This window comes from Alcanivorax sp. P2S70, from assembly GCF_000475295.1.
In the GTDB taxonomy this organism is placed as follows: domain Bacteria; phylum Pseudomonadota; class Gammaproteobacteria; order Pseudomonadales; family Alcanivoracaceae; genus Alcanivorax; species Alcanivorax profundi.
On the sequence record NZ_AXBZ01000012.1, the window covers coordinates 56,950 to 113,633 of the forward strand.

Annotated in this window: 55 protein-coding genes and 1 pseudogene (2 of these 56 only partly in view); 31 read left to right on the plus strand and 25 right to left on the minus strand. The window is 58.9% G+C overall.

Annotation, left to right across the window (positions count from 1 at the left end; genetic code table 11):
* The 3 genes in view from Q672_RS22545 to Q672_RS22555 are tightly spaced (each overlapping or abutting the next) and all read left to right on the plus strand, a layout consistent with a single transcriptional unit that may run on beyond the window.
* Positions 1-377 carry the 3' portion of a PaaI family thioesterase gene (locus tag Q672_RS22545; RefSeq protein ID WP_022984703.1) on the plus strand. It extends 46 nt beyond the left edge of the window, so 377 of the gene's 423 nt are visible here — the last part of the coding sequence; its start codon lies off the left edge, out of view; its stop codon occupies positions 375-377.
* On the plus strand, positions 377-982 hold the full coding sequence (locus tag Q672_RS22550; RefSeq protein ID WP_022984704.1) for a DUF6436 domain-containing protein: 606 nt from the start codon (positions 377-379) through the stop codon (positions 980-982). The genes Q672_RS22545 and Q672_RS22550 overlap by 1 nt, the downstream gene beginning before the upstream one ends.
* Positions 975-1,412: a hypothetical protein gene (locus tag Q672_RS22555; RefSeq protein ID WP_022984705.1), complete on the plus strand. Its 438-nt coding sequence runs from the start codon at positions 975-977 to the stop codon at positions 1,410-1,412. Before Q672_RS22550 ends, Q672_RS22555 begins: the two co-directional genes overlap by 8 nt.
* Here Q672_RS22555 and Q672_RS22560 read toward each other — a convergent pair.
* Complete coding sequence (locus tag Q672_RS22560; RefSeq protein WP_022984706.1) at positions 1,402-2,157, minus strand: NRDE family protein; 756 nt, start codon at positions 2,155-2,157, stop codon at positions 1,402-1,404. The two genes, Q672_RS22555 and Q672_RS22560, sit on opposite strands and share 11 nt — an antisense overlap.
* A gap of 72 nt (positions 2,158-2,229) precedes the next feature.
* Here Q672_RS22560 and Q672_RS22565 point away from each other — a divergent pair, with 72 nt between their 5' ends.
* From Q672_RS22565 to Q672_RS22580, 4 genes are all read left to right on the plus strand, one after another.
* Positions 2,230-3,033, plus strand: coding sequence for a sulfite exporter TauE/SafE family protein (locus Q672_RS22565; protein ID WP_022984707.1), 804 nt, complete (start codon positions 2,230-2,232; stop codon positions 3,031-3,033).
* A gap of 6 nt (positions 3,034-3,039) precedes the next feature.
* The gene (gene lgt / locus Q672_RS22570) at positions 3,040-3,843 is read left to right on the plus strand and encodes a prolipoprotein diacylglyceryl transferase (protein ID WP_022984708.1); all 804 of its coding nucleotides are present in this window, start codon (positions 3,040-3,042) and stop codon (positions 3,841-3,843) included.
* 4 nt (positions 3,844-3,847) lie between these two features.
* On the plus strand, positions 3,848-4,681 hold the full coding sequence (locus Q672_RS22575; protein WP_022984709.1) for a thymidylate synthase: 834 nt from the start codon (positions 3,848-3,850) through the stop codon (positions 4,679-4,681).
* A gap of 76 nt (positions 4,682-4,757) precedes the next feature.
* Positions 4,758-5,267 (plus strand): dihydrofolate reductase, encoded by a 510-nt coding sequence (locus tag Q672_RS22580; RefSeq protein WP_022984710.1) that lies wholly within the window; start codon positions 4,758-4,760, stop codon positions 5,265-5,267.
* 266 nt (positions 5,268-5,533) lie between these two features.
* Here the strand turns inward: Q672_RS22580 and Q672_RS22585 are convergent, their stop codons facing one another.
* The 3 genes from Q672_RS22585 to Q672_RS22595 form a co-directional block, all read right to left on the minus strand.
* A complete protein-coding gene (locus Q672_RS22585) occupies positions 5,534-5,956 on the minus strand; it encodes an OsmC family protein (protein ID WP_022984711.1) in 423 nt (140 codons plus the stop codon).
* A gap of 99 nt (positions 5,957-6,055) precedes the next feature.
* Positions 6,056-6,736 (minus strand): hypothetical protein, encoded by a 681-nt coding sequence (locus Q672_RS22590; protein WP_022984712.1) that lies wholly within the window; start codon positions 6,734-6,736, stop codon positions 6,056-6,058.
* A gap of 95 nt (positions 6,737-6,831) precedes the next feature.
* A complete protein-coding gene (locus Q672_RS22595) occupies positions 6,832-7,350 on the minus strand; it encodes a DUF6231 family protein (protein WP_031226165.1) in 519 nt (172 codons plus the stop codon).
* A 202-nt stretch (positions 7,351-7,552) separates the two neighbouring features.
* Between Q672_RS22595 and hemP the strand changes: the two genes are divergently transcribed.
* Entirely contained in the window at positions 7,553-7,729 is a 177-nt protein-coding gene (hemP, locus tag Q672_RS22600; protein ID WP_022984714.1) for a hemin uptake protein HemP, read from the plus strand.
* Positions 7,730-7,892: 163 nt separating this feature from the next.
* A complete protein-coding gene (locus Q672_RS22605) occupies positions 7,893-8,855 on the plus strand; it encodes a hypothetical protein (RefSeq protein WP_022984715.1) in 963 nt (320 codons plus the stop codon).
* 73 nt (positions 8,856-8,928) lie between these two features.
* Here Q672_RS22605 and Q672_RS22610 read toward each other — a convergent pair whose 3' ends face one another.
* From Q672_RS22610 to dapF, 5 genes are read right to left on the minus strand one after another with little or no spacing between them, the layout of a single operon-like run.
* The gene (locus Q672_RS22610; protein WP_022984716.1) at positions 8,929-9,258 is read right to left on the minus strand and encodes a YqcC family protein; all 330 of its coding nucleotides are present in this window, start codon (positions 9,256-9,258) and stop codon (positions 8,929-8,931) included.
* Entirely contained in the window at positions 9,251-9,958 is a 708-nt protein-coding gene (locus Q672_RS22615) for an HAD family hydrolase (protein WP_031226167.1), read from the minus strand. Before Q672_RS22615 ends, Q672_RS22610 begins: the two co-directional genes overlap by 8 nt.
* Before the next feature lie 34 nt (positions 9,959-9,992).
* Positions 9,993-10,898, minus strand: coding sequence for a tyrosine recombinase XerC (gene xerC / locus Q672_RS22620; protein ID WP_031226169.1), 906 nt, complete (start codon positions 10,896-10,898; stop codon positions 9,993-9,995).
* 55 nt (positions 10,899-10,953) lie between these two features.
* On the minus strand, positions 10,954-11,676 hold the full coding sequence (locus Q672_RS22625; protein WP_022984719.1) for a DUF484 family protein: 723 nt from the start codon (positions 11,674-11,676) through the stop codon (positions 10,954-10,956).
* Between the two features lie 18 nt (positions 11,677-11,694).
* Positions 11,695-12,543, minus strand: a complete 849-nt coding sequence (dapF, locus tag Q672_RS22630) for a diaminopimelate epimerase (RefSeq protein ID WP_022984720.1) — start codon at positions 12,541-12,543, stop codon at positions 11,695-11,697.
* Between the two features lie 274 nt (positions 12,544-12,817).
* Here dapF and Q672_RS22635 point away from each other — a divergent pair, with 274 nt between their 5' ends.
* Positions 12,818-13,696 (plus strand): 23S rRNA (adenine(2030)-N(6))-methyltransferase RlmJ, encoded by an 879-nt coding sequence (locus tag Q672_RS22635; RefSeq protein WP_235047188.1) that lies wholly within the window; start codon positions 12,818-12,820, stop codon positions 13,694-13,696.
* Between the two features lie 215 nt (positions 13,697-13,911).
* On the opposite strand, the gene Q672_RS22640 is transcribed toward Q672_RS22635, so the two are convergent.
* From Q672_RS22640 to argH, 4 genes and pseudogenes are all read right to left on the minus strand, one after another.
* Positions 13,912-14,895 carry a Solitary outer membrane autotransporter beta-barrel domain gene (locus tag Q672_RS22640; RefSeq protein ID WP_022984722.1) on the minus strand — a complete coding sequence of 328 codons (984 nt, stop codon included), beginning with the start codon at positions 14,893-14,895 and terminating at the stop codon, positions 13,912-13,914.
* 115 nt (positions 14,896-15,010) lie between these two features.
* Positions 15,011-16,252, minus strand: coding sequence for a diaminopimelate decarboxylase (gene lysA, locus Q672_RS22645; protein ID WP_022984723.1), 1,242 nt, complete (start codon positions 16,250-16,252; stop codon positions 15,011-15,013).
* A 56-nt stretch (positions 16,253-16,308) separates the two neighbouring features.
* A pseudogene (gene lptM, locus Q672_RS33940) lies at positions 16,309-16,413 on the minus strand (LPS translocon maturation chaperone LptM); the annotation flags it as partial.
* 86 nt (positions 16,414-16,499) lie between these two features.
* Positions 16,500-17,903: an argininosuccinate lyase gene (gene argH / locus Q672_RS22650; RefSeq protein ID WP_022984725.1), complete on the minus strand. Its 1,404-nt coding sequence runs from the start codon at positions 17,901-17,903 to the stop codon at positions 16,500-16,502.
* A 141-nt stretch (positions 17,904-18,044) separates the two neighbouring features.
* Between argH and Q672_RS22655 the strand changes: the two genes are divergently transcribed.
* The 7 genes from Q672_RS22655 to Q672_RS22685 all read left to right on the plus strand — a co-directional run bounded on the left by Q672_RS22655 (position 18,045) and on the right by Q672_RS22685 (position 24,373).
* Positions 18,045-19,085: a sensor histidine kinase gene (locus tag Q672_RS22655; protein WP_022984726.1), complete on the plus strand. Its 1,041-nt coding sequence runs from the start codon at positions 18,045-18,047 to the stop codon at positions 19,083-19,085.
* A gap of 12 nt (positions 19,086-19,097) precedes the next feature.
* The gene (locus tag Q672_RS22660; RefSeq protein WP_022984727.1) at positions 19,098-19,838 is read left to right on the plus strand and encodes a LytR/AlgR family response regulator transcription factor; all 741 of its coding nucleotides are present in this window, start codon (positions 19,098-19,100) and stop codon (positions 19,836-19,838) included.
* Between the two features lie 98 nt (positions 19,839-19,936).
* Positions 19,937-20,248: a TRL-like family protein gene (locus tag Q672_RS22665; protein ID WP_022984728.1), complete on the plus strand. Its 312-nt coding sequence runs from the start codon at positions 19,937-19,939 to the stop codon at positions 20,246-20,248.
* Positions 20,249-20,448: 200 nt separating this feature from the next.
* Positions 20,449-21,378: a hydroxymethylbilane synthase gene (gene hemC, locus Q672_RS22670; RefSeq protein ID WP_022984729.1), complete on the plus strand. Its 930-nt coding sequence runs from the start codon at positions 20,449-20,451 to the stop codon at positions 21,376-21,378.
* Positions 21,379-21,383: 5 nt separating this feature from the next.
* Positions 21,384-22,085, plus strand: coding sequence for a uroporphyrinogen-III synthase (locus Q672_RS22675; RefSeq protein WP_022984730.1), 702 nt, complete (start codon positions 21,384-21,386; stop codon positions 22,083-22,085).
* 99 nt (positions 22,086-22,184) lie between these two features.
* A complete protein-coding gene (locus Q672_RS22680) occupies positions 22,185-23,150 on the plus strand; it encodes a uroporphyrinogen-III C-methyltransferase (protein WP_022984731.1) in 966 nt (321 codons plus the stop codon).
* Positions 23,147-24,373, plus strand: coding sequence for a heme biosynthesis HemY N-terminal domain-containing protein (locus Q672_RS22685; protein WP_022984732.1), 1,227 nt, complete (start codon positions 23,147-23,149; stop codon positions 24,371-24,373). Before Q672_RS22680 ends, Q672_RS22685 begins: the two co-directional genes overlap by 4 nt.
* An 88-nt stretch (positions 24,374-24,461) precedes the next feature.
* On the opposite strand, the gene Q672_RS22690 is transcribed toward Q672_RS22685, so the two are convergent.
* The 7 genes from Q672_RS22690 to ilvD form a co-directional block, all read right to left on the minus strand.
* The gene (locus tag Q672_RS22690; RefSeq protein WP_022984733.1) at positions 24,462-24,992 is read right to left on the minus strand and encodes a PqiC family protein; all 531 of its coding nucleotides are present in this window, start codon (positions 24,990-24,992) and stop codon (positions 24,462-24,464) included.
* Positions 24,989-26,599: an intermembrane transport protein PqiB gene (gene pqiB, locus Q672_RS22695; RefSeq protein WP_233552493.1), complete on the minus strand. Its 1,611-nt coding sequence runs from the start codon at positions 26,597-26,599 to the stop codon at positions 24,989-24,991. The genes Q672_RS22690 and pqiB overlap by 4 nt, the downstream gene beginning before the upstream one ends.
* The gene (locus Q672_RS22700; RefSeq protein ID WP_031226172.1) at positions 26,592-27,866 is read right to left on the minus strand and encodes a paraquat-inducible protein A; all 1,275 of its coding nucleotides are present in this window, start codon (positions 27,864-27,866) and stop codon (positions 26,592-26,594) included. Before Q672_RS22700 ends, pqiB begins: the two co-directional genes overlap by 8 nt.
* A 221-nt stretch (positions 27,867-28,087) precedes the next feature.
* Positions 28,088-29,083 (minus strand): 2Fe-2S iron-sulfur cluster-binding protein, encoded by a 996-nt coding sequence (locus Q672_RS0117095; RefSeq protein WP_031226173.1) that lies wholly within the window; start codon positions 29,081-29,083, stop codon positions 28,088-28,090.
* 127 nt (positions 29,084-29,210) lie between these two features.
* The gene (locus Q672_RS22705; RefSeq protein ID WP_031226174.1) at positions 29,211-29,597 is read right to left on the minus strand and encodes an MAPEG family protein; all 387 of its coding nucleotides are present in this window, start codon (positions 29,595-29,597) and stop codon (positions 29,211-29,213) included.
* 108 nt (positions 29,598-29,705) lie between these two features.
* On the minus strand, positions 29,706-31,028 hold the full coding sequence (locus Q672_RS22710) for a 2-hydroxychromene-2-carboxylate isomerase (RefSeq protein WP_022984740.1): 1,323 nt from the start codon (positions 31,026-31,028) through the stop codon (positions 29,706-29,708).
* A 297-nt stretch (positions 31,029-31,325) separates the two neighbouring features.
* Positions 31,326-33,173 (minus strand): dihydroxy-acid dehydratase, encoded by a 1,848-nt coding sequence (ilvD, locus tag Q672_RS22715; protein WP_022984741.1) that lies wholly within the window; start codon positions 33,171-33,173, stop codon positions 31,326-31,328.
* A gap of 900 nt (positions 33,174-34,073) precedes the next feature.
* On the opposite strand from ilvD, the gene Q672_RS22720 reads away from it, so the two are divergent.
* Positions 34,074-34,439, plus strand: coding sequence for a hypothetical protein (locus Q672_RS22720; protein ID WP_022984742.1), 366 nt, complete (start codon positions 34,074-34,076; stop codon positions 34,437-34,439).
* Between the two features lie 616 nt (positions 34,440-35,055).
* The gene (locus Q672_RS22725) at positions 35,056-35,532 is read left to right on the plus strand and encodes a hypothetical protein (RefSeq protein ID WP_022984743.1); all 477 of its coding nucleotides are present in this window, start codon (positions 35,056-35,058) and stop codon (positions 35,530-35,532) included.
* Positions 35,533-35,819: 287 nt separating this feature from the next.
* Here the strand turns inward: Q672_RS22725 and argA are convergent, their stop codons facing one another.
* From argA to Q672_RS22740, 3 genes are all read right to left on the minus strand, one after another.
* Positions 35,820-37,139, minus strand: a complete 1,320-nt coding sequence (gene argA, locus Q672_RS22730; RefSeq protein ID WP_022984744.1) for an amino-acid N-acetyltransferase — start codon at positions 37,137-37,139, stop codon at positions 35,820-35,822.
* Between the two features lie 343 nt (positions 37,140-37,482).
* The gene (locus tag Q672_RS22735) at positions 37,483-38,751 is read right to left on the minus strand and encodes an inorganic phosphate transporter (protein ID WP_022984745.1); all 1,269 of its coding nucleotides are present in this window, start codon (positions 38,749-38,751) and stop codon (positions 37,483-37,485) included.
* Positions 38,752-38,761: 10 nt separating this feature from the next.
* Positions 38,762-39,442 carry a TIGR00153 family protein gene (locus Q672_RS22740; protein WP_022984746.1) on the minus strand — a complete coding sequence of 227 codons (681 nt, stop codon included), beginning with the start codon at positions 39,440-39,442 and terminating at the stop codon, positions 38,762-38,764.
* A gap of 298 nt (positions 39,443-39,740) precedes the next feature.
* Between Q672_RS22740 and Q672_RS22745 the strand changes: the two genes are divergently transcribed.
* The 11 genes from Q672_RS22745 (at position 39,741) to Q672_RS22795 (ending at position 53,964) form a co-directional block, all read left to right on the plus strand.
* Positions 39,741-41,477, plus strand: a complete 1,737-nt coding sequence (locus Q672_RS22745) for a GspE/PulE family protein (RefSeq protein WP_081703616.1) — start codon at positions 39,741-39,743, stop codon at positions 41,475-41,477.
* Between the two features lie 236 nt (positions 41,478-41,713).
* The gene (gene glnE, locus Q672_RS22750) at positions 41,714-44,584 is read left to right on the plus strand and encodes a bifunctional [glutamate--ammonia ligase]-adenylyl-L-tyrosine phosphorylase/[glutamate--ammonia-ligase] adenylyltransferase (RefSeq protein WP_022984749.1); all 2,871 of its coding nucleotides are present in this window, start codon (positions 41,714-41,716) and stop codon (positions 44,582-44,584) included.
* A 34-nt stretch (positions 44,585-44,618) separates the two neighbouring features.
* Positions 44,619-45,545 carry a branched-chain amino acid transaminase gene (locus Q672_RS22755; RefSeq protein WP_022984750.1) on the plus strand — a complete coding sequence of 309 codons (927 nt, stop codon included), beginning with the start codon at positions 44,619-44,621 and terminating at the stop codon, positions 45,543-45,545.
* A gap of 8 nt (positions 45,546-45,553) precedes the next feature.
* Positions 45,554-46,597, plus strand: coding sequence for a lipopolysaccharide heptosyltransferase II (gene waaF, locus Q672_RS22760; RefSeq protein WP_022984751.1), 1,044 nt, complete (start codon positions 45,554-45,556; stop codon positions 46,595-46,597).
* Between the two features lie 4 nt (positions 46,598-46,601).
* Positions 46,602-47,372, plus strand: a complete 771-nt coding sequence (locus Q672_RS22765) for a lipopolysaccharide kinase InaA family protein (protein WP_022984752.1) — start codon at positions 46,602-46,604, stop codon at positions 47,370-47,372.
* Positions 47,373-47,375: 3 nt separating this feature from the next.
* On the plus strand, positions 47,376-48,401 hold the full coding sequence (gene waaC / locus Q672_RS22770; protein ID WP_022984753.1) for a lipopolysaccharide heptosyltransferase I: 1,026 nt from the start codon (positions 47,376-47,378) through the stop codon (positions 48,399-48,401).
* Positions 48,398-49,489 (plus strand): glycosyltransferase family 4 protein, encoded by a 1,092-nt coding sequence (locus Q672_RS22775; protein ID WP_031226177.1) that lies wholly within the window; start codon positions 48,398-48,400, stop codon positions 49,487-49,489. The genes waaC and Q672_RS22775 overlap by 4 nt, the downstream gene beginning before the upstream one ends.
* Positions 49,486-50,331 (plus strand): lipopolysaccharide core heptose(I) kinase RfaP, encoded by an 846-nt coding sequence (gene rfaP, locus Q672_RS22780; protein ID WP_022984755.1) that lies wholly within the window; start codon positions 49,486-49,488, stop codon positions 50,329-50,331. The genes Q672_RS22775 and rfaP overlap by 4 nt, the downstream gene beginning before the upstream one ends.
* Positions 50,331-51,692 carry a lipopolysaccharide kinase InaA family protein gene (locus Q672_RS22785; protein WP_022984756.1) on the plus strand — a complete coding sequence of 454 codons (1,362 nt, stop codon included), beginning with the start codon at positions 50,331-50,333 and terminating at the stop codon, positions 51,690-51,692. Before rfaP ends, Q672_RS22785 begins: the two co-directional genes overlap by 1 nt.
* Before the next feature lie 3 nt (positions 51,693-51,695).
* Entirely contained in the window at positions 51,696-52,463 is a 768-nt protein-coding gene (locus Q672_RS22790; RefSeq protein ID WP_022984757.1) for a polysaccharide pyruvyl transferase family protein, read from the plus strand.
* 52 nt (positions 52,464-52,515) lie between these two features.
* A complete protein-coding gene (locus Q672_RS22795; protein ID WP_152521817.1) occupies positions 52,516-53,964 on the plus strand; it encodes a hypothetical protein in 1,449 nt (482 codons plus the stop codon).
* Here Q672_RS22795 and lpxL read toward each other — a convergent pair.
* Positions 53,958-54,872 carry an LpxL/LpxP family Kdo(2)-lipid IV(A) lauroyl/palmitoleoyl acyltransferase gene (gene lpxL / locus Q672_RS22800; protein ID WP_022984759.1) on the minus strand — a complete coding sequence of 305 codons (915 nt, stop codon included), beginning with the start codon at positions 54,870-54,872 and terminating at the stop codon, positions 53,958-53,960. The two genes, Q672_RS22795 and lpxL, sit on opposite strands and share 7 nt — an antisense overlap.
* Positions 54,873-54,887: 15 nt before the next feature.
* Positions 54,888-56,054 (minus strand): hypothetical protein, encoded by a 1,167-nt coding sequence (locus tag Q672_RS22805; RefSeq protein WP_022984760.1) that lies wholly within the window; start codon positions 56,052-56,054, stop codon positions 54,888-54,890.
* Positions 56,055-56,244: 190 nt separating this feature from the next.
* Between Q672_RS22805 and hldE the strand changes: the two genes are divergently transcribed.
* Positions 56,245-56,684 carry the 5' end (the start) of a bifunctional D-glycero-beta-D-manno-heptose-7-phosphate kinase/D-glycero-beta-D-manno-heptose 1-phosphate adenylyltransferase HldE gene (hldE, locus tag Q672_RS22810; RefSeq protein WP_022984761.1) on the plus strand. Its footprint extends 994 nt past the window's final position, so 440 of the gene's 1,434 nt are visible here — the first part of the coding sequence; it begins with the start codon at positions 56,245-56,247; the stop codon falls past the right edge of the window.

Here is a 56,684-nt window from a genome sequence, read left to right on the forward strand (position 1 = left end):
AGAGCGGCTTGCCGGGGCTGGTGGGAATGACGGTTCACGCCATTGGCGAGAGCGGTGTGGATGCGGTAATGCCTGTGACTCCGGCGTTGATGGCGCCCAATGGTTTTCTGCATGCCGCCTCGGTGATTGCCCTGGCGGACTCGTGCTGCGGTTATGGCACGATGGCAAGTTTGCCGGAAGGCGCGACCGGCTTTACAACCCTCGAATTGAAATCCAATTTTCTGGGTACCGCCCGGGAGGGTGAGGTGGAGTGCAGAGCGACGCCGGTACACCGCGGGCGTACTACCCAGATTTGGGATGCGCAAGTGCGTCATCGTGAGAGCGGCAAGACCATTGCCCTGTTTCGGTGTACGCAGATGATTCTGTATCCGCGCTGATGCCCTGGTTCTCCCGCCATTACGATCGACTGTTGTTGATCAGCATTGTGGTGGTGCCTCTGGTGCCGATGCTGCTCTACAAGTGGTACTACTCTCTGGATACCTGGTATGTGCCATGGGGGGAGACCCGCAGTGATTATTTTGATGAGGCTTTCGAGCATGCCGCGAAACGCTGGCTGGTGACGGTGCAGGCGCAGGGCGATGCAGTGTATGTGATGACGGATAGCCAGTGCCCTTGCGCCAAGCCAGTGTTGGCGAAACTGCATCAGGCGCTGGCGGAGACGGTGCCTGTCAGAGTTTTTGACGCTTACGGTCCTGTGATGGCGGAGCAGGAAACATATCAACTTTCCTCTCTGATCCGGTTTATGCCGGCGCTGCCGACCGCCTTGGTAGTAAGGGCGGGAGAGTTGATCTATGTGGGGCCGTTGGTCACAGGAAATTTGTGTTCACAGGAAGCGGACTTTTCACCGCCGCTCGCGGCCTATCAGGGGCAGGCCTCGGGCAGAGTGTATAACTGGTTGTCAGAAGGCTGCTACTGCCGGCTGGCCCCGGAGCGGCTCCCGTCCGGTTCTGTTCCTTCAGGAGAGAAAAGAAACCATGAATAGCGCAATCGTTCTCAAGCTGCATCTGTTCGGGGTGGCATTCTGGCTGGGAGTCGTCGGCGTGGAGTTTTTGCTGGAGCGACGCCGGGCGCTAAGCCGTGAGCATGGCTATCTGGTCGCGCGATTGCATGAGCGCATCGACCTGTGCCTGGAGATGCCGGCCTTCCTGTTGGTGCTGGTAACCGGGTTGCTGCTGCTGGAGGTGGAACAGCTGTCCGGTGTGTATCTGCTCAAGGTGTTGGCAGGCTTGGTCGCGGTGAGTGGCAATCTGTTGTGCCTGTGGCCGGTTATGTGCCGCAAGCTGGCAGCTGATCGTGGTGACCTGCCGCGCGTGATCCATTATTCGAATGTGATCGACCGGATTTCGGTGGTGGCGATTCCCGCAGGCCTGTTCGCCTTTGCCTGCGGGGTATGGCTGGTGATCAGTCGCTAGCGGAGGAGGTGTTCACCGCTGTGGCCGGTTGACCGTCTGGCTGCCAGACCTGCTCCAGCATGGCCGGTTCGCCCTGACGGCTGAGCTCCACGGCGCTGCTGGCGCGGGTGCCGTAGGCGGGAGACTGGATAAAGACCGGGGCGACCAGGCGCTCCAGTTCCCTGCCCACGCCGGTGTCCGGTAGCACCGTATCGTCCGGTTGATATCGATCGTTAACCACCCCCAGCAGTTGCTCCAGCGTGCCGCCAGAGGCAATGGCGTCTGCTAGCCGTTGTTTGCCTCGTAGCACCTTGGGCCAGGGGTCGTCCATCAGGCCGTTGCTGAGGCCATGCAGGCCGGGTGCCACAGGTTGGGGGGGCGCGCCGCGGTTACCCAGATACCAAAGGCTGTCCGGTGTACCCACTAACAGATTGAAGGCGCCGTAATGGGCCTGTTCTGACGCCAGCGCGTGGGCAAAATTCTCTGGTGTTTGCCGGGATTCCAGAAAGGCGGTGGGCAGCAGACCCCGTGAGCGTTCGCCGGGTTGCCGGTCGGTGATGGGCTCGCGATAGTTGGTGACTACGGCAAAACGACCGTTGCGATGGATGCCCAGCCAGGTCCCCCCGGCAGTCAGGTCCAGCCCGCAAAAAATATCCCCTCGCCAGCGTGCCGCCTGCGCAGGGCGGGCATGGAATTCATCGCGGTTGGCGGCCACCCTGAGCGGGGTCGGGCTGTCGGGCTGCCAGTCAAATAGCACGATACACATAGTCGGGCCTTCCGGTTTCGGGCCTGCTAGCATACCTGTCTCGAAAATCATTGGCAGTGAATGGGAGAGCGGGTGCTGGAATTGTTTCTGATCTGTCTGGGAGTCGGGGTGGGGGCTGGCTTGCTGGCCGGAGCCCTGGGGCTGGGCGGTGGGGTGGTGATCGTGCCGGCGCTGATTTTCCTGTTCCACGGATTGGGCTTTGCAGATGATCTGGTCGCCAAGATGGCCGTGGCGACCTCACTCAGCACCATCATCATTACCTCCATCAGCGCGGTGCGTACTCATCACAAGGCGGGCTTTGTCCGCTGGCCGCTGGCGTTCCGGCTGGGGGTGGGGATTGTGCTGGGGGCGTTTGCCGGTGCGTTCATTGCTGATGCCATGAAAGGGGAACTGCTGACCCGCTTGTTTGGTCTGTTTGCCATGCTGATCGCCTTGCAGATGTTGCTGGTCGGGCAGAAGGCGGTCGATGCGTCCTTGCCGGAGCGAGTCCCCGGGGCGGTGGGGCTCGGGATCGCCGGGGTGCTGATCGGCACGGGCTCTGCGATTTTCGGTATTGGTGGTGGCTCCCTGACGGTGCCTTTTCTCAGCTGGTGTCGCCTGAAAATGCAGCAGGCGGTGGCTATCTCATCGGCCTGCGGGTTGCCTATTGCGGTGGCGGGGACGGTGGGCTTTGCCGTGGCCGGCTGGGATGAGCGTCATCTGCCTGAGGGGGCGCTCGGTTATGTGTTTTTACCCGCCACAGCCGGTATAGTGCTCACCAGTTTTCCGTTTGCCCGGCTGGCTGCCCGACTCAGTCACCGTTTGCCGTCCGCGACCCTGAAGCGGGTATTTGCGGTGGTGCTGTTTGTGTTGGGTGTGAATCTGGCCTTTGGATAGGACGCTATGGAATTTCCTGTGATTGATCCGGTGGCCATCGCCATCGGCCCGTTGAAGGTCCACTGGTATGGGCTGATGTACATGATCGGCTTCGCGGCGGCCTGGTGGCTGGGCACCGTGCGTGCCAAGGCGCCGAACTCGGGCTGGACCCGGGATCAGGTGAGCGACCTGGTGTTCTATGGCGCCATGGGGGTCATTCTGGGTGGTCGTCTGGGCTACGTATTCTTCTATAATTTCAGCAAGTTTCTGGCTGACCCGGTGTGGTTGTTCAAGGTCTGGGATGGCGGCATGAGCTTCCACGGTGGCGCCATCGGGGTGTTGGTAGCGTTTGCCCTGTTTGCCCGCAAGACCGACAAGCGTTTCTTTACCGTGGCCGATTTCATGGTGCCCATGGTGCCGATCGGGCTGGCTACCGGCCGCTTTGGCAACTTTATCAATGCCGAGCTGTGGGGGCGGACCAGTGATGTGCCCTGGGCCATGGTGTTTCCGACTGACCCGGATCGCCTTCCCCGGCACCCCTCACAGCTTTATGAGTGCCTGCTGGAAGGAGTGGTGCTGTTTATCGTGCTGTGGGTCTACTCGGCAAAACCGCGCCCGGCCGGGGCGGTGACGGGCCTGTTTGGGGTCGGCTACGGGGCGGCACGGACCTTTGTGGAATTCTTCCGCGAGCCGGATGCCCATATCGGCTATTTGGCCGGCGGGTGGCTGACCATGGGGATGCTGTTGAGCATTCCGATGATTATTCTCGGTATCGCCATGATGGTATGGGCGTATCGAACCGACGATCGCCAGGCGATGGTGAAAGGGTGACGGCATGAAGCAATATCTTGATCTACTGCGCCATGTGCGTGATCACGGCACGTTCAAGGAAGACCGCACCGGCACCGGCACCTATGCGGTGTTCGGCTACCAGATGCGCTATGACCTGAGCGAGGGTTTCCCCATGCTCACCACCAAGAAACTGCATCTGCGTTCGATTATTCACGAGCTGCTGTGGTTTCTGTCCGGTGACACCAATATCCGTTACCTGAAAGAAAATGGCGTCTCTATCTGGGATGAGTGGGCGACCCCCGACGGCGAGCTGGGGCCAGTGTACGGCGAGCAATGGCGTAGCTGGAAAACCCCGGATGGACAGGTTATCGACCAGATCACCCAGGTGCTGGACGAGATCAAGCGCAACCCGGATTCCCGTCGTCTGGTGGTCAGCGCCTGGAACCCGGCGGTGCTGCCAGATCCGGCCATTTCCCCGGATGCCAATGCCGCGGCGGGCAAGCAGGCGCTGCCGCCCTGTCACTGCCTGTTCCAGTTCTATGTGGCGGACGGCAAGTTGAGCTGCCAGCTATACCAGCGCAGCGGAGACATCTTTCTGGGCGTGCCTTTCAATATTGCCTCTTACGCGCTGCTGACCTTGATGATGGCGCAGGTCTGCGGCCTCGAGCCCGGTGACTTTGTGCACACCCTGGGGGATGCGCACCTGTACTCCAACCATCTGGAGCAGGCCGATACCCAGCTGGCCCGTGCGCCCCGTGCGCTACCGACCATGACTCTTAATCCCGGGGTGAAAGACCTGTTTGCCTTCACCTTCGAGGATTTCACCCTGAGTGATTACGACCCCCACGCCCATATCAAGGCGCCTGTGGCGATCTAATAACGCCTGCCCGCTTCACGCATACACGCCAACACGCGTGATGCGTGAAAGCGTGGTGCGAGTAAGTGAGGTTTGAATGTCCATTCGACTTTCCATGATGGTGGCCAAGGCCAGTAACAACGTGATTGGCCGGGATAACAAGCTGCCTTGGTATCTGCCCAACGATCTCAAGTATTTCAAGCAGGTCACCTTTGGCAAGCCGGTAATCATGGGGCGCAAGACCTGGGAATCCCTCAAGGGGCCCTTGCCCGGCCGGACCAACATCGTCATTACCCGCCAGCCGGATTATCTGGCCGACGGCGCCAAGGTGGTCGCGAGCCTGGATGACGCAGTGGCCATGGCGGAAAACGTGGCCTTCATCGAGGGCCAGGAAGAGGCGGTGATCATGGGGGGGGCGGAGATCTACTCACTGGCCTTGCCGCAGGCAGACCGTCTGTATCTCACCGAGGTACATGCCAATGTAGAGGGCGACACATTCTTCCCGGAATACGATGCGTCCGAGTGGCAGCAAATCGCCCGCGAAGACTTTGTCGCTGAAGGCCCCAACCCCTACGACTATTCGTTTGTTGTCTACGAAAGACAATAGCAACACGTTCGTGATTGGAATGGTTAGGGCCTAAAGGTTTGCCGGTTTCCCCAAAGACCGGAAGGCGCCTTCATTCCGAAGAACCGAAAAGACTGCCAGAGCGTTGAGTGCGGCGCCGATAAATAACCGGTCACCTGGTAGGGGTCTGGCGAAGCGGAGTCATGCACAGAGGGATGCCCGAAGGGAGAGCGAAGCGAATAACCCTGCTTGCATGGTGTACCGAGCTGGACCTCGAGCCCTATTTCAAACCCCTCGTCGCTCCTGCCTCACGCCCGAGGTTCAATCACAACCTCACTCTTGATCGACTGCGCGATAAAGCATTTCTCATGGGCTTTTTGATGTAGCGCCTGAATGGCGGCACTGTCGGGTTGGGCGTTTTTGAATGTGACCAGCGGTTGAAGTGTGACCTGCTTTACGTAGATTTTTGCCTGATCATTCTGGCCAAGGATGGCTTGTGGATCGTCATCGTAACTGGCTACGGCCAGCCCTTCACGGGCAGCTTCGGTCAGGAATGACAACAGATGGCAGCTCGCCAGTGCGGCAATGAAGGCTTCTTCCGGTTCCATGAATTCCTGCTGGCCATGATGGCCGTCCACCACCCGTACCTCATTGCCGTCGGCCAAGTGCCACAGATAGTGATCCTGGTCGCCGTGATCGGTCCAGCTCAGGTGCATGGTATGTTGCGGCACGAAATCTTCCCCGGTGAATGCATTTCCTGAAAGTATGCCACTAATCCGGAGGAATGCCATGGCCGCAATTGTGCGCAATGGTAACGGTTTGGTGTGCCCTTATGCCTCGGGCGCGCCGGACAGTTCCCAGTAGCGAAAAACAGCCACATTCATGCCGGTGGCAAGCAGACTGACGGGCAGGGCAATCAGCAAATTGGCCGCGGCAGTGTGGCTGACCAGAGTGCTGATCAGTTGTGCCAGACTGCTGCTGGCTAGCAGATATGCGATGAAAACCATTACGACCATCAGCAGCAGGGGCCACTGCTGGCGCTCGGTCATGGTGAAGGACTGCCGGATGGCCTGAATGGGGTTGTGCCGGTGCAGTACCACCAGATAAGGAGCAAAACTCAGGCGGGTGTAGACCCACAGTGCCGGGAAAAAGAAGGCCATCCAGCCCAGTGCGACACCAATGGCCATGATTGCGTAGGTGGCCAGCAGAGCCGGGAACATGAGCAGGGCAGGAGCCATGCAGGCGACCAGACCGGCCGGTTTGCCGGTGCGGGCAGCGGCGATCTGGCTGATCACAGTGCCTTCTGCCAGGGGGCGCATCAGTAACACCAGCGCCAGGCTGATGCCGCTGACTTCCAGGGCGCCATCGGCGGTCTCCGGCAATGCCAGAGTGACGCCAAACAGCCACTGCACCGCCTCGCCCATCAAGGCAAAGGGGGCGGTGACCAGAAACAATGGCCCAAGGTTGTGCCACCAGAAATAGAGAATTTCACGAAAACGTTGACCAAGCATGGTTTGCCGCCGATTCAGTCGACAGAAAAGGTGGCGCCACCATACGACAGCGTTGAAGCCTTTACCAGACTACTGGCCTCGCGGTTGAGGCCTGGTTACCACCAGTACTTGCCCCAGTTCTCCGGGTTGGCCCAGAACCGGGGGTTGTTCCAGTTGCGCTGGAAGTTGTAGTCGTCCAGGTCATAGCTGTAGATGTCGAGGGAGCGGCCGTCCTGAGCGAAGTGTCCCTGCTGCCGGCAGCCCAGTGCCAGGAAACCGTTGCTGGGCCAGCGCAGTTTCTGCGGGGCCAGGGCGGGTTGGTACACCGCCACCACGGAATCCGTGTGCAGGTTACGCAGCAATCCCATCAGCGCTTCACCCTCCTGGTGCGTCATGTACTCGAGCTGATCGGCAACAATCGCCATATCAATCCGCTGGATGTCTTCCAGCGCCTTGAACGGGTTTTGTTCCTGGATTTCGATCAGTTCGCAGTCGTGGTCCTTGCACCACTGACTGACGACGGGGATGGGATTCAGGCTGACGGAGACGATGGAGCGAGGCTGGTGGCTGTCGAGAATAGCGGCCAGACGCTCCTGCGGGGTTTCGGTCATGGGTTGTGCCATTGCGGTATTCATGGTTTTCAGTCTACCCCCAATAACAGGGGCTTTCGAGTGTCGGGAATGCAAACCCCGGTCAGGTTTTCGTTACCTTTTACGTTCTCTTTTTTGCCGCCTCTGCACACAGAAATGCGACCCGGTTCAGAAAAACAGAAAAGACCGTTGACGTCTGTCCAATCAATAATGATAATGATTCTCATATACAGACAAGGAGGCCAGCATGTCCCAGCTCAAGAAGAATGTGACCACTACCACCCGTCGTGTTTCCATCAATGCGGAAAGTAGCGTTGCCAGCAGTCTGCTGCTGAACCATCAGGGCAAGTTGTGGATCGAGCACGCCGGTGAACGCTACCTGCTACGTCGCACGTCCAACAACCGTTTAATCCTGACCAAGTGAATGTCGCTGGGCCCCCCGTTGGGGCCCGGCACGGGGGTGGTGGTGTGCCGCCACTCTCAACCCTTTCTCCCTGACGTGGATCGCCAGCCGCCGCCAGCTTTCCACACCTAATATCATGCCCGGACGGACACGACGCTCCACCGGGTGGCGAACTGGAGGCAGCATGTCAGTGATGACGTGGCCCTCGGCGCCGGCGGCCTCTCCTCTGCTACGACAGTGCGGCGCCGCTCTCGGCGACCGGGTTCTGCGGTTACAGGATGAACCGCTGGCCATTCTCAAAGCCCTTTACCGGCTGGGCGCATTGGTGGTGACCACCTTCAGTGCGGGCTCGAAAGTCTCCCAGAATATGCACTACCCGGCGTTCAGTGATGGCGAGTGGTGGCTGGAATCGGTGGGGGATCGATGTCGCCTACGCCAGAGCCTGCAGCCCGCCCAATGGCATTCGGTGTTGGCGGTGCTGGAGCCCACGGGGCCGTTACCGGCGCGCAGCCTGCTGTTTCTTGATCGCCAGGGGCAGCCGCTCCAGCAGGTGGCGGTGGCGCCAGACAGTGGCGGCCTGGCGTTTGAAGAGTTGGTCTGCGCCATGCTGCACCCCGATCAGAAATCCCTGAATCTGCCCTGCGGGTTTCCGCGCCTGCTGCGCAGCAAGCTGGGCCCTTTGAGTGAGCTGGAGCGCGACTGGGCCGGCAGCCATGACGATGAAGATTTCACCCAGTTGCTGGCGCGCTGCCACGATCAACGTTCGGTGTTGTATGAGTCTGTGCGCGACAGTTTCGCCTGTCAGGTACGCGCGGAAACCCTGCCCGCCGTATTGGGTGAGGCCGCCAGTCGGGATTCGGCGACCACCTTGTGTATCGGTAACCAGGGCGTACGGTTATGCATGACGGCCCCTTGGTCATCGCCGCGTTGGCAGGGCAATCACTGCCACCTTGCCCACAATGGTGCGCTGGTATCGCTGGATATGTCGCAGATGCACAGCCTGTGGCGCTTGCGTAAACCGGCTGAGGGTCAGGTGGTGACGGCGCTGGAAGCGCTGGATGAACAAGGTGACTGGCTGTGGACGCTCTCCGCCGGCGAGGGAGAGGCCTCGTGGCGGGAGTTGTTACGCGATAGCGTGATTCGATAGCGACGGACTGCAAGGCGAAAAGGCGGGGCTGGGAAGGCCCCTTTTTTGGGTTCATCGCGCATTAGTGTGGTGTTCAGAAGTGGTCGTCGAAGGCTTTCAGCAGACGAATCACTTCGCTGACATCCTGCTCCATTTCCTTGAGCGCTTCCTCCGCCATGGGGGCCACATCACAGCTGGCAGGCAAGGGTGCGCCGGCATCCAGAATGGCGCGAAAACGGGCCACGAAGACCCACTGCAACCACTCACTGAAATTCATTGTGTCGGCGAAGAAGGGCGTCTGACTCTCGAAGGCGGACGGCGCGGGCGGCTGGGTAGACCACAGATCCCGGGCATCCAGCTCGGTTTGCAGGGCATCGAGCAGGTTGAGCAGAGCGGTGTGTTTTTTCGTCGCAGCGTCATTCATCGAACAGGGGCACCAGGTCAGGGATTTCGCGGAGGTTATGGATATGGTGACTGGGTTTGGCCAGTTCAACCGGCCAGTCCATGTCGACCAGATTGGCCCAGACCGTATGCATGCCGTGCTCACGGGCTGCGTGCACATCTTCCAGCGGGTGATCTCCCACATGTACGGCCTGGCTGGCACTAACGCCGGCGGAACGTAACGCTGCTGCAAACATGTCGGGGGCGGGCTTGCGCCTGCCGATGGTTTCCGCGGAATGGTGAAAGGCAAACAGATCATGGATCCCGATCATTCTCAGATCGGCATTGCCATTGGTGAGGGCGCCGAGCACATAACTGTCGGCCAGCTGCTCCAGTACCTCCAGGGCTCCGGGAAAAAAACTGACCCGGTTACGGGCTTCATGGAACACCTGAAAAGCCGCCAGGGCAATGCGACGGGCTTCGTCTTTGCCGAAACCGTGCTCAACAAAGGCACGGCTCATGGCGTCCTGGCGCAGGGCGGTCAGGTTGTCGAGATACTCCGGCTTTTCCTTGAGCAAGGAGGTGCGAACTGCCCGCACCCGCTCGGCGCTCAGAGCGGCGGCGGCATCGGGGTGATTCTCGGCGATCCACAGACTGCACGCCTTCTCTGCCTGGCGAATCACTTCATCCACCGGCCACAGGGTGTTGTCCAGATCAAAGGTAATCAGCTTGAGATTGCTCATGGGAGACATTGTAGCGCATGGGCGGAGTCGAGGCTCACGAGGACTCGTCATCGTCCTTGCGGCGCTGTGCTCTGGGATGGGCGCCATCATACACCTGGGCCAGGTGCTGGAAGTCCAGGTGGGTATAGACCTGGGTGGTGGCGAGATCGGCGTGGCCGAGCAGTTCCTGCACCGCGCGCAGGTCGCCGGAAGATTCCAGTAGGTGCGTGGCAAAAGAGTGGCGTAGTTTGTGCGGGTGAAGATGGTCATCCAGGCCGCGCTCCAGCGCATGGCGCTTGAGGCGTTGCTGTACGCTGGACGGTGACAGGCGCTTGCCGTTCTTGCTGAGGAAGATGGCCTTTTCGCTGCTGTCCTTGACGAACAGGGGGCGCGCCTTGAGCCAACGCTTGAGTGCGGTGACGGCCGGTTTCCCCATGGGCAGCTGACGGGTCTTGTTACCCTTGCCCGTGACCAGCAGCTGGGCGGCGGTCATGTCGATGCTGTCCACATTCAGGCTCAGCAGTTCGGCAAGCCGCAGGCCACAAGCGTAGAACAGTTCCATGATGGCCTGGTCACGCAGACTGAGCGGGTCGCCCTTGTCGACCCCGGCATCCAGGAGCTGTGTCACCTGATCCGCATCCAGCGCCTTGGGCAGGCGCTTGCCGCTCCTGGGGGCGCGCACATCCACCACCGGGTTGTCCCTGGCGATGCCTTCGCGCATCAGGTAGCGGTAAAAAGTACGCAGGGTGGAAAGCAGCCGGGCAATCGTCTTGCCGCCCTTGCCCTGACGATGCAGCGTGGCCACCAGCGAGCGAATGTCATGCACAGTGACAGCGGCCCAGTCTTGCTGACCGAGCACCCGCGAAGCTTCTTTCAAATCACGCTGATAATTGCTGACCGTATGCGGCGAAAGCCGCCGCTCCGATTCAAGGTGGGTAAGGAACGAGTTGACAGTGGACAGTTGAGAGTTGACAGCTTTTTGGGGTTCGTCTTTTTCGCTGTTCACTGTTAACTATTCACTGTTCACTGATTTTCTTGGCGGCCTGATGCGGGTACTGACGAAGCACTTCGTGCAGGCGGCGGCTGAGTACCTGACCGATGTGAGTGATGAACAGGGTGCCCAGGGAGCTGCGGAAGTGCATGGCGCTTTTGCTGCCGATCGCCAGCAGGCCGAGACGGCCCTGATACTCCAGCGGGACCATGGCGGCGGAGCGGATGTCGGTCGCATGTTCCTTGAACAGGGCGTCCATCTCTTCCTGACGCATGGCGCCACACACGGCCTTGCCATTGCGCAGCAGGTGATTGAGTGCCTGAGGCAACGCGTTGCTGTCGACACATCGGATCTGGTTGCGCAGATCGCCGAGGATCGGCACTTCCCGGTCATAGAGCATGAGCGACACCCGGTCGCACCGGAAGTCGTCGCCAAGGCTGGTAAGCAGATTGCGGAACAGCTTTTCGGCGCCGCGGGCTTCCAGCAGGGCCAGGGTGAGGCGACGGGTCTTGTCGAACAGGTGGTCGTTTTCGCGGGCCACATCCAGCAGGCCGTTGAGTCGGTCGCGTAACTCGGTATTGCGTTCACGCAGGATCGAGGCCTGACGCTCCAGCAGGGAGACGGCTTCGCCTTTAGAGTCAGGCAGACGCAACAGTTCCAGCAGTTCCGGCCGCTGCTCGAAGAACTCCGGGTTGTCCCGCAGGTAGGCGGCGACCTGGTCGGCATTCGCCGGGCTGTGATCCGTCATCTGTCCGTCCTGTGCTGATCAGTCAGTCTTGATATCAATGCTGCCATCATAGACATGGCTGGCCGGGCCTGTCATCCGGATGCCGCCCTCACCGTGATATTCGATGTGCAGGGAGCCACCGGGCAGATGCACGGTAACGGCGTTATCCAGCCAGCCGCGTCGCTGGCCAATTACCACGGCCGCGCAGGCGCCAGAGCCGCAAGCCAGGGTTTCCCCGGCGCCGCGCTCGTAGACTCGCAGGCGAATTTCCTCACGGCTGACCACTTGCATGAAGCCCACATTGACCCGTTCGGGGAATTGTTCGTGACATTCCAGCAGCGGACCGGCGCTCTCTACTGGCGCGGTATCCACATTTTCCACCAGCAGGGTGCAATGCGGGTTGCCCAGCCCCACCGCGCCCACTTCCCATGCCTGAGTGCCGGAGACAAGGAAGTAGCTGTCCGCTTCGCCCTTGGCGGTCATTGGGATGGCGTCCGGGGCCCATCGAGGCGCGCCCATGTCGACGGTGACTTGTTCGTCGTCGGTGACCGACAGGGTCATTTGCCCGGCGGCGGTTTCGACCACAATGTCCTGTTTCTGGGTCAGGCCCTGCTCTCGGACGAAACGGGCGAAACAGCGGGCGCCGTTACCGCACTGGCTCACCTCGGAACCGTCGGCATTGAGAATGCGATAGCGGAAATCTGCCTCGCCCTGTGCCGGCTGGACAATCAGCATCTGATCGAAGCCCACGCCAAAATGGCGGCTGCCAAGCCGGCGGATTTCGTCGGCAGGAAACGGCAGGCCGTTCTCAGGCAGTGGCTGATTGATACCATCAATCACCATGAAATCGTTGCCAAGGCCGTGCATTTTGGTGAAACGCAGGTTCATAACAATCCAGCAGTACGTGATTTGAGAGGATATTGTATGCAGATAGACCGTGCGGTGACAGGGGAATGAGGATGAGTTGACAGTTGATGGTGGACCTTTGACAGCGTCGCGGCCAGTAAGCGGTTCAGCTTGAAGGCATGATGCCGCGACCCGGCGATGGGGGCGGGCTCCCTGGGTGGGGAAAAACCGATGCCTGTTCGCGTAGCTGTCAGAGGTCCACTATCAACTGTCAACGTCCCCATCATGGTTTACAATCACGCCAAAGCCTTCACCCATGCCATTACCTTCATTACCAGGCCTGTTGCCCATGCTTTCCTACCGCCACAGCTATCACGCCGGCAACTTTGCCGATGTCCTCAAGCACATCGTGCAGATCGCCATCATCGAGTACCTGAAAAAGAAGGATAAGCCCTTCACGGTGCACGACACGCACGGTGGGGCAGGCAATTACCTGATCGACAGTGATCACATGCAGAAGACCGGGGAGTACCGGGACGGCATCGAGCGGCTGTGGGACAAGCGCACAGAGGTTGGTGTGATCGACCAGTATGTGAAGCTGGTGAAGCAGCTCAATCCGGTGGGAAAACTGCGCGAGTACCCCGGTTCTCCGAGCATTGCCGCCAGCCTGTTGCGTGAACAGGACCGTCTGCAATGTACCGAGCTGCACAGCACGGATTTCGAATTGCTGCACAAGCGTTTCGCCGGCGACAAGCGGGTGCGGGTGGAAAAGCTGGATGCCTGGCAGGGCATCAAGGCCATGATGCCGCCCCAGCATCGCCGCGGCATGGTGCTGATTGATCCTTCTTATGAGCTGGAACGTGATTACCGGGATGTGCTGCCTGCCCTGCAGATGGCCATGGAGCGTTGGGCCACGGCGACCTATGCGATCTGGTACCCGGTGCTTGACCGGAATCGCACGGAGCATTTTGTGCGTGAGTTCATCAAGGCGGAAATGCCGGATCTGTTGCGGGTGGAACTGTGCGTGCGCCCGGATGCCTCTGGCCGTGGCATGACGGGGTCCGGCATGCTGATTATCAACCCGCCTTACACCCTGGCCCAGCATATGGCTCAGGCCATGCCTTTACTCAAGGAGCACCTGTGCGACACCGGCGGTCACGGTATGGTGAAGCGTCTTACCGGGGAAGGGGCGTAAGCCTCGCCTCGTTCGCTTACAGAAACACCATGTTCATGGCGAAGCACAATTGCCATTGTGGCTGGCCGGGGCCCGGTCAGCCACCGAGACCTGCGGTTCGACAAGGAAGTTGAAAACCTCCTTGCCGAGTCGTGCGCCCACCGGAACACGGTAGTCGTCCGAGTTGAAGTCGTAATTCCAGATCGGCGCCGTGCCGCTGTACCTTTTGCTGCGGGTTACTCCTCATTGAACAGCAGCACCAGCGTGCCGCCGCGTAATACGCTGCCGTAATTCAGGTTGATGCCTACCCCGATATTATCCACGAACGGGATGTTGAGCTTTTGCACGTCCAGCAGCCAGCCCACCCCGGCTTCATAGTAATAGTGGTTGCCCAGCGGGCCATCCAGATCAGCTCCCAGATCATAGCGTGAGGCTTGCATCCAGACATTCTGGCCGGGAAGGATGCGAGTGACGAAGGGGTGGCGCCAGCGGACGCCATTGGACCAGTACCAGGCTTCTGGCTGGACGTCATGGGCGGGTTCACTGGTCGCAAAAGTGCGCCCTTTCATGTAGTGCCATTCGCTGATCAACTTGACCTCGGCGCGGCGTCCACCGATAAACCAGGTTGTCCTGAGGTAGGGTTCTGCCTGCCAGGCGTTGGCGCTGTAGTTGGTGACCAGACCGTCCAGCGCCGGGGCCAGCGCCTGGGATTCCGGAGTGTTGAAATCCGTATCATTGAGATAACGCTGCCAGTTCAGGTTCAGGCCCGCGGCGAGCCCGATGTTGTCGTTCAGGCGGTGCCGGAACTCTGCCCCTGACGTGAGGGTAGTGACCGAGCTGTCGATGGTGTCACGGGTGCTTCTGGTGGACGAGGCTAGCTGGGTTTCCTGCTTTTGCCCCAGATACGCCGCCTTGGCATTCAGAACCAGGGTGTTGCTGTGTTCACCGATCGGGGTGCTCCAGGAGTAAGGGAGTGACACGGTGGTGAGCCGTTGACGCAGCTCCTGGGCTTCCAGTGATCCCAGGTTCTCGTCTTCAAACCCAATAAAATTATTGGGGTCGAAGTCCCAGAACCCCAGTCGCACGGCATTGCCGCCAGTCAGCAAGGTGGCCGTTACATAGCTTTCGGCAAGGCTGAGACGAATGGCTTTTTGCACCGGGGTGGCAGCGAAGGCCGGGGCCGGTAGCAGTAAAGTCAGCAGAATCAGAAATCGCGGCATGACGATGGGCAGTGGAGAGCGTGTAGGAAGTGAAGCACAAAAGCAGGAGGGAAAGACAGAGGGGGCGTCGTTCCCTGAGGGGGCTGCGGGCCGCAGACCCCTCAAAAGGAGGGCCTCAGGGGAGCAGTGATTCTGGCTTTAACTGCTCATCAAACGTTTCACGCTGACGCACGACAAAGGCCTGGTCACCATCTACCATGATTTCGGCAGGGCGGTTGCGGCTATTGTAGTTACTGGCCATGGCGAAGCCGTAGGCGCCGGCACTGCGCACCGCCAGCAGATCGCCGGTTTCCAGAGACAGGGCGCGATCCTTGCCGAGGAAATCGCCGGTTTCGCATACCGGGCCAACGATGTCCCAGGTGCGACAGTCTGCATCGTGGGGTTTCACCGGCACGATGTCTTGCCAGGCCGAATAAAGGCTGGGGCGGATCAGGTCGTTCATGGCGCCATCCACGATGGCAAAGTTCTTGTGCTCGGTGGGCTTGAGGAACAGTACCTGGGTGATAAAGATCCCGGCGTTGGCGGCAATGGAACGGCCGGGCTCGATATGAACCGGCAGGTCGCCGGGGATGTGCTTGAGCAGGGCCTGGACATAGGCGCTGCGCTCCGGCGGCGTTTCGTCGTTGTAGGTCACGCCCAGTCCGCCACCCAGATCCAGATGATGGATCTCGATGCCTTGTTGTTGTAACTGGTCGAGCAGTTTCAGCACGCGCTCCAACGCATCTTCGAACGGCGCCAGATTGGTGAGCTGGCTGCCGATGTGGCAGTCGATGCCGAGGATGCGGATATGCGGCATCTCGTGGGCGCGCTGGTACAGGGCCGGGGCCTTGTTGATGTCCACGCCGAATTTGTTGTCTTTCAGACCGGTGGAAATATAGGGGTGGGTCTGGGCGTCCACGTCCGGGTTTACCCGGATGGAAATGGGGGCTTCCATGTCCAGTTCGCCGGCCACCAAGTTAAGCAGTTCCAGTTCGGCAGCGGACTCCACATTGAAACAGTGGATGCCGGCTTTCAGGGCAGCGGCCATTTCGGCGGCGGTTTTACCGACCCCGGAAAACACGATTTTGTCCGGGTCGCCGCCGGCGCGCAGTACCCGCTCCAGCTCACCGCCGGAGACGATATCAAAGCCGGCCCCGCAGCGGGCCAGCACGTTCAGCACTGCCAGGTTGGAGTTGGCTTTCACCGCATAACAGACCTGGTGAGGGTGATCGCCGAAGGCGTCGTCGAAGGCCTGGTAATGGCGTTCGAAGGCGGACCGGGAGTAAAGATACAGGGGGGTGCCGAAACGTTCGGCCAGTTGTGCTACCGGCAGTTCTTCGGCAAACAGTTCGCCGTCACGGTACTGGAAGGGGTCCATGGTCAGTCCTTCTGATCGTCATCGTGCTGAGCGTCGTCAGCGGTGTCTTGGGCTGGCTGGCTCGGAGCGGGCTGCCTGGGTTCGTCCGGCGCAAAGTACAGAGGCCCTTTCTGGCCACAGCCAGTGAGAAGGGCAAGCAGTAACAAGGCAGATAAGCGCATTTTCCAGCTCCGGGCGCAAAGAGCGGAAAGGGCAGCGGCCCTTTCCGCCGGGCGAATCAATGCCTGCCTGCGGGCAGGCGCCTGGGTCAGGCGTTACCGGTATTGTCCAGTGCCTCACGGGCGCGGGCAACGGCGGCGCGGACCTGATCGGGGGCGGTGCCGCCGATGTGGTTACGGGCGCTCACTGAGCCTTCCAGGGTCAATACGTCGAACACGTCGTCTTCGATCTGGTCGCTGAACTGTTTCAGTTCAGACAGGGACATGTCGCTAAGATCCTTCTTCTTCTCTACGCCGTAGGCCACAGCCTTGCCGACGATCTCGTGGGAGTCGCGGAAGGCGATGCCCTTGCGCACCAGGTAATCGGCCAGATCGGTGGCGGTGGCGAAGCCGCGGCGGGCCGCTTCGCGCATCACCTCGCGGTTGGGCTCCAGGGCCGGGATCATGTCGCCAAAGGCGCGCAGGCTGCCTTTAAGGGTGTCCACGGCATCGTACAGCGGTTCCTTGTCTTCCTGGTTGTCCTTGTTATAGGCCAGTGGCTGGCTTTTCATCAGGGTCAGCAGGCTGATCAGGTGGCCGTTGACGCGGCCGGTCTTGCCGCGCACCAGCTCCGGTACGTCAGGATTTTTCTTCTGCGGCATGATGGAGCTGCCGGTACAGAAGCGATCGGGCAGGTTGATGAAGTTGAACTGGGCGCTGGTCCACAACACCAGCTCTTCGCTGATGCGCGACAGGTGAGTCATGGACAGGGCGGCCAGGGCACAGAATTCGATGGCGAAATCGCGATCGCTAACTGCGTCCAGGGAATTCTCACAGACGCCATCAAAGCCGAGCAGTTCGCAGGTGCGCTGACGGTTGATGGGGTAGGTGGTGCCAGCCAGGGCGGCGGCGCCCAGCGGCATGCGGTTGACCCGCTTTTTGGCGTCCAGCAGACGCTCACGGTCACGCTTGAGCATTTCGAACCAGGCCAGCAGATGGTGGCCGAAGGTGACCGGCTGGGCGGTCTGCAGGTGCGTGAAACCGGGCATGATGGTGGCAGCCTCGCGCTCGGCCAGATCCAGCATGCCGGTCATCAGGTGCAGGTACTGTTCTTCCATGATCAGCATTTCATCACGCAGCCACAGGCGGATGTCGGTGGCCACCTGGTCGTTTCGGCTACGGCCGGTGTGCAGCTTCTTGCCGGTGATGCCGATCTTGTCGGTGAGGCGGGCCTCAATATTCATGTGCACATCTTCCAGGGCCACGGACCACTGGAATTCCCCGGCTTCGATTTCCTTCTGGATCTCGGCCAGGCCATTGATGATGGCGTCGCGCTCGTCATCGGTCAGCACGCCGACCTCGGCCAGCATGGTGGCGTGGGCCTGAGAGCCGTAGATGTCCTGACGGTACATGCGCTGGTCGAAATTCACGCTGGCGGTGAATTCCTGCACGAACTGGTCGGTGGATTCGCTGAAGCGGCCGCCCCAGAGTTTGTTCTGCTGCTTGTCAGTCATCGTACTCGCTCATCTAAAGCCGGAATTGCGGGCGCGCAGTATAGCAGGGACCGGTGAACCCCTGAACAATCCCTTGGGGCTGGCTGTCAGTTAAGGTATAAAAGCGGAGAAGCTCATAATTTCTACCGATAAGGAGCCGCAATGGCAGCCATGGATGAGCCGCCAGGCAGCGGGTTTCTACCCGACCTCTGCAGTACCCGGGCGGTGCTGGTGGTCGTTGTCGTTGCTGAGTTGATGGCGCTGGTGGTGACCCTGGTGGCCACCTACTACGATGCATTCAGCGTTGGCCGCCTGGCGGTAACGTCCCTGTTTGTCCAGTGGGTTGGCCTGACGTCGGCGGCAATGGTCTGCCAGTTGCGCCCGCGCTTGAACCAGTTGGCGCCGGCCTGGGCGTCAGTGTCGGTGGTGTTGCTGGTGGTGCTGGACACCCTGTTGTTCAGCCTGGTCGCTCGCGCGGTGATGGCCTGGGTGGCCGGCACCCTGCACATCAGTCCGATGTGGAGCCCGGAAATTCTGGTCAACAGCTTGATAGCGGCGATCATTGCCGGGCTGGTAATGCGTTATTTCTACGTTCAAGAGCAGCTGCGGCAGAAGGGGCAGGCAGAGCTGCAGGCACGAATACAGGCGCTGCAATCGCGTATACGCCCGCATTTTTTGTTCAATTCCATGAACATTATCTCCAGCCTGATCGCGGTGGATCCGGATGCCGCCGAGCAGGTGGTAGAGGATTTGTCCGTGTTGTTCCGGGCGAGCCTGAAAAGCAGCGGGAATGAAGCCTCTCTGGCCGATGAGCTGGAGCTTTGCCGTCGCTATATCCATATTGAGCAGCTGCGTATGGGGGACCGTTTGCAGGTCACCTGGGACATTCAGGTGCCGGCGGAAAATGTGCGGATTCCCCTGTTAACCTTGCAACCCTTGCTCGAAAATGCCATTTATCATGGTGTACAGCCATTGGCCGCTGGTGGCATGGTGGTGATCAGTGCCGTGGATGAAGGTGGTTTCCTGCGTTTGTCGGTGAGCAACCCCAAACCGCCGGGTGATGGTCATCACAAGGGCAACCGCATGGCGCTGGAAAATATCCTGCACCGGTTGCAGGCTCTTTACGGTGATCAGGTGGCGGTGGAATCCCGCCCGCAAGAAAAAGAATACGAGATAGAAATCCGTTATCCGCTACAGCAATAAGGGACGAAAATTATGCGGGTACTAGTATGTGATGATGAGCAACTGGCCCGGGACCGCCTGAAACGTCTGGTAGATAAAACCGACGGGGTGGAGGTGGTTGCCGAAGCCGCCAACGGTCGCGAGGCCATCGAGCAGGCTCAGGAACATCGGCCCGATGTGGTGCTGATGGATATCCGCATGCCGGAAATGGACGGTATGGAGGCCGCTGAGCACCTCAGCAAGATCGATAACCCGCCGGCACTGATTTTCTGCACCGCCTATGACGAGCATGCCCTGCAGGCCTTCAAGGTTCATGCGGTGGATTACCTGCTCAAACCGGTGAGCGCAGATGACCTGGTCGCGGCCCTGTCCAAGGCCCGTACCCTCAACCGGGTGCAGTTGGCGGAGATCGGCAAGGAAGTCAGCGAAGAGAAGCCTCGCCGCCGTGGCCATATCAGTGCCCGTACTCACCGTGGGCTGGAACTGGTGCCGGTGGATGACGTGCGGTATTTCCTCGCTGACCAGAAATACGTCACCGTGTGCTATGGCGAAGGTGAGGTTCTGATTGATGAGACCCTGAAAGAGCTGGAAACCGAATTCGGGGAGATGTTTGTGCGCATCCATCGCAATGCGCTGGTGGCACTCAAGTTCATTGAAGGCATGGAAATGGCCACCGCCGGCCACCATCAGGTCCGGCTGCGGGGTATCGAGTCCCGATTGACGGTCAGCCGCCGCCATGTGGCAGGCTTGCGCCGGGTACTGCAGAACCTTTAACTGCGGTCATTTGGGGAATTAACAGCCAACTCCCGGCATGCTAGCCTTGTGGCGTGCTGGGGATTGGCCCGCCGAATAACAACAACAGGATCCAAGTCATGAAAAAGCTGCTTCTGCTGCTGGTCAGCGCTGTCGTACTGAGTGGCTGCGCCACCGCTACCATGCCGGTTTCCGGTCTTCTGTTTGCCAATGTGAAGGCGCCGCTGACGGCGACGGCTTCCACGGAAAAGCCGACCCGTGTGGGTCGTGCCTCTACTCGCTCCATCCTGGGGTTGATCGCGTCCGGGGATGCCTCTATCCAGACGGCGGCCCGGAATGGTGGTATTACCGAGATCCACCATGTGGATTATGAATCCCAGAATTTCTTCGGTGTACTCGCCGAGTTTACCGTGGTGGTCTACGGCAATTAAGTTGAAAGTCCAAAGCTGAAGCGTGGGCCTGCGCCAGTTTGGTCCTGCTCTTGAAGCCGCGTCCAGTTTATGGGCGCGGCTTCGACGTTTCTGAATCCGGCTGCTCTGCCCGCGCTTTTGAGCTTTCAGCTCCTCGTCTCGGCCACTGTGCGCCTTTGCTGTAGACTGGGCCCACTTTTCAACTGAACACAGGATCCCCCATGTCCCGCGAAATCTTGCGTATCGCCACCCGTTCCAGTCCGTTGGCCATCTGGCAGGCGGAATATGTCCAGCAGCGACTGGAAAGCCTGCATGAGGGCTTGAGTGTGGAGCTGGTGCGCATCAAGACCCAGGGTGACAAGATTCTGGATACCCCGTTGGCGAAGATCGGTGGCAAGGGGTTGTTCGTCAAAGAGCTGGAAGAGGCCATGATGGATGGCCGTGCGGACATTGCCGTGCACTCCATGAAGGATGTACCCATGGAGCTGCCGCCGGGGTTTGTGCTGCCGGTAATCTGTGAGCGGGAAGATCCCCGCGATGCGTTTGTGTCCAATCAGTACGACAGTCTGGCATCGTTGCCGCAGGGGGCCTGTGTGGGCACGTCCAGCTTGCGCCGTCAGGCGCAGGTGAAGGCGAACCGCCCGGATCTGGTGGTCAAGAGCCTGCGCGGCAATGTGCAGACCCGTCTCGGCAAGCTGGATGCGGGAGAATTTGATGCCATTATTCTGGCCGCTGCCGGCCTTAAACGGCTGCAGATGTTTGATCGTATTCGCTATGAGATGCCACCAGAGGAATCCCTGCCTGCGGTTGGCCAGGGCGCGGTGGGCATCGAGTGTCGCGACGGGGATGCCCGTACCATCGAGCTGCTCAGCCCGCTGAGCGATACCGACACCTGGGATCGAGTGGTGGCCGAGCGTGCCATGAATCGTCGACTTGAAGGCGGTTGTCAGGTTCCCATCGCCGGCTTTGCCCTGTTGGAAGGGGACGACCTGTGGATGCGCGCGTTGGTGGCCGAAGAAGACGGCAGTCGGGTGTTGCGGGCTGAAGGGCGTGCCCATCGCAATGCGGGGGCAGAGTTGGGCATCCAGCTGGCTGAAGAGCTGCTGGCCCAGGGGGCCGATGATATTCTCAAGGCGCTTTACAACCGGTAGTGCTCATGCAGGTACTGGTGACCCGCCCACAGGGACAGGAACAGGGCCTAATGGCCGCGCTCGGGCAAGCGGGGTATCAGCCGTGCCATAGCCCGGCCCTGCTGATCGAGCCCTTGCCGGTGACGGCGGCCATGCGGCGCACCCTGATGGATCTGGATTTGTATCACGGGGTCTTTTTCGCCAGCCCCAATGCCGCACGACTGGCGCTGTCCGCCATGGCGGATCTCTGGCCTCAATGGCCGGTCGGCGTGCACTGGCTGGCGGTAGGCCGCGCCACTGCCGCGGAACTGGGGCAATGGCAGCTGACGGCTGAAGTGCCCGCCAGCGGATTTAACTCCGAGGCGGTGTTGGCGTTGCCCTGCCTGCAGGATATTCAGGAAAAAAAGGTGCTGTTGTGTCGGGGCGAAACCGGCCGGGAATTGCTGGCGCAGACCCTGCAGGCCCGTGGCGCCGAGGTTTCCTCGCTGGCGTTTTATCGTCGTCAGGCCAACCCGGATTTTCATTGCCCGCCCGGTTGTGACTGGGCCATGATCACCAGTGTGGAAAGTTGGCACAGCGTGGTGTCGGGTTTGCCTGCCGGGTGTGGCGTGATTGCCGCTGGCGAGCGTGTCGCCGCACAGATTCGTGCCAGCTTTGACGGAACCGTGATCACTGCCGCCAGTGCCCACGATGACGATATGCTGGCTGCATTGCCTGGCCTGCAATAATCGTGTTGCCGTCCCCGCTGCATTACATTGTTTAATGGACAGGCAGAGCGCCCCCCTTTAAGGTTTTTGACCAACAACTCATAAAGTACTGGAGCAGTCATGACGCAGGACCGTCTTCTTTCCCGGCAACGCGGGGTCACTATCTGGCTTGTCCTGATTATCCTGATCCTGGCCGCGGTGATTGGTGCCGGTGGCTGGTGGGGCTGGCAGGAGTATCAGCGTCTGCGAAGTGACAAAGCGGGTTTTGCCGAGCAGCTCCAGACACTGACTTCACAGATGGCCAGCCAGCGCAGTGAGGTGCAGGGTGCCCTGGCTGCGTTTGAAAAAAAGCAGGCGGAACTGGCTTCCCAGCAGATCAAGGACCGCACTGCGCTCACCGATATCAAGACCGGTGGCCAGCGCCTGTGGCTGATCAATGAATCCCGTGCGCTGGCCAGCCTGGCCAGCCAACGCCTGCTGCTAACCCAGGATGCCATTGCGGCCCGTCGTTTGCTGGAAGCGGCCGATAACATTCTTGCCCGCATCGATGATCCTTCCGTATTGTCCGCGCGTCAGGCGCTGGCGGTAGACATGGACAAGCTGAGCCGTGCCAGCAAGGTCGATGTGCAGGGCATGGTGCTGCAGTTGGGCGCCTTGCGTCAGACGGTGGTGGAACTGGCGGTACCAGTGGAAGAGGCGCCGCCGGAGAAAAATCGCCCTGAGGTCAACCAGCCCTGGTGGCAGGATGTGCTGGATCGCATGCCGGTGAATGTACGTCACCATGAAGGGCGGGTGCCGCTGCCTCTCACCGCTGAGCAGGCGTCGCTGGTGCGCCTGACCCTCGATGGCAGCCTGCAACAGGCGCAACTGGCCCTGATGCAGGGCCGTGGTGAGGCCTATCGTCAGGCATTGGACAATGCCCGGGCGACCTTGAAGGAATGGTTCCGAAAGGATGATCCCCGTGCGGCCCATATGGCAGAGGTGCTGAACGATATGGGGGGCAAGCAGGTCGCGTATGCCTTGCCGGAAATCGGCGCCGGTTTGCAGGCCATCGAAGCGCTGAAGCGTAAGGAGGGTGGGGCATGAAAAAAGTCGCCCTGCTGGTCATCGTTGCGCTGGTATTTGCCCTGATGCTGGGCCGCTGGATGGCGGTGGATTCCGGGTATGTACTGGTGATCCGTGATGACTTCTCGCTGGATACCACCCTGGGTTTTGTCATTTTGATGGCGTTGCTGGCTTCGGTGGCCTTGGTGGTGCTGACCTTGCTGGGCAATGCCGCCTGGAACGCGCTGGAGCCCATGCGGGCGACCCGCCGCTGGAAAAAACAGGTCGCCGCCCGCCGCCTGCGTAGCGGTTTCCTGCAACTGGTGGATGGTGAACTGGATAAGGCGGAGCGGTTGTTGGTGGCCGCGGGTGAAGATGGCGACTGGCCAATGCTTGCCTGGCTGCTGGCAGCGGAAACCGCTCAGGAGCAGGATAACGTGGAGGCCAGCCAGCGGTATCTGGAAAACGCCGGCAGTGATCACCGCGGGCGCTTGGTGGCCGGTTTGATGAAAGCCCGCTTTGCACTGGATGACGGTTATCCCGATCAGGCCCGTGAAGAGTTGAAGGTGCTGGCGGACATGGCCCCCCGAAACAAGCGGATTCTGCGGACCTATGCCCAGGTGCTGGAAAGCCAGCGAGACTGGCCGGCGCTGTGTGATCTGATGCCGCGTCTCAAGCGGGCGTTTGGTGAGGGGGAATCCCGGCGTGAGCGCCGCGCGTGGCTGGCCCTGTTGCAGGAAACCGCCCGCAAGCCCGGTTTCAACGATGCAGACAGTCGCCGTGAGGAATTGCGCAAACTGTGGAAAAACGTCCCGGTGCAGCTTAAGAACGATCCGGCCATGATTGCCCGTTATGCAGGCTTTCTGGCCCAGCTGGGAGGCGGCAAGGGCGCGCTGAATCTGGTCCGTGAAAAGTTGGATCAGGAGTGGGATGACCGTCTGCCGCCGGTATTGGAAGCCATTGATGATGTGTCTCCGGACGATTTGCTGCAGGTGCTGGAGCGCTGGTTGGCGGAGCGCCCGGGTAACGCGGCGGTGCTGATTACCTCCGGCCGGGTGGCACTGAAGGCGCGGCTATGGGGCAAGGCCCAGGGCTTCTTTGAAGCGGCGGCCAATTCCAGCCAGAGTGCGACTGCGCTGGCGGAGCTGTCGCGCCTGTATCAGGCGCTGGGCGATTCGTCCAAGGCCATGAAAACCTTCGAACGTCGTCTGGCACAGCTGGAAGGCCAGCTACCCGCCCTGCCCATGCCGGACAAGGCGCTGTAAGTCTTCCTGTAGGGTGTTTGGGGTTTTCTGTGGGAGCGGAGGTTCCACCGCGAATGAACGACCGCTCCGACTTTGCCGCCTGCCGGGTTTACCGTGGGGCAGTGTTAAGGGCATTGGCGATCTCGGTGGCGATGTGTTGCCAACCCGCATCCAGTGCCCTGACCAGATTGGCGTACCCGCCTTCTTGCAGTGGTGCTTGCCACTGAATCAATCCTTCCTTCGGCGCTGCTCCTTCTAGCCTCCATCGACCGGTAATGACTGCGCTATCGCTGTCTTGCTCTTCACCCTGCATGCCCTGAAAGCGACTGAGTTCCACGGTCAGGTGGGTGCTTTCGTCGTTGTGAACGGCGGCGAGGGCGGTTTCAAGCGAGCGTTGTAATTGGGCGCTCAATGGGTCGGCCCAGCGATGATGACGTGCCACGCGTATCTCGCTGTTGCTTAGCTGCATGGCAATGCCGCCACGATCGAGGTAGCTGGCAAGACGTATATTTACCTCTGTACTGCTATTGGCCATGTGGCTGGCAGAGGGAAGTAAATAGCCGGGAGGTGGAGACGGGGGCGTGTGACTGCACCCCAGGGTAAGGGCGGTAACCAGGGCGATGATGGGCAAGCGCGTCATTGTGCACCTCGGGGTTGTAGGTCTTCAGCCGTATGACGCTGAAAGATAAGGGCATTGGGTTGTTGGTTGAGTGTGTCAATCAAAGGCTCTGCCTCATTAAGCAAATGATTGAGTTTCTCCAGTGTGCCGATCAAGTGCTGCTGGCCTTCGCCGTCTGACTGCCAGCCCTCAAGTGTTCCCTCCAGAGCTTTCAGGTTATCGGTGAGCAGCTGGGGAAGTTGGCTCATTGCCGGATCGGCGAGCAATACTTCTACCCGTCGGGTGATGGCGTTCAGGTTTTCCAGGTTCTCGTTGATATGGTTGGCGATCTCTTGAACCGGAACATCATTCAGGGAGACTAATAGCTGATGAATCTGTTCTTCAATTTTCTCCAGTGAGCCACCATCAACGGAGGGGAAGACGGGAATGGATTGATGGCGAGCGGTAAGGTCGGCTTGGGGGGCATCTTCATGGAATTTGAGGTCCACATACAATGAGCCGGTTAGCATGTTGCCAACCTTCAGGCTGGCCCTTAACCCATGGTTGACCAACCGTTCGAATTCCTCATGCCAATGGCGAGGGTCCACTACCGCACCATTGTTCAGTCTTTGCGGTTCAAATCGGATCAGAACGGGGATCGGTTGTTGCCCCAGCCCTTGCGTCCCTTCAAATCCAAGGGTCCATGGCGCTTGTTCTACCGTGCCAATACGGATGCCGCGATATTCTACGGGGGCCCCATTTGAGAGTCCCCTGATGCTGTTCTTGACGAGTACAACGAACTTTGCCGTTTCCGTATAGAGCGATTGACGTGCTGCTTCTTTGTCGTCATGAAGCATGAATTCGGTTTCGTCAATTGCTGGTTCACCAGGGAGCATGTTGCTGTCAGGAACCGCAAATGAAATCCCGCCTCCAAGCAATGCTTCGAGAGAGTTGATCTGGGCCTGGAAGCCTGAGGCATCCAGCTGGAAGCCGACACCGCTGACTTTCCAGAAACGCGTGTTGCGGGTTACCAGTACGTCATACGGTTTTTCAATGAACAGGCGGTGTCTGAAAAGCTTGCTGGCCGGGTCGAAGCTTGTCTCAATCACTTGTCCTACTTTTAAATTCTGAAAACTGACAGGATCGCCATTGTTGATGTTACTGCCGGGAGTGCTGGTGAGTCTCAGGAACAATGCATTGTCAGGGTCAACTGCCGGAGGAGTGTCGTGAACGGTGAATTGCTTTTTCAGTGTGGAACTGTCGCCGGGTTCCAGTTCGATGTAAGAGCCGGAAAGTACCGTGGATAATCCGCTGATTCCCCCTTTCCCGATGCGGGGTTTGACCACCCAGAAACGGGTTTCCTGATTAAACATCGACTCTGTTTCAGGAATCATTTGTACGCGAAGAATTGTGTGAGAGAGGTCATCAGAGAGAGAAACCTCTTCGACCAGTCCTACCTGGACGTTGCGTATCTTAATTGGGGTTTTTCCGGCAGTAATGCCGTCGGCCCGTTCCATGTGAAGTGTGATAACCGGTCCAAAAGAGCTGAGATGCCGATAGGCGAGCCAAAGTCCTATGAGTAAAGCAAACAAGGGGATAAGCCAAACGGCGGATATCTTTCTGCTTGAATGCATTGACGGATCAGCCAACGTCGCTCTCCTGTGTTTTGAGGTTGTCGCCCTGATTGTCCCAGATAAGGCGAGGGTCGAACTGGTGCGATGCCAGCATGGTGAAAATTACCATGCCGCAGAATGCGATACCGCCAAGACCTGGAGCTACACTTAAAATCTGTCCTATTTGCAGCATTGCTACAACAATGGCAATAACAAAAACATCTACCATGGACCATCGACCAATCCACTCCGTCACCCGGTACAGCCGCATTTGGGTTTTCATATTCATCGGGGATGTTCGTCGGGTTGCCAGGCAAAGCCAGGCAATGGCCATGATTTTGCCAAAAGGGATCAGGACACTGGCGGTAAAGATGATGAGTGCAATGGGCCAGTCCCCGTGTTTAAGAAACAGCATTGCGCCCGCAATAATCGTTGCAGGATCCTCTTTTCCCAGTGCCGTAGTGACCATGATGGGCAGGCTTTGAGCTGGAATGCTGAACAGGGTGGCAGTGAGCAGCAATGCGATAACGCGTTGTAGCGATAGTGGCGCCCGTTCGTGAAGGGAGTGGTGGCAACGTATGCAATGGGTGTTATGACAATTCTGGAGCTGACCGCAGTGGTGACATGCACTGAGATTTTGTGAGCGTGATGTGTGGCCAGGTCGAGCGTCACGGGGTTGCTGTAGAGTGCCGAGCTGCCTTTCCCAAAGCTGAATGCTGTTTACCCTGAGTGTTGTGGCGAGCAACAGAAAAGCAAAGGCTGCGAAAGTCCAGAACGAAGGAAAGAGTTTTACCTCAACCATGCCAACGAGTTTGACGAGGCTGACAAGCGCAGCGATGACAAATACATCGGCCATCATCCACGGTTGGATGGTCGGCAATATCTGTATCAGACGTTTCGATATGCTGGCGTGACGTTTCATGGTCAGCGCGTAATGAAGAAAAAGAATGGCGAGTAAATAGCAGCCTGGCAGTATCACAATGGTAAGCAGAGTGATGAGTGCGAGTATGGGTTGGTCAAAGGTTGCGAGCTCTATACTGGCATCATTGATTGTCATGATCCGTTCGATGCCACTTTTTTCAAAGCCGAGATAGGGAAAACACAACGAAAGCGTCAGCATCACCAGCGCAGACATAGCCAGTGCGGGGGTAAGTGTATCTTTGGGTGTGTGGTGAGTGATTGGATGTTGGCAGCGGGGGCATTCTATCCAGCCTGTGGTGTGGAAATCATGAGCGGACACCATGTCGCATTCATGGCATGGTAACACCCGGCTTTGTTCATCCCTTGGTTCCGGCAACGACATGATTTAATCCGCTTATTCCCGATAAAGTTCCGGATTGAGAGTGCGTCGCAATAGCTCACGGCATTTAGACAGATTAGCAAGGCTTTGCCCGCATTACCTTAGTGGTTTATGCCAGTTAGCGTAAGGATTTTAACGGGTGGACAGAGGCAGAGCCGAATTTATTTTCCTGAATAAAATTCACGTTTCCCAGTTCTGACATTCCAGCCGGAGTGAGGGCTGCGCTAGTCCCGTGGGGCGTAATCGAAGACGTCGCAGTGAATGTTCTGTGCGGGGACCCCTTCGGCCACCAGTGCATCGAATACCGCCCAGGCCATGGGCGGGGAGCCGCCAAGAAAAAACAGCGGCAGGGTTGGCTCGCTGAGGGCAGCGAGGGCGGCTTCGTGTACCAGTCCTTGCGCATGGTCGGGGTGGTGAATGTCAGAGAGTGATGTGGTGGCTTCGAAGTCCTTCAGGACGCCGGTCCATTGTGCAGGCAGGTTGGGCAGATAAAGATCTTCCGGGGTGCGTGCGCCCCAGAACAAACGCACGGGGTGTGGGAAGTCCACGGCGATAAGACGCTCGACCATGGCCTTGACGGGTGCAAAACCGGTGGAGCCACAGATAAACCACACGGGCCGTTCCGGTGCGGTATCGATATAGCGAACGCCAGCAGGCAGCGTCACGCTGACGGTGCTGTCGGCCTTGAGACTGGCCATGATGTCCTGGGCGGCACTGTTGTCGTCGCCATGGCGAATGTGCAGTTCCAGCTTGCGGCCATCGCAGTGGTTGGCGATAGAGAAGGGATAGCATTCCCCGTGCAGATTGAGCATCAGATACTGGCCAGCGTGCCACTGGATGCGTTTGCCGGCAGGCAGTTGCAGCCAGGCGCGACTCACATCGTGGTTGAGCGCCTCGATCTCCAGGATCTGGCAATTCACGTTGTGGACCGGCAGTTCGCCGGGGGCAGTCACCTCGGGCACAGTAATCTCGCAATCGCTGAGTGGCAGGGCGACGCAGTATAGCACCTCTGTGCCTTCGGTATCGCCCGCGTGGAGTGTGTGGTTTCGTTGCTGAACGTGTCCGTGGGTCAGTGTGCCGGCGCAGCGTTCGCAGACCCCATTGCGGCAAGCGACGGGAAAGCCGAAGCCGGCCTCGTGGCCGGCGTCGACAATGGTTTGATCCGCGCGGCAGGGGAAGCGACCCTTGCCATTGACGGATATGGTGTAGATCCGGGGCACAGCTGGATGAATGGATAATGGAAAATTGAGAATTGATAACGAAAGCCACTTCCAGTTGGTACTGCAGGTGGCTCCATAGGGTTTTCAGTTATCAACTATCCATTCTCAATTATCAATTGCCTGCTCTTTAGCCGCCAACGCCGACAAACAAGGCAACAATACAGCCCATGCCAAATGCCCAGACCAGGGTGCGGGCGCTGGCCCAGTCCGCGATATAGCAGACGGTAAACATGACGCGGCTGAGAACAAACGCCAGGGCGATACCGTCGATGGTGCCTTGCGGTGCCGTGGCGGCCAGATGGGCGATGATAACGGCGGCAGCGAACGCCGGCGTCACTTCAAAACCGTTTTGCTGTGCCCAGTGGGCCCGCTTGCGGCTGCCTTCCAGGGTTTCCAGGAATTCGCGCGGGTTGTGGTTCTGTTTGGGGCCGAAGCCGCCCTGGAATTTGGCCAGAGAGGTGGCAAGGTAAGGCAGGAAGATGGCGGCAAGTACGCACCAGTAAGCAATGGTCATCAAGTTCTCCTTGGTCTGTTCAAAACTGCAGGAGCCAAGCGGCAGGGTGATGCCGTCCTTGCGACAATCGCCATGCAAGCATGGCTTCTGCAGGGTAAGGGTTCCGCCTCAGGGGGTGGTTTTGTGTCGTGATGTCGAGGCTAGCAGGCTGCGCTCGATTATCGCAAAACGGTCCTGCCCCCATACCATGTCATCTTGAGTCATAAAGCTGGGCACGCCCCAGCTGCCCGCGGCCATCATGGCGTTGCGATTGTCTTCGGCGCGGTCACGCCAGCTGTCGTCATCCAGCCAGCGGCGAGCGCGTTTCCAGTCCAGGCCGGCGTTTTCGACCAGGAACTTCAAGCCATTGTCGCTGGCGGCATTGATGCCCTGGCTCCATATGCCGGTCGCTGCGGCACGTAACCATTCCCGCAGGCGGCCCTCTTTTTCTGCAAAGGGCCAGATGGCCATGCAGCGTTCTACCCCCGCGCCTACCGGGTCGCACACTTTGCCGAAGGGTACTTGATGAAGTCGGGCTTCGCGGGCGGCATCCTTGAGAATATAAAAGCGTTTGGCGCGGGGGACACTCAAGCCGCGCATGACCATGGGTAACACCGGGCGAATTTTCAGTGTGAGGCCATAGTGGTCTGCCAGGGCATAGGTGCGAGACAGCGCCACATAGGAGTAGGGGCTGCGAAAGGAAAAATACAGCACCAAGGGTGAATCCTTGAGGGCAGGAATGGCGTCCTTCAGGCGGGCCCGCTTGGCTCGACCGTAGGGCAGGGGCCAGTCCTGGGTACCCAGTCCCAGGTCATTCAGGCGGTGGGCCAGGTGGTCAAGCCGTTCCACGCTCCAGTACCACTCTCCTTGATAGTGCAGCGTGCCGGTAAGGTAATGGCCATCGGCAAGAAACTGGTCGCGGCGGGCCTCCAGTGCCAGTTGGGCGCGGTCGGCGGCCATTTGGCCATGTTCGCAGAGCAGCGCTTCAAGCTTGTCGTGATCGTGGCGCCACAACGCATCCGCCAGCGCGGCGGCCAGGCTCCAGAAGCGCTCGTCGCCTTCGTGTTTGAGCAGGCAGCGGGTCGCGGCGAGGCTGACCTCGCGAGGGGGAAGTTGCCAGTCCTTGGGGAAGGTCAGTTCATGCAGTTCGGCCAGCTGCAGGGCATCCCGGGGAGCCAGCTCCTCAAGCATGTCGGCAGCCGGATACATCTGCTGATCCAGGTAAAGCATGACCCGAGGTGTGATGGTAATGCCGAAGTGCCGGGCAAAACGGGGCAGCACCTGTGCCATCAGCACGGAATAAGGGTCATCGATGCGGAAGTAGAAGGTGGCCTGATGAGGCTGGCGCCGAAGGACCCGTCGCCATTCCCGCAAACGGCGGCGCAGCTGCTGCAGGCTTTCACTGGTAATCAGGCGCGCCACGTAGGGCATCAGTTTGTGTTTAAGGCTCATGCGCTGGGGGACTCCTTTGAGGCGCGTTAAAGGCCAGGCTGGTCACTATAGCCTACGCCATCCCTGTCTTTGGGTGAAAAGGGGTAAAACGAAGGGTTCCTTGCGTAACGGCAACCGCGTAAGCGTGTCGGTTATTCGCTACGCTCACCCTGCGGGCGTTCCTTCGCTGCGCTCGGTGGCGGCGCGATCTCCGTTGTTCGAGTTGCGAGACGCGGGTTTTGAGTCATCGGGCTGCGATTGCGAGGCACAAAAAAGGCGGCGCCATTTGCATGGGGCCGCCTTTCCCGGGGCTGCGGGTTAGTCGCCGATCTGGCTCAGATCACGAATCGCCCCACGGTCAGCACTGGTGGTAAGTGCGGCATAGGCTTTGAGGGCCGTGGAGACCCGGCGCTGCCGGATTTCCTTGGGCTTGTAAGCCAGCTTGCCGCGCTCTTCCATCTTGATGCGACGATGCGCCAGTTCCTCATCGCTGACCTCCAGGCGGATGGTGCGGTTGGGGATATCGATGGCAATGGTGTCGCCTTCCTGCACCAGCGCGATGGCGCCGCCTTCCGCCGCTTCCGGAGAGGCGTGACCGATAGACAGGCCAGAGGTGCCACCAGAGAAACGGCCATCGGTGAGCAGGGCGCACTGCTTGCCCAGTCCCTTGGATTTCAGGTAGCTGGTGGGGTACAGCATTTCCTGCATGCCCGGGCCCCCTTTCGGGCCTTCGTAGCGAATCACGACCACATCGCCGGCGACAATCTGGTCGCCGAGGATGGCGCGAACAGCGGAATCCTGGGACTCAAAAACCCGGGCGCGGCCGGTGAAGGTGAGAATGGAATCGTCCACCCCGGCGGTCTTCACGATACAGCCCCGTTCGGCAATGTTGCCGTACAGCACGGCCAGCCCGCCGTCCTTGCTGTAAGCGTGCTCGTAGTTACGGATGCAGCCGTTTTCGCGGTCGTCATCCAGCGACTCCCAACGGGTGTCCTGGCTGAAGGCCGTCTGGGTGGGGATGCCCGCAGGGCCGGCGGTGAACATCTTTTTCACGCCTTCATCCTGGGTGCGGATGATGTCGTAGTGTTCCAGTGCTTCCGCCACGGACGCCGAATGCACCATGGGGATATCCCGGTGCAGCAGCCCGGCCCGGTCCAGCTCGCCGAGGATACCCATCACGCCGCCGGCGCGATGTACATCTTCCATGTGGTACTTCTGGGTGGCAGGGGCCACCTTGGACAGACACGGCACCTTGCGGCTCAGCCGGTCGATGTCTTCCATGGTGAAATCCACCTCGCCTTCCTGGGCCGCCGCCAGCAGGTGCAGCACGGTATTGGTGGAGCCGCCCATGGCGATATCCAGGCTCATGGCATTTTCGAATGCCTTGACGTTGGCAATGTTGCGCGGCAGCACGGCTTCCACATCCTGCTCGTAGTACAGGCGGGCGATATCGACCACGCGACGGCCGGCTTCCAGAAACAGTTCGCGACGGTCGGCATGGGTCGCCAGCAGCGAACCATTGCCCGGCAACGACAGCCCCAGCGCCTCGGTCAGGCAGTTCATGGAGTTGGCCGTGAACATACCGGAGCAGGAGCCACAGGTGGGACAGGCTGAGCGCTCTACCTCGTTGACGGTCTCGTCGTCCACGCTGTCATCGGCGGCCATGACCATGGCGTCTACCAGATCCAGCTTGTGCTCGGACAGCTTGGTCTTGCCGGCCTCCATAGGGCCGCCAGACACGAATATCACCGGGATGTTCAGGCGCATGGAGGCCATCAGCATGCCGGGGGTGATCTTGTCGCAGTTGGAAATGCACACCAGCGCGTCCGCGCAGTGGGCGTTGACCATGTACTCCACGGAATCGGCAATGATGTCGCGGCTGGGCAGGGAGTAGAGCATCCCGTCGTGGCCCATGGCGATGCCGTCGTCCACCGCGATGGTGTTGAATTCCTTGGCGATACCGCCGGCTTTTTCGACCTCGCCGGCCACCAGCTGGCCCATGTCCTTCAGGTGCACATGACCGGGCACGAACTGGGTAAAGGAGTTGGCGATGGCAATGATCGGCTTGCCGAAGTCGCCATCTTTCATGCCCGTGGCGCGCCACAGGGCACGAGCGCCGGCCATATTACGGCCGTGGGTGGATGTGCGAGAGCGATACTGCGGCATGAGAACCTCGTTATGGTCGATAACTGTGCATAAGGGGAGTCATTGTAACCCACAGAGGGGGAATTCTCACAGGCGCCGGCCGCCTATTGAAAACAGGCTGTTTTGCAGCAGATCCAGCTCGCTGGACGAATGCGGAGATGACGGTGGTATATGGCTGGATGGCTTTCTGGCAGCCTGTGGGCCCATCGCACCAATAGAGGTGCTTGTCCTCGCCGGACGGGCCCAAAGGGGGAGCTGGCTCCCCCTCTGGGCTCCCCGCCACCCCGGGCCGCTCGGCCTGCTCCGCAGGCACACTCCGGTACTCGCCCTGTGACGGACGCAAAAAAGACTCGCTCCGCTCAGACAGGTTTTTTGCTCTACGCCGTCACGGGGCTCCGTTCCTCGACTCACTCTAACGGGGAAGATGCCGCGCGGATGGCATTGGCGTTCTTGTATCGCGAAAACGTTCAGGGTTGCTGTAGGAGTGCCAGTTATTCGCTTCGCTCGGTGAGGCGCGAATTCTGCGGTAGTCGTGGCTTCCTCTTTGCCGGTATGGCACTCACTTTCACGTCATCGCGCCTAACAAACATACGTGCCCTGCCTGAGCTTCCGGAGCACTATTAAAATGATGGTGTGGGCCATGCTCAACAGATGGGGCCACAGTCTTTGTAGGATATGACTTACAGAAAAAGCTAACCGGTTGATATAAAGTGATTTTAATAAGCCATGTGAAGCGGTTAAGTGCACCTGATTCCCGGAAATAAGCCGCACGCTCGAGTTTTGTCAGACGAGAAAAGGTCGCATTTGCTCGTTAAGCTACTGAAGGGAAGCCGCTTTTTGGATATATGTGCTTTAACCCGTTAAGAATTATATCGAAAAAAGATATGTCGAACCGTTCGACTGAATACGCTGTTATATGCAATGAAGAAAAAACTGATTTTCACAGCACTATTGAGCCTGATTTCGTCGTCGGCGGTTTCTTCAGATGCCTGGGGCTCAGACCTTATTGAGTTCGATCTTGAAGGTGGAACGAAGAAGGAAACGATGCTTTGGGTATCAGGGTTTTCCTACAGCACTACGGAATTGCTGCGAGGAGCGGCCTGCCTTAAAGGCCAGCTATATGTAGGAAGCAAAGAGCTTATTGGGGCCCTGAACAGAGCTTTCTCTGAGCAACAAGTTACATCAGAAGCTGCTGCAGCTGAACTGGGGCGTTATATCCGCTCTCAATACGCCTGCGCAGCATATAGCAAGAAGCTGCAGCCGACCGCTGACGCGCCGGCTGAGTAAGGCGTTAAGGCCATATGAAGATCGTACACTACGAATCGAATGCACCATGGGTAGGGAAAATGAAATGTCCAAACCCTAAGTGCGGAAAGGAAACTCCTGCTTGGCAATCAAGTGGTATGAGCGATAGTTGCCCGCATTTTTTCTGTGATACTTGCTCCAATGTAATCCACAGAGAACAAGACCATGCGTTGCTCTATGAAAATGAGGCCAACCAAGAACTCTTGGATCAAATAGCGGCAACTCTTCCAAATTGCTCTTGTGGAGGCAGGTTTGTTCCTGGGGCAAATCCAAAATGTCCGAGCTGCAGTACCGAATACGCACACCAATGGGATGCTGTAAAAAGGTTGAATGTACCTTTTATGCCGATCTTAGATGGTTCCTGCTTAATTCGGGATAGGCTGTATTCGTATGAAGTGTGCATTGGCTCTAAACCCAAATACTGGTGGCGTTTGTTCGCAAATGCCTTAACAAGTTTAGGCAAGGGACGCTCCTGACGTCGTGCCCCTGCTAAAAGCGTTATGCAATCCAAAACTACGGGGAAAAAATGAAGTTAGTAAAGTTTACGTTTGTTCTAGTTGTATGCTCATATCTTTGGGGTTGTGCTTCAGGAGCAAAAATGGAAAACATGGTTTTCCACGGCGATCAAAAAAAATACTCTGAAGAAATACAAGAAAACTTGGGGCTTGGGCAAGTGTCAGGTGGAAAAAAGACCAATCCCGCGTGGACCTCTGAAATTGATAATGAAGCATTTTTGGGTGCTGTGAAAGAGAGCCTCAAATCTCAGGGCCTCTATTCAGATAACGGAAAATATCGATTAGAAGTAAACATGCTCAAAGTCGACCAACCGCTATTTGGATTAGATTTAGAAGTAACTGCGCATGTTCGATACATTTTAACCAACGTTGATAGCGGAGAAGTGATTTTTGATGATACGGTTATAACACCCCATACCGCTGGTGTGGGTGACGCTTTTGCCGCTGTGAAAAGACTTAGGTTAGCCAATGAAGGTTCGGCCAAGAAAAATATTGAAGGGTTGCTTAATAAATTGTCAGATCTTCGCATAGATCCACAAGAAATATCATTGGCCAAGTAATGCATAACAAGCAGCTGCAAGCGACGCACTGCGTGCGCTCTGGAGCTGGGCGTTGAATAACCTTAAGCGTTCCCGGGCGGCCCTTCCCCGTTAGAGTGAGTCGAGGAACGGAGTCGGGGCGCGTGGGAGTCCAGAGGGGTGCCGCGCAGCACCCCTTTGGGCCCGTCCGGCGAGGACAAGCACGGTTATCGGTGCGAAATGATTTCAGGTTGGCAGCAAGTCATCCAGGCGGGAGCCACAATCCCTTCCTAATCGCCATGCAAGCATAGGCTCCCACGGCGATAGCCCTACAACGGCTTAACAAACACCTTCGAATTCCGCTGCCAGTTATACAGCGACTGCCGGGCCCCCGGCAGCGCATCCACGCCGGCGGCTTCAAATCCCTGCTGTTGGAACCAGTGGGCGGTGAGGGTGGTGAGGACGAACAGGCGTTGCAGACCTTGCTCTCTGGCCCGCCGTTCCACGTAGCCCAGTAACTGCGCGCCACGTTCGCCTTTGCGGTAGCCGGGGTGGACGGCCACGCAGGCGAGTTCGCCGGTCTTGTCGTCCGGGAAGGGGTAGAGGGCGGCGCAGGCGATGACCATGCCGTCTCGCTCGATGATGGCGAAACGGTGTATCTCGTTTTCCAGCAGTTCCCGTGAACGGCGCACCAGGGTGCCGTCGGCTTCCAGCGGTTCGATCAGTTCCAGGATGCCGCCCACGTCTTCGATGCGGGCCCCTCGCAGGGTTTCGTAGGTTTCCCGGGTGACCAGGGTGCCGCAGCCGTCACGGGTGAACAGTTCCTTGATCAGCGCACCATCGACACTGGCATCGAGCAGGTGGGCCCGGCCCACGCCATTGCTGGCGGCATGGCAGGCGGCGGTGAGCTGTCGGTCCACGCCGTTGTCTTCGAATTGTTCATCGGCCAGCAGCTTGCCGGCTTCCTGCGGGCTGAGTTCGCGGATCAGCTCGCCTTGCGGATCTGCCAGGCGCAGGTCGTCGCCAAGCAGGATGAGCTTGTCGGCACCCAGTGCAATGGCGGCGGTGGAGGCCACTTCCTCGGCGTTGACGTTGAACAGCTCGCCGGTGGGCGAGCAGCCCACCGGCGACAGCAGTACCAGGTTGCCACTGCTGTGTTGCTGGCGGATGGCGTCCACATCGATGCGACGGACTTCGCCGGTGTGCTGATAGTCGAACCCGTTGCGCACGCCGACCGGTTTGGCGATGACAAAGTTGCCGCTGATCAGGCGAATCCCGGCGTTGTGCATGGGGGAGTTGGCGAGCCCCATGGAGAACAGCCCTTCGAGTTTCAGGCGCAGGGCACCCACCGCGGCCATGACGCTATCCAGGGCGGCACTGTCGGTGATGCGCATGTGCTGTTCGAATGTCGATTCGATACCGGCGTCCGCCAGCCGTGCACTGATTTGCGGACGTGCGCCATGCACCAGCACCAGCTTGATGCCCAGACTGTTGAGCAAGGCAAGGTCATGAATCAGCGGGGCCAGCCGGGGCCCGTCCAGCAGTTCGCCGGCCAGCATGACCACAAAGGTTCGGCCCCGGTGCGCGTTGATGTACGGCGAGGACTGGCGGAACCAGTGAACCTGATTGTCGGGTGTGGTGCTGGACACGGTGTTTTCCCTGCGGCGGGTGGTAAGTGATTGATTGGCCAGTATAGCCAGTGGGGACGTGCGGGCGCTAGCGGTCGCTACGGAGCCGCTGTGGGAGCTTGCCTGCAAGCGAAAAAGGCCAATTGCGAGGCACGAGTTTCGAGTTGCGAAAACCTGAAAGGCAGAGCGGGGCTTTTGCCTTCCGAAACTCGTTACTTGAGCCCCGAAACTTTCTGCATTCTCAGTGGGCTAAATCGCTTGCAGGCAAGCTCCCACAGTGGAGCTACCGGAAGTTGTGCCAAACAAAAGCGCCGCCCGTTGGGCGGCGTTAGTGTGTGGCTTGCTGCGCACGGCGTCTCCTGGATTACGCCCCGAACAATCCCTTGAAAAAGTAGAAGAACAGGATGGAGAGCAGGGCGCCGGCGGGCAGGGTCACCACCCAGGAGGTGAAGATGGTGCCAATGACGCGCAGGTTCAGGGAGCCGATGCCGCGGGCCATGCCAACGCCAAGAATGGCGCCCACCAGCGTGTGTGTGGTCGAGATGGGCAGGCCGGTGCCGGAGGCGAGCACTACCGTGGTGGCGGCACCCAGTTCGGCGGCGAACCCGCGGGAAGGGGTCAGCTCGGTAATTTTCTTGCCTACCGTGGCCATGACCCGGGCACCAAAGATGGCGAGGCCAAAGACGATCCCCATGGCGCCGACCAGCAGAATCCAGCTGGGCATTTCGGCCTTGGCGCCGACTACGCCCCCGGAGGCCAGTACGCTGTTGATGGCGGCGAGTGGGCCAACAGCGTTGGCCACATCGTTGGAGCCGTGGGCAAAGGCCATGGCACAGGCGGTAAAGATCATCAGCACCGCAAACACCCGCTCCACCGAGCTGAAGCGGAAGTCCTTGTCGGCTTCCGGGTCGGGCTTGATACGTTTGAGAAACACCGACCCCACGGCCATGACGATAGCACCGCCGACCAGAGACCACAGAAAGCTGTGCAGGAAGCTCAGCTCCAGTCCCACGTGCTTGAGGCCTTTGACCATGGTGACCATGGAAATCACGAAACCGACCAGGAACATGTAGAAGGGCACGACTTTTTTGGCACGCTCGAACGGATCGTCGTGGTTAAGCACCAGCCGCTGCACGCTGCGTATCAGGGCAAAGGAGATAATCCCGGCCAATAATGGCGAGGTGACCCAGCTGGCGACAATGGAGCCAACCTTGTTCCAGTGTACGGCGTCCATGCCCAGGCCCACGGCAGCAAAGCCGACAATGGCGCCGACGATGGAGTGGGTGGTCGAGACCGGCCAGCCGAACCAGGAGGCCACCATCAACCAGATGCCGGCAGCCAGCAGCGCAGACATCATGCCGTAGACCAGGTATTGCGGGGCGTGGGAGAAAGTTTCGGCGTCGATGATGCCTTTGCGGATGGTGGCAGTCACTTCGCCCCCGGCCAGGTAGGCCCCCGCAAATTCAAAGATGATGGCGATGATCACCGCTTGTTTGATGGTAAGGGCCTTGGCTCCCACCGAGGTACCCATGGCGTTGGCTACGTCGTTGGCGCCGACGCCCCAGGCCATCAGAAAGCCGAACGCGCCGGCCAGTAACAACATCAGGTAGGTATGCTCGAGCATCCACTCCATAAGAACTCTCCTAGCGTGCGACCAACATCTGCAGGCGGCCGCCCACTTTCTGGGCGCGATCGGCGAGATCGCCTACCCATTCGATGATCTTGTAGAGGAAGATGACATCCACCGGGGGCAGTTCGCTTTCCAGCTTGAACAGGGTGGCACGGATGGTGATCTGCTGCTCGTCGTTGGCACGCTCCAGGCGGTCCAGCTCTTCGATCAGGTCTTCCACCAGTTTGATTTCCCGTCCGCTGAAACCGGTTTCCACCAGCTCATCCAGCTCGTTGATGGCCTTTTGGGCCTGGGCAGAGGTGTCGATGGCACCTTGCACATAGCTGAGCATGGCGTCGGCCAGCGTGGCGGGGATGGACATTTCCCGGCCCAGCATCAGCCCGGAAATGTCCTTGGCCTTGTTGGCGACCTTGTCCTGTACGCTGATCAGCTCGAGCAGATCGGTACGGGGCACAGGCAGGAACAGGCTTTTGGGCAGGTTGAGGCGAAACTCTTTCTTCAGCTCGTCGGCTTCGTTCTCCAGCTCGGCAATGCGCTTTCGCAGGGTGCGAGCCTGATCCCAATCGCTCCGGGTCACGGCGGTAAAGAAGTCCGCAAGCGTACAGGCGCATTGGTGAACGGTATCGTAGTGTTGCTGAAGGGGCTTGATGGGCGAGCGGCCAAACAGGCCGGCGATGGAGCTTCCAAAGGACATAGGCGCCTCGGGTCCAGGTTAGGGTCGTCAAAGTATCCCATGCCGCAGGCCAATCAGCTAAGGCCACGGCTGACAGGCAGTGCGTCACACAGCTGTCATGAATTTGGTCGCGAGTATAGAGAAAGTGGGCGGGGCTGTCAGGGGGTCAATGTTACAGTTACAGTACCCAGAGGTTTCCTAATAATGATAAAGGGTGAGGTTTGGTCAATCCTGCCCTGTAGAGACTCGGAGAGTATTTGTGAACGCCACTGCCAAACCTGCGGTACCGGATGGATTGCTGATTGATGTGCGTTGGCTGATGCGCGAGCTGCTGGATGAAGGACGTGTCAGCCAGGAGGACTTCAATGTTATTTCCACCACGCCGCGGGAGAAGAAGGAGCTGAACTGGCACCCGATCCAGGTGTTGGCCAAGTACCGGTTGACCGATCGAGGTGATACCCACCAGCTGCTGGATGTGGACTTTCTTACCGACTGGTTGGGCGAGCGTGCCAACATGAAGGTGTACCACATCGACCCGCTGAAAGTGCAGGTGGATCAGGTAACCAACGTGATGAGCTATGCCTTTGCCGAGCGCCACGGCATCGTCGCGGTGGAGGTGCACCGGGACAGGGTGGTGGTGGCCTGCGACCAGCCTTTCCTGCAGGACTGGAAAGGGCACCTGCAGCAGGTACTGCGCGACCGGGAGCTGGAGGTGGTGCTGGCCAACCCGGAGCAGCTGCGCCGCTATCGTATCGAGTTCTACAATCTCAGCCGTTCCATCGCCGGTGCCACGGGTAATACCGGTCAGGAGATGTCCGGGATTACCAACTTCGAGCAGCTGCTGGAAGTGGGGAAGGGACACCACGATGCGGACGACCAGCACATCGTCAATATCGTGGACTGGATTCTCCAGTATGCGTTTTCCCAGCGCGCCAGTGATATCCATCTGGAACCGCGTCGCGAGACCGGCAAGATGCGTTTCCGCATTGATGGGGTGTTGCACGACGTCTATGAACTGCCGGCGGCCATCATGGCGGCGGTGACCAGTCGTCTGAAGATTCTCAGTCGTCTTAATGTGGCGGAAAAACGCAAGCCCCAGGATGGTCGCCTGAAGACCAAGAGCCCGGACGGGGACGAGGTGGAGCTTCGTCTTTCCACCTTGCCGACTGCGTTTGGTGAGAAGATGGTCATGCGGGTGTTTGACCCGGATGTACTGGTGCGCAGTTTCGAGCAAATGGGGTTTACCCGTGAGGATCATGACACCTGGCACGGCATGACCCAGCATCCCCACGGCATTATCTTCGTCACCGGCCCCACCGGGTCGGGCAAGACTACAACCCTGTACTCCACCCTCAAGCAGCTGGCCACCAGTGAGGTCAATGTCTGTACCATCGAGGATCCCATCGAGATGGTGGAACCCAGCTTCAACCAGATGCAGGTGCAGGCGAATATTGATGTGAGCTTCGCTCAGGGGGTGAAGGCGATGCTGCGTCAGGATCCGGACATCATCATGATTGGTGAGATTCGCGATCTGGCCACGGCAGACATGGCGATTCAGGCGGCACTGACTGGCCACCTGGTGTTGTCTACCCTGCATACCAACGATGCGCCCTCGTCGATTACCCGTCTGGTGGACCTGGGGGTGGCGCCGTACATGATTTCGGCCACGGTACTGGGGGTCATGGCACAGCGCCTGGTGCGAACTCTGTGCCCGCACTGCAAGGCTCCGGTGGCGCCGAATGCCCAGGCCTGGGAGGAGCTGGTGCGCCCCTTCAAGATGAAGATGCCAGAAAGCATCAATCGGCCGGTAGGGTGCCTGGAGTGCCGTGGAACGGGGTACCTGGGGCGCATGGGCGTCTATGAGACGATGCCTCTCAACAGTGCCCTCAAAGGGCACATTACCCGCGGCGGAGATCTGGAGGCGCTGACCCGGCAGGCCTTGAAAAACGGGATGAAGCCGCTACGAATCAGTGGTGCCATGAAAGTCGCCAAGGGGCTGACCACCATTGAGGAGGTGATGCGAGTGACGCCGTCCCAGGATATTTTGCTGGGGTGAAGCCGCTACAGGGCTCCGGTTATTCGCTCCGCTCACTCCTTCGGGGTCACTTTGTGCGCTGCTCTGCGTCGCTAGCTTCCTGGAGCTCGCAGGGTGGACCTTGGCGAAGGTCAATCTCCACGTGGCAGAGATCGGACTTGGCCGATTTTTGCCCTGCCTTCAGTTTGATCATTTGCCACCTCGCCGCTCTTATTCCCGCTTGTAGCTTGCCCCGTCGCATACGACAATAGCGCCCCATGAATGAACCCCAATATCAGTCTCTCCCCGATGAACTGTCGGTGCTGGTCAGCCAGCACTGGCAATCGTTCGTCGAATCCGGCCATGTTATGCCGTCGGTGCTCCATGACGACCTGCCGCGTGTCTGGGCCGGCTCCGATTATGTGGCCACCCAGTTTCAGCGTGACCCGGAGTTGGGCCAATGGTTGGCCGACAGCGACCTGGCTCAGCCGCTGACGGCAGATGGGCTCCGCCAGCAGGTCCGTGAGCGTCTTGCCGATTGCGACAGTGAAGACGAACTGAAGCGGCGAATCCGTCGTCTGCGACACCGCCATATGGTGCGAATCATCTGGCGAGATCTGGCGGGTATCGGGGATTACCACAGTACGGTGGCAGACCTGTCGTTGCTGGCGGATACCCTGATTCACGAATCTCTGGATTTACTGTATCGCTGGGCCTGTGCCCGCAGTGGTACCCCGACGGGGCCGGATGGCAAGCCGGTGCAGCTGGTGGTGCTGGCCATGGGCAAGTTGGGGGCCCGTGAACTGAATCTGTCCTCGGACATCGACCTGATCTTTGCCTACGAGCATGAAGGGGAGCTGGAAGGCGAGCGTCGCGCGCTCAGTTACCACCAGTTCTTTGTTCGTCTGGGGCAACAGTTGATCAAGGTGCTCGACCAGACCACCGCCGACGGTTTCGTGTTCCGGGTGGATATGCGTCTGCGTCCCTGGGGCAAGAGTGGGGTGCTGGCCATCGGCTTCGATGCCATGGAGGGGTACTACGAGACTCAGGGGCGTGAGTGGGAGCGCTATGCCCTGATCAAGATGCGGCCTGTAGCCGGGGATCTGAAAGCCGGTGCGCGACTGATCAAGCGCCTTAACCCTTTTGTGTATCGCCGCTACATTGATTACGGCGCGTTCCAGTCGTTGCGGGAAATGAAGGCGCTGATCGAGCGCGAAGTGAACCGCAAGGGCATGCAGGCCGATGTGAAGCTGGGTGCGGGCGGTATCCGTGAGGTGGAGTTTATCGTTCAGGCGTTTCAGCTGATCCGTGGGGGGCAGTTACCGGCCCTGCGCGAGCCCAATCTGGTCAAGGTCTTGCCCCAGTTGGTCGAGCTGGAGCTGTTGCCGGAAGATGTGGCCGATGAGCTGACCGATGCCTATCTGTTTCTGCGTGATGTGGAGCATCGTCTGCAGGCGGTCGGTGACAAGCAGACCCAGCGGCTGCCGGACGACCAGCTTGGCTGGCAACGACTGACCTTTGCCATGGGGTTTTCCGAGCGGACGGCGTTTGAACGCAAGTTGCGACGCTTCCGGGAAAATGTCCGCCTCCATTTCGGGCAGGTCATTGCCGACCCGGAACAGGAAACCGAAGCGGCCCAGGGGGCAGACCAGGAACTGCTGGATCTGTGGCTGGGCGAACTGGATGACGACGCTGCCGTGGCCCAACTGGGAGCCATTGGTGTGCTGGAAGCGGAGCAGGTCTATGCGCGCCTGAATGCCTTCCGTGACAGCCGGGCAGTGGAGAACATGCAGACGATCAGCCGTGAACGGCTGGATCGGCTGATGCCACTGATGCTGGAAGCATTGGGTTATCAGGGGCATGGCGATACCACCGCCATGCGCCTGTTCAATTTTGTGGAGGCGGTGCTGCGCCGTAGCGCCTATATCGCGCTGCTGGTGGAAAACCCCGGTGCCCTCACCCAGCTGGTGAAGCTGTCGGGGGCCAGCCCGTGGATCGCGGAGCGGTTGGCGTTGCATCCGGTATTGCTGGATGAGTTGCTGGATGTGCGCACCCTGTATTCCCCACCGGAGCGTGCCGAGCTGGATGATGAGCTGCGCCAGCAATTATTGCGGGTGGCGGAAGATGACCTTGAGCAGCAGATGGAAGTGCTGCGTAACTTCAAGCAAGCCCACCTGCTGCGAGTGGCGGCGTCGGAAGTGACCGAAGTGCTGCCGCTGATGAAAGTGAGTGATTATCTCACCTGGCTGGCCGAGAGCATCCTCAATCAGGTAGTGATGCTGGCCTGGGAACCGCTGGTGGAGCGCCACGGTCGCCCGTCGCGGCTCGACGGCCAGCCCTGCAGTCCTGATTTTGTGGTGGTGGGCTACGGCAAGCTGGGCGGCATTGAGCTGGGCCATAACTCGGATCTGGACCTGGTCTTCCTGCACGATGCTGCCAGTGGCGGCATGACCGATGGGGAGAAGTCGGTCTCCAACGAGCAGTTCTATGCCCGTCTTGGCCAGCGTATCGTGCACATTCTTTCAACGCGTACCATGAGCGGCCAGCTGTATGAGGTGGATACCCGCCTGCGTCCCTCTGGTAGTGCCGGGTTGCTGGTGAGCTCCATGGATGCGTTCGAAAAATACCAGCTCAACGATGCCTGGACCTGGGAGCATCAGGCTCTGGTGCGGGCCAGGGTGGTGGCCGGGTGTAGTCGTTCCCGTCAGCGATTTGATGACATTCGGCACAAGGTCCTTTGCCGGGAGAGAACGCTGCAGGGGCTGCGCGACGATGTGCTCGCCATGCGCAGCAAGATGGTGGATCACCTCAGCGACAAGAGCGAGGCGCAATTCCACCTCAAGCAGGACCCCGGAGGTATCGTTGATATCGAATTTATGGTGCAATATGGGGTTCTGAGATGGGCCTCCTCCCACGGTGAACTGACCCGATTCACCGATAATGTGCGGCTGCTCGAAACACTGGCTGCACTGGACATTATGTCGGCGCAGGACGCCGGCCTGCTGCGGGAAGCGTACCTCGCTTACCGATCCGCGGCTCATCGCGCTTCGTTGCGCAAAGAAAAATCCATCGTCGACGACACCCAGTTTCGCGATTTACGCGACGGTGTGCGTGCGATCTGGAAGCAATGGTTTGACCTGACGGATTGACCCGCAGGTCCTCAGCTCTGGGAGTATCACTGCCATGTCGATGGCTGTAAGAGACGGTTTTATCTGGTTGGATGGCGAACTGGTTCCCTGGCAGGAGGCCAAGGTGCATGTGCTGACGCACACCCTGCACTATGGCATGGGCGTGTTCGAAGGGGTGCGAGCCTATGAAACCGCCACGGGTCCGGCGATTTTCCGCCTGAAGGAGCACACTGACCGCCTGTTCAACAGTGCCCACATCATGAATATGAAGATCCCGTTCACCAAGGACGAGGTCAATGCGGCACAGCTGGCGGCGGTGAAATCCAACAACCTGCCCCACGCCTACCTGCGCCCGATGGTGTTTTACGGAAGTGAGGGCATGGGGCTTCGCGCCCATAATCTGAAGGTCCACCTGATGGTGGCGGCCTGGGAATGGCCGGCTTACATGTCGCCGGAAGCCCTGGAGCTGGGTATCAAGGTGCGCACCTCCAGCTACACCCGCCACCACGTGAACATCACCATGTGCAAGGCGAAGGCCAACGGCAACTACATCAACTCCATGCTGGCCCTGAACGAAGCACTGTCCGGCGGCGCCGATGAAGCGCTGCTGCTGGACAACGAAGGCTATGTGGCGGAAGGCTCTGGCGAGAACATTTTCGTCATCAAGGACAAGGTGCTTTATACCCCGGAGCTGACGTCCTGCCTGGATGGTATTACCCGCAAGACCATCATCCAGCTGGCAGAAGAACGCGGGTACACCGTGCGTGAAAAGCGTATTACCCGTGACGAAATCTACGTGGCGGACGAAGCCTTCTTCACCGGTACGGCTGCCGAAGTGACGCCGATCCGCGAACTGGATGGTCGTATCATCGGCGAAGGCAAGCGTGGTCCGATCACTGAGCAGTTGCAGGCGGTGTACTTCGATCTGGTGCGCGGCAAACTGGACGACCAGTACGGAGACTGGCTCACTTACGTGGGCTAAATCCGCGGATGTCTCAGACGCCGTCTGCCATCCTTGTCGTCGGCCCGTCCTGGGTCGGCGACATGGTGATGGCACAAACCCTGTTCTCTGAACTGCGTCGCCAATACCCTGAGTGTGCCATTGATGTGCTGGCGCCTGCCTGGTGCCGGCCATTGCTGTCGCGCATGCCGGAAGTGCGAGACGCCCTGTCGTTGCCGTTCGACCATGGTGATCTGAAACTGGGTGAGCGCCATGCGCTGGGTAAGCGTTTGCGCGGCCAGTATCAGCAAGCCTATGTGCTCCCCAATTCCCTCAAGTCGGCGCTGGTGCCCTGGTCGGCGCGGGTCCCGGTGCGTACCGGTTGGCGCGGCGAAATGCGTTACGGCTTGCTCAACGATGTGCGCAAGCTGGACAAGGACGCCTACCCGTTGATGGTGCAGCGTTTTGTGGCGCTGGCGTTGCCTGCCGATGCGCCGGTTCCGGGCTTGGAAAGCATCAAGGCGCCGCACTTGAACGTGAGTGAGGATGCCCGTCGTGAGGCTATGGCCAGCCATGGGCTGAATACTGACAAACCGGTGCTGGGGCTGTGCCCCGGTGCGGAGTTTGGCCCTGCCAAGCGCTGGCCGGAACATCACTATGCGGCGGTGGCGCAGCACTGGATTGATAACGGTGGTCAGGTGTGGATCTTCGGTTCTGCCAAGGATAAGCCGGTGGCTGAGACCATCGTCAATTCCCTGACCGAGGAGAGCCGTGAACGGGCCGCGGTGCTGGCGGGTAATACCTCCCTGGAAGAGGCGGTAGACCTGCTCTCGGCCACAGCCTCCGTGGTCAGTAATGACTCGGGCCTGATGCACATAGCCGCAGCCCTTAAGCGACCGCTGGTGTCGGTGTACGGATCCACGTCGCCGGGATTTACACCGCCTTTGGGAGAGCGCGTTGCTGCAGTTCGTCTGGGGCTGGAATGCAGTCCTTGTTTCAAACGTGAGTGCCCATTGGGGCATCTGGATTGTTTGCGCAAATTGCCTCCTCAACAGGTTGTTGATGCATTAGGGCAGCTGACAGGAGATGAGTAATCAAATGGAATTGAATGCCAGTTATGTGCACCCTCACTGGCGGGTGACGCTGCAGGATAGCGGGCTCAATGCAATGTCGGACTGGTTGGCGCTGGATCGGACACTGGTTGATGAGCCAAACCGTCGAGGCAAGGGTATCAGTGAGGTATTCCAGGCCAACATTACGGGGCCAGATCATCACGAAGTGACGGTGTATATCAAGTATCAGCGCAATTATCAGCGCCGGAGCCTGCTGCATCCGTTGGTGGGTCAGTCCACGCTGTATCAGGAATACAAGGCGCTGATGCGTTGTTGGCAGGCCGGCGTGCCGGTGGCAGAACCGCTTTTTTTTGCCGCCAGCACGGAAGGGGAGGATCGACAGGCCATGTTGGTCAGCCTTGATCTCAAGGGCTTTGAGAGCCTTGATCGGATTGATCCGGGGAGTCTCGAGGAGGGGCGCCGCCAGGTCTTGATTCATGACGTTGCAGCGACTGTGCGCTTGCTGCATGAAAAAGGTCTGGTGCACCAGAATCTCTACCCCAAACACATTTTCACCGCTTGGCACGAACAGCAGCAGCGCTATGATGTCCGATTTATCGATATGGAGCGTTGCCGTCCCCACTACCAGCGCTGGCGGCCAAGGTTACGGGATCTGGATACTCTTGCAAGGCGCGCGAAGCACTTTTCGGCCCTTGACCGGGCGCGGTTTCTTCGCACTTATCTGGGGTCCCCACTGAGTCAGGGTAAGGGCCGTTTTGTGGTGAGCCGCCTGAGTCGTCATCTCAAGAGTGCCTGATTAATGCATGTGCTTTTGGTAAAAACTTCCTCGATGGGTGACGTGATCCATACCCTCCCTGCCCTCACTGATGCCCGGGCTGCGATTCCCGGGCTGCGCGTTGACTGGGTTGTGGAAGAGGCATTTGCCGAGCTTGCTGCGCGACACCCCGCTGTGGCCAACGTTTTCCCCTGCGCACTGCGTCGCTGGCGCAAGCATCCAATCAAAGCCCGCCGCACAGGCGAATGGGCTGACTTCAAGTCAGCGATGCAAGCGGTTAACTATGATGCGGTCATCGATGCTCAGGGGCTGATCAAAAGTGCCTTTGTCACTCGCCTGGCTCGTGGCCCGAAGTTTGGTCTGGACAAGCATTCCGCTCGTGAGGGGCTGTCTGCAAGAGTGTTGGATCATCCCCTGTCGGTGGTGCGCGGGCAGCACGCCATACAACGTGTGCGCCAGCTGTTTTCGCAGGCGCTAAATTACCCCTTGCCTGACTCCGCTCCGGATTATGGATTGCCTCGCGCCCATGTCCCGGCCCCGCTCAGTCAGCCGGGGGAGCTGGTGTTTTGCCATGGCACCACCTGGCCGACCAAGCATTACCCCGAAGCGTTCTGGCGGCAGCTGCTGGAACTGGCCACGGCAGAGGGCCATCGGGTGCACCTGCCCTGGGGCAATGACGCGGAGAAAGCCCGGGCCGAGCGCCTCGCTGCGGGGCTGGAGAGGGTGGAGGTGCTGCCGAAAATGGGGCTGGATTCCCTGACCGACAAGCTGCTTGGATGGGATGCCTTCATTGCTGTCGACACGGGCCTTGCGCACCTCGCTGCAGCCGCCGGCTTGCCCGGGGTCGCACTGTACGGTCCCACCGACCCGGTGCTGACCGGTGTGCAGGGGGTCCGGGCGTCGTCATTGGCGGCGGACTTCCCCTGTGCCCCCTGTGTGCAGGAGAGTTGCACCTATCGGGGGGAGTTGGGCAAAGGGGTGGAGCCGCCCTGCTTCAGTACCCTCAAGCCGGAAACCGTTTGGCGGGCGTTGCGGAGGCAGAGCCCGTGAAGTGCGTGATGGTGCTTTACCACTATTTCCCCTGGGGCGGGCTGCAACGGGACTTTGCCCGTATCGCCCGTGAGGCCGTTGCCCGTGGACATCAGGTCCAGGCGCTGGTGAGCGAATGGCAGGGCGAGCCCCTGCAGGGCGTCACCATCACAACGGTGCCCGTACGGGGGCAAAGTAACCATGCACGGATGGCCCGTTTTGCCGCAGGCGTACAGCAGTATCTCGCCGAGACCCCCCATGATCGGGTGCTGGGCTTCAATCGTTTGCCGGGTCTGGATGTTTATTTCGCTGCGGACAGCTGTTTTGCCGAACACGTGGCAGGCAAACCTGGTGTGGTTCGCTGGTTGCCCCGTTATGCCACCTACCTGAAACTGGAGCATCAGGTGGTCGCAGAGTCGGGGCCGCGGCTGTTGTTTCTGAACGAACACCAGCGAGATCAGTACCGGGCGCATTATGCCTTGCCGGAAAGTCGCTACCAGGTATTGCCGCCGGGCGTGGAAGCGGATCGTCGTCGCCCGGCTAATCATGCGGCGTTGCGCGAACAGATTCGCACGGAACTGGGGGTCGGTTCGGGGGTGCCTTTGCTGTTGTTTTTGGGCTCCGGGTTCAAGGTCAAGGGACTCGACCGCGCGCTGGCGGCTTTCGCAACGTTGCCGTCGCAGGCGCATTTGATGATTGTTGGCAATGACGAGGCCGCACCTTACCTGCGTGATCTGCAGGTGGCCACCCGTGAGCGAATTCATGTACTGGGTCCCCGTGATGACGTGCCCGCGCTGATGCAAGGGGCGGATCTGTTGCTGCATCCGGCCTATCGGGAGTCGGCGGGTATGGTGTTGCTGGAGGCAACGGTGGCTGGGTTACCGGTGTTGACCACCGATACCTGTGGTTATGCCCGCTATGTGCAGGAGGCAGGGTCTGGAGAGGTGATTGCCACGCCGTTCAAGCAGACCGCATTGAATGCGATGCTGCAGACCATGGTCGAACGTGTGCCGGGTGAATGGCAGGCAAATGCGTTGCGTTATGCCGAGTCTCCGCTGTTATATCAGCTTGCTCAGAATGTAGTGGATGCGGTGGAGGCCGGGCGATGAAACTGTTCCTTCGCGATGATATGTCGACCCTGTGGGGCGAACGCGATCCCTTCGCACAGGCCGCCGCCCAGCAGGGTGAGATTTTCCGTGCCCGGGAAGGCCGGCGTACGCTACGATTTGAGGGGAATGGACGCAGTTACTTTCTCAAGTATCACGCGGGTATCGGCTGGAAAGAAATCTTCAAGAATCTGACCCAGGGAAAGCTGCCGGTGCTTGGGGCCATGGATGAAGTCAGGGCGATCGAAGCGGTAAGAAATGCCGGGCTGGACACCATGACGGTGGCGGCCTTCGGCAGCCGTGGCGTTAATCCGGCCGGGGTCGAATCCTTTATCGTTACCGATGATCTGAGCGGCACCCTGAGCCTGGAAGACGTCGGCGAAGAATGGGTGTCGAGTGGGCACACTCCTGTGCTGTTCAAACGCGCCTTGATTTTGCGGGTCGCACAGATCGCTCGCGATATGCATCGCGCCGGGATCAATCACCGGGATTTCTATCTGGCGCATTTCTTGATGTCGGAACAGGATGTGCGACGGGAAAACAGCGATGCACCCCTGTTCCTGATTGATTTGCACCGTTCCCAGGTGCGCCGGTCGGTGCCTCGTCGCTGGCAGGTGAAAGACCTGGGAGGGCTGTATTTCTCGACGGCTCGCTTTGGCATGACACGCCGTGATCTGCTGAGGTTCATCCGAGCCTATAGCGGCAAGCCATTGCGTGAGGCTCTGTCTGATGCGGGCCTTTGGCAGTCTGCCCGTCGCGAGGCAGAAAAAATCTATCGCCGTTATTTCGAAGTTGAGCCGCAATTACCGCTGCAGTTCAACGAACATCCAGGCAAGGATATCTGATGGCATTGCTTCAGTATCTACAGCATGGCATTGATGAGAAGGACCTGCCGCAGACGGCTGCAGGTTTAACGATCACAGCTGTATTGCGTTGGTTGCCTGGAAGCCGCTTGGTGGTTGATGGTTACTGGAATGGGCAGCCTGTCGTTGCCAAGCTGTTTTGTCCCGGAAGCAAGGGGAAGCGCGCACAGCGAAAAGAGGTTCGGGGTCTGCAGGCAATTGCCAAATGCAACGTCCATTGTCCAGCGATTAAGGACGTACTGACCCTGGATGAGGGCATCCATTTGCTGGTGATGGAAAAACTGGAAGGGGAAACTGCCCTCCGCTATTGCCTGCAAGGTTCCAGAGCCCAGAGGCGCTCGCGCATTCACCGTCTGGCCTGCTGGGTGCGGGAAGTACAGCAGAAGGGCGTTGTTCAGACCGATATCCATCCGGGCAATTTTTTCTTTACTGCCGGTGGCTGGGCGCTGCTGGATGCAGCAGAGTGCCGCTTTGGTTCGCCGACACCAGTGCGTGCAAAAGCCAACCTGGCCGCCTTGTTGGCACAGTTTCCGCCGCTGGATCTTCCGGATGTGAGGGATTGCTTTGCTGAGCTTGGGGAGTATCAGGGTGCCTTGCGCGTTGCCAGGCGCCGGCGCTACCAGATGATCCTGAAGAAAGCCTTGCGCCCATGCACTGAATTTGCGGCGTTCAGGCAGGGCGATGTTCGCGGTATGTGCCGTAGAGAACTGCTGCCTCAGGTGGAAGCGCTTCTTGCTCGAGGGTTGGATGATGTGATGCAAACCACGGACAGTCTCAAACTCGGAGGGGCTTCCACCGTAGTACGGGATGGGCAATCCGGTTGGGTTATCAAGCGTTACAACATCAAGTCATTCGTTCACCGGATTAAACGACAATGGGGGGCAACCCGTGCCCAAAAGGCCTGGCTTGGTGGCGTCTTTCTGCGTGAAGTCGGCGTACAGACCCCTTTGCCGGTGGCCTATTTGGAAGAGCGTCGCCACGGGTTAAGGCATCGAGCCTGGATTATTAATGCTTATCAATCGGGTAGGGGGCTGGATGAGCTGTCACCTGAGCAAGCGCCACCTGAACCGGTTGTGCTGTCCCTGCAGGATTACTTCTTGCTGATGGCCCAGCTTGGGTTTCAGCATGGAGATATGAAATCTACGAATATTCTGGTTTGCAATGACAGGATTTCTGTTATCGATCTTGATGCGTTCAACCCTTTTCCCCGAGATCCTGAAGCAAGTTACCGCAAGGATTACAACCGGTTCATGAGGAATTGGCCAAAAGGGTCAGTGTTACGGACAAGTCTGGAAAGGGCGATAGCTGAAGCCGGACTGAGTGATCATAACCAAGGTGTTTAGCCAATGAGTACTGCCATTCGGTTGCACTGGGCTCGTTCAAAGCCAAATTTTGGTGACTGGCTCTCTCCACAAATCGTTGAATGCGTGTCTGGCCGGCCAGTGAAGTATGCCAAAATTGATCAGTGTGATCTGGTTGCTATCGGCAGCTTGCTGCAAAGAGTGAAAAATCGTTTCTGGACACGCCCCGTGCATATCTGGGGGGCGGGCTTCATTGAGCAGGGGAAGGGGGTAAAAACCCGACACCATATTCATGCGGTTCGTGGGCCCGCTTCCTTGGCTCGTCTCGGCAAGACGCGGGAGGGGGTGGCCTTTGGCGATCCCGGATTGCTGGCGGACCGGTTATTGGATGGTACGGTCATAGCCAAGCGGCACCGGCTTAGTGTTATTGCTCATTACAAGGATAAAACGTCAGAAGGGCTGAAACGATTTTGCCAATCTAACCCGGACGTCAATGTCATTGACGTGTTTTCTGATACGAATACCGTGCTGCGAGAAATAGCGGCATCCCATTGTGTGGTGTCTTCTGCGATGCATGGGCTCATCGCTTCTGATGCGATGGGTGTGCCTAACTGCCGGGTAGTGTTTAGCGGAGACTTGAGGGGTGGGGAGTTCAAGTTTGATGATTACTATAAAGGAACAGGGTTTCAGCCATTTCTCTGTCAGCCGGAGAGCTTTGACAAGACGCAGTATGAAACTTTGCTCAATCATTACCGCCGGCCTGGGCTGCCCGGGGTAAAAGCCGCGCTTGAAGCCGCGTTTCCGGACATGTAGATCATGGCGAATACAGGGGAAAGGGGTGTCTGCTAGTAAGGAAAACGCATCTTTGAATTTGCTGTCAAAGATGTCTCCGGTCTGGGTCGTCATCGTGGGCAGCGTGGTGCTGTCTTTTATTGCGCAGAGTTTTGAGCCTGTGCTTGGACGGGATTCTGCATTTTATGTGGATAACGCCCAGGCCTTTGTGGAAGACGGTGCACAATCATTATTGGATCGATTTAGCTGGCCCTGGTTTTCAGCAATGATCGGGGTGGTGCATCGCTTGTTAGGCCTGTCTTATGAGACGAGCGCCTATGTACTGGTGTTTGCGCTGAGCGCTGGCACCTGTGCCTGCCTGGTCCGTACCGTTCAGGAAATTAGCCCCCGTGCCGCTTGGCTGGGGGTGTTGGTGGTCTTGTCGATCCCCGCGTTCAATGAATATCGGAGTGCCTTGCTGAGAGAGCATGGTTACTGGTTCTTCTCTTCGCTGTGTGTGCTTTTGATGGCGCGCTACCAACTGGCTAGAGGGCGTTATCAGGTTGCTGGAGCCGTGGTTGCTGTGTTCGCTGCAGGGTTGTTTCGGCTTGAAGCATTGTATCTTCTTGCTCCGATTGGTGGCTGTGTCGTCTGGATGCATCGGCAGAAATTAAAGGAGAATTCGCTGCCGGTTGTCCTTTCGATTATTGCTCTTCTACTGGCTGGGGTTGCCTTGTTATGGGCGCTGGATGCCTTGGAAATGTCCAGGGCAGAACGGTATCTGGGTTACATCAATCCGATCCGGTTCTGGCATGCTCTTGACGGTATTGCGGCAACGCTGGCGGATTCGACGCTGCGCTACTCTTCCCGGGAGCTGGCGCCGTTGATTATTGCATCGGGTTTCCTGGCTGCCATTCTTGTCAATGTGCTGAAGTTAATGGGGGTCTATCTGGTGCCGTTTGTATGGGCGTTGCACCGTGAGAGACGGGAAACGATTTTTGGCAGCAATGTCTTTGGGGTCATTGCTGCATCAGCGTACATTCTTGTTCTTCTCGTTTTCTTTATCCAGAGCCGCTTTACGCTTGACCGTTATACCGCGTTAATCCATATCTTGTTACTGCCTTCGCTGGTGCTCGCACTGGCACGCTTCAGGACTGCCTACCCTGGCATGACACGCTGGATCTTGTTGGTGGCTGTGTTGATGGGGGTTGGCAATGTCATGTCCTCATCCCCAAAGCGTACCCATTTCTTTATCGCTGCTGAGTGGGTTAAGGAGCATGGGATTGGGCTGGAGCGAACCTATTTTCATGATGCCCGAATCCCCTATTACAGTGGGCTGGGGTATCGAGAGGAGGATGTGGACAGTAAGGCTGCATTGACGACGGACATGGACCGCTACGATGTCTTTGTTGTCAGTTTGACGGCCGCACATCCTTTGGTGAAAACAAAGCTGGCTTCCGGGGAGCTGGTGCTATTGGCCGAGTTTGATAATGGCCATGACCGGCATATGATGATTCTGGCCCGGCCAGACTGGAATCAGTAACGCTTTGCCTGCCCAGCAGGTTGATGCTTGAAACGTTTGTGCACCCAAAGATATTGCTCGGGGCACTTTCGGACATAGTATTCAATGGTTTGGTTGATTCTGGCGGTATCCTGTTCGTCGTCGCTAGAGGGAAAGTCTTCCAGCGCTGGGCCAAATTCAATCACGTATCGCCCCCCGGGAAGACGGTAGTGGGCGCAGGGAATAACGGCAGCCTTTCCCATACGCGCGATACGAGAGGTGGCGGTAATGGTTGCGGCAGGGATGCCAAAAAAGGGAACGAATACCGCGTGAGCAACGCCGTAGTCCTGATCCGGGGCGTACCAGAGCACTTCTCCATTCTTCAGCAGCCGCACCATCTGGCGAATGTCTGAGCGCTGAACGGATCCTTTCATGTAATTGCAGCGCCCCTTGTCGATAAGGCGGTCTATCACCGGATTGTCATTGGGGCGATAGACACCATAAAAATCCAGCACATATCCGAGCAGGCGAGACCCTACATCAAGGCTGTTAAAGTGCATGCCAAGTAGTAGCACTCCCAACCCTTGGGCACGGGCATGCTGGATATGCTCCATGCCTTCAATGGTTAGCCGCTTGTCCAGGTCGATACGGTGATTATTAAAGCTTCCGGCCATCTCCAGAATGGCTTCCCCCGTACTTACGACACTGCGCTTGGCCAAGGCCACCTGCTGTTCCGCGGTGAGCTCGGGAAAGCACAGTTGGATATTGGTCAGAGCAACATGGCGGCGCTTTTTGACAAGATGCCAGCCAAGATGTCCTACCCCGCGGCCTATGGCCAACAGTGCATTCCAGGGCAGCTGGCCGACCAGCCAGAACAGCCCGGCGCCTACCCAGCTGGGAATAAGCCGGGGGTCAGACAATCGGGTGGGGCGCTGTTTTCGTTTTCCCATGCATCACTCGGTTGGCTAGCGTAAGGCTGGCTGGGCGGAAGGTCGCTCACAAAGGCGGGCGAAAAGGAGTGCCAGGGGAAGCCACAGGCTTAGCCAGCTGGCATGAAACGGTGCCACCAGATATGACCCTGCGGCGAAGGTCACGCACAACCCGGGGATTGCCGCGATAGTGTAGGCATTACCACCGCTCCAGAATTCCCGACGCTGGAGGAGCCCGATAATTGGGCTGGCCCAGCTGGCAACAAACAGGATCAGTCCGATCAGGCCCAAATTGTGAACCAGCAGGAGAAAGATATTGCGCGGATGAGCCAGGTTTTCGAGCTTGCCATTATGATGGGCAAGTACGCCGTTGAGATATTCCTGATTCAGTCCCGTACCGATCAAGGGGTTGAGAAAATATTTACTTAGCGTGACATCCTTGCTGCCTTCAACCATCAGGTAGAGCGCGGCCAGGAGCGGGATAACAACCAGCCAGGGTCGAGAGCTTCTGGCGCTGATCCAGGCGACTACCAGGAACAGGCTCATCAACCCCAGCGGCAATGAGACAAGGCCGAGAAACAGCATACCGACTGCAGCACCCACCAGGCGACGTGCACCTTTGCCGTTGACGCCTTCATCAATACCTTGGGCGACCAGGATAAAGGTGGGGGTCACCATGGCCATCAACGCGAGTGACGGATCCAGCGAGGGCATTCTGAATATCAGGTTGGCCGGTTCACTGAACAACGGACTGTTGAGGGGTTGGGTCGTGTAGTAGCTGATTATGACCATGAAGGCGATCACCATGGCGCAGAGGGCGCCGTTGGCCATGGCCTGCCGGAAGGTGTTGCGGAAATACATATGTAGCCAGCGGAAGATGCCCACCATCACAATAATCTGAACTACCCCGCGTACGGTTCTGGAGGTATTGGGCTCTTCTGCCCAGGCCATACTCAACAGCGCCCAGCCCAGCAGCAGGTAAAGCGGTACCAGTAATGGGGATACCATCAACCGGTAATCCCCGCTGACAATGGCCCGGGTCAGCAAGGTAAGGGACGGCAGGAAGAACAGCACGTCCAGTACGTTGAGCAGACCAATGCGGGAATTGAACAAAAAGGTGCCGCTGAACATGACGGCGAAGGACAGGGTCAACCACCAACGTAACCAGCGACCTTGCATGATGTTGGGGGGTAAAGGTGGCATAGGGGCCTGTCGCTCCTTGGTAGTGGTTAGCCGCATGATACCCCGTGAACCAGGGTGTTGGCATGTTGCGGTGCGCAAGTTTAATGGCTCGGCTTGCGGGCATCCAGCTCTGTGCCGGTTGGGCGCCTGATGTTGTGCCCGCTATGCTACACTGCGCCGAAATCCGGCTCTGTTGTGTTTTGGAGACCCTATGCACAATCCGCACATTCCTGCTCTTGCCAAGGCCCGTGTTCTGGTGGCCGGTGACGTCATGCTTGATCGCTATTGGCATGGCCCCACGGGACGGATTTCGCCGGAAGCGCCCGTACCGGTGGTGCGGGTTACCGAGCTGGAAGACCGCCCGGGCGGGGCGGCGAACGTGGCCTTGAACATGGCCGCGCTGGGCGCGCGTGCCGAGCTGGTGGGGGTCACTGGGGACGACGAAGCCGCAACCATCCTTGAAGAACGACTGAACGCCGCCGACGTGGGATGCCATTTCCAGAAGGTGGCCGGGCTGCCGACCATTACCAAGCTGCGGGTGATCAGTCGCCAGCAGCAATTGTTGCGGCTGGATTTCGAAGAAGCGTTTCACGACCAGGACCCCGCGCCCTTTGCCGAGAAGGTCAAAGCCCAGCTGGCCCATTGTGGCGC

Coding starts and splice junctions, on each gene's coding strand:
- Q672_RS22675 (WP_022984730.1), top strand. CDS start 21,384: ATGCAGGTACTGGTGACCCGCCCACAGGGACAGGAACAGGGCCTAATG.
- Q672_RS22610 (WP_022984716.1), bottom strand. CDS start 9,258: ATGAATGACGCTGCGACGAAAAAACACACCGCTCTGCTCAACCTGCTC.
- Q672_RS22635 (WP_235047188.1), top strand. CDS start 12,818: ATGCCATTACCTTCATTACCAGGCCTGTTGCCCATGCTTTCCTACCGC.
- waaF (WP_022984751.1), top strand. CDS start 45,554: ATGTCTCAGACGCCGTCTGCCATCCTTGTCGTCGGCCCGTCCTGGGTC.
- Q672_RS22685 (WP_022984732.1), top strand. CDS start 23,147: ATGAAAAAAGTCGCCCTGCTGGTCATCGTTGCGCTGGTATTTGCCCTG.
- Q672_RS22735 (WP_022984745.1), bottom strand. CDS start 38,751: ATGGAGTGGATGCTCGAGCATACCTACCTGATGTTGTTACTGGCCGGC.
- lgt (WP_022984708.1), top strand. CDS start 3,040: ATGGAATTTCCTGTGATTGATCCGGTGGCCATCGCCATCGGCCCGTTG.
- Q672_RS22785 (WP_022984756.1), top strand. CDS start 50,331: ATGGCATTGCTTCAGTATCTACAGCATGGCATTGATGAGAAGGACCTG.
- Q672_RS22560 (WP_022984706.1), bottom strand. CDS start 2,157: ATGTGTATCGTGCTATTTGACTGGCAGCCCGACAGCCCGACCCCGCTC.
- Q672_RS22765 (WP_022984752.1), top strand. CDS start 46,602: ATGGAATTGAATGCCAGTTATGTGCACCCTCACTGGCGGGTGACGCTG.
- Q672_RS22805 (WP_022984760.1), bottom strand. CDS start 56,054: ATGCCACCTTTACCCCCCAACATCATGCAAGGTCGCTGGTTACGTTGG.
- Q672_RS22655 (WP_022984726.1), top strand. CDS start 18,045: ATGGCAGCCATGGATGAGCCGCCAGGCAGCGGGTTTCTACCCGACCTC.
- Q672_RS22700 (WP_031226172.1), bottom strand. CDS start 27,866: ATGTCGTTGCCGGAACCAAGGGATGAACAAAGCCGGGTGTTACCATGC.
- waaC (WP_022984753.1), top strand. CDS start 47,376: ATGCATGTGCTTTTGGTAAAAACTTCCTCGATGGGTGACGTGATCCAT.
- rfaP (WP_022984755.1), top strand. CDS start 49,486: ATGAAACTGTTCCTTCGCGATGATATGTCGACCCTGTGGGGCGAACGC.
- ilvD (WP_022984741.1), bottom strand. CDS start 33,173: ATGCCGCAGTATCGCTCTCGCACATCCACCCACGGCCGTAATATGGCC.
- Q672_RS22590 (WP_022984712.1), bottom strand. CDS start 6,736: ATGCTTGGTCAACGTTTTCGTGAAATTCTCTATTTCTGGTGGCACAAC.
- Q672_RS22755 (WP_022984750.1), top strand. CDS start 44,619: ATGTCGATGGCTGTAAGAGACGGTTTTATCTGGTTGGATGGCGAACTG.
- argH (WP_022984725.1), bottom strand. CDS start 17,903: ATGACTGACAAGCAGCAGAACAAACTCTGGGGCGGCCGCTTCAGCGAA.
- Q672_RS22575 (WP_022984709.1), top strand. CDS start 3,848: ATGAAGCAATATCTTGATCTACTGCGCCATGTGCGTGATCACGGCACG.
- Q672_RS22705 (WP_031226174.1), bottom strand. CDS start 29,597: ATGACCATTGCTTACTGGTGCGTACTTGCCGCCATCTTCCTGCCTTAC.
- Q672_RS22660 (WP_022984727.1), top strand. CDS start 19,098: ATGCGGGTACTAGTATGTGATGATGAGCAACTGGCCCGGGACCGCCTG.
- Q672_RS22665 (WP_022984728.1), top strand. CDS start 19,937: ATGAAAAAGCTGCTTCTGCTGCTGGTCAGCGCTGTCGTACTGAGTGGC.
- lysA (WP_022984723.1), bottom strand. CDS start 16,252: ATGGACCCCTTCCAGTACCGTGACGGCGAACTGTTTGCCGAAGAACTG.
- Q672_RS22690 (WP_022984733.1), bottom strand. CDS start 24,992: ATGACGCGCTTGCCCATCATCGCCCTGGTTACCGCCCTTACCCTGGGG.
- dapF (WP_022984720.1), bottom strand. CDS start 12,543: ATGAACCTGCGTTTCACCAAAATGCACGGCCTTGGCAACGATTTCATG.
- Q672_RS22720 (WP_022984742.1), top strand. CDS start 34,074: ATGAAGAAAAAACTGATTTTCACAGCACTATTGAGCCTGATTTCGTCG.
- Q672_RS22555 (WP_022984705.1), top strand. CDS start 975: ATGAATAGCGCAATCGTTCTCAAGCTGCATCTGTTCGGGGTGGCATTC.
- hemP (WP_022984714.1), top strand. CDS start 7,553: ATGTCCCAGCTCAAGAAGAATGTGACCACTACCACCCGTCGTGTTTCC.
- Q672_RS22790 (WP_022984757.1), top strand. CDS start 51,696: ATGAGTACTGCCATTCGGTTGCACTGGGCTCGTTCAAAGCCAAATTTT.
- Q672_RS22745 (WP_081703616.1), top strand. CDS start 39,741: ATGCGCGAGCTGCTGGATGAAGGACGTGTCAGCCAGGAGGACTTCAAT.
- Q672_RS22740 (WP_022984746.1), bottom strand. CDS start 39,442: ATGTCCTTTGGAAGCTCCATCGCCGGCCTGTTTGGCCGCTCGCCCATC.
- Q672_RS22605 (WP_022984715.1), top strand. CDS start 7,893: ATGTCAGTGATGACGTGGCCCTCGGCGCCGGCGGCCTCTCCTCTGCTA.
- Q672_RS22595 (WP_031226165.1), bottom strand. CDS start 7,350: ATGAATACCGCAATGGCACAACCCATGACCGAAACCCCGCAGGAGCGT.
- Q672_RS22640 (WP_022984722.1), bottom strand. CDS start 14,895: ATGCCGCGATTTCTGATTCTGCTGACTTTACTGCTACCGGCCCCGGCC.
- Q672_RS22580 (WP_022984710.1), top strand. CDS start 4,758: ATGTCCATTCGACTTTCCATGATGGTGGCCAAGGCCAGTAACAACGTG.
- glnE (WP_022984749.1), top strand. CDS start 41,714: ATGAATGAACCCCAATATCAGTCTCTCCCCGATGAACTGTCGGTGCTG.
- Q672_RS22615 (WP_031226167.1), bottom strand. CDS start 9,958: ATGAGCAATCTCAAGCTGATTACCTTTGATCTGGACAACACCCTGTGG.
- hemC (WP_022984729.1), top strand. CDS start 20,449: ATGTCCCGCGAAATCTTGCGTATCGCCACCCGTTCCAGTCCGTTGGCC.
- lpxL (WP_022984759.1), bottom strand. CDS start 54,872: ATGGGAAAACGAAAACAGCGCCCCACCCGATTGTCTGACCCCCGGCTT.
- Q672_RS22725 (WP_022984743.1), top strand. CDS start 35,056: ATGGAAAACATGGTTTTCCACGGCGATCAAAAAAAATACTCTGAAGAA.
- Q672_RS22680 (WP_022984731.1), top strand. CDS start 22,185: ATGACGCAGGACCGTCTTCTTTCCCGGCAACGCGGGGTCACTATCTGG.
- Q672_RS22625 (WP_022984719.1), bottom strand. CDS start 11,676: ATGACGGATCACAGCCCGGCGAATGCCGACCAGGTCGCCGCCTACCTG.
- Q672_RS22710 (WP_022984740.1), bottom strand. CDS start 31,028: ATGAGCCTTAAACACAAACTGATGCCCTACGTGGCGCGCCTGATTACC.
- Q672_RS22550 (WP_022984704.1), top strand. CDS start 377: ATGCCCTGGTTCTCCCGCCATTACGATCGACTGTTGTTGATCAGCATT.